The following is a 55,524-nucleotide window of genomic DNA, read 5'->3' on the forward strand; positions in this document are numbered from 1 at the left end:
ACCAGGGTATCTAATCCTGTTTGCTCCCCACGCTTTCGTGCATGAGCGTCAGTACAGGCCCAGGAGGCTGCCTTCGCCATCGGTGTTCCTCCGCATATCTACGCATTTCACTGCTACACGCGGAATTCCATCCCCCTCTGCCGCACTCCAGCTATGCAGTCACAAATGCAGTTCCCAGGTTGAGCCCGGGGATTTCACATCTGTCTTGCATAACCGCCTGCGCACGCTTTACGCCCAGTAATTCCGATTAACGCTTGCACCCTACGTATTACCGCGGCTGCTGGCACGTAGTTAGCCGGTGCTTATTCTTCAGGTACCGTCATGAGTCCCCTTTATTAGAAGGAACCTTTTCTTCCCTGACAAAAGCGGTTTACAACCCGAAGGCCTTCTTCCCGCACGCGGCATGGCTGGATCAGGCTTTCGCCCATTGTCCAAAATTCCCCACTGCTGCCTCCCGTAGGAGTCTGGGCCGTGTCTCAGTCCCAGTGTGGCTGGTCGTCCTCTCAGACCAGCTACAGATCGTCGGCTTGGTGAGCTTTTATCCCACCAACTACCTAATCTGCCATCGGCCGCTCCGTCCGCGCGAGGCCTTTGCGAGTCCCCCGCTTTCATCCGTAGATCGTATGCGGTATTAGCACAGCTTTCGCTGCGTTATCCCCCACGATCGGGCACGTTCCGATGTATTACTCACCCGTTCGCCACTCGTCAGCATCCGAAGACCTGTTACCGTTCGACTTGCATGTGTAAGGCATGCCGCCAGCGTTCAATCTGAGCCAGGATCAAACTCTTCAGTTCGATCTTGAATTTCGCTCAAAGAATTGAAGTGAACTTCACTTCCATGAGCATTTAAAGTCTTGCGACTCGCTTGATTACTCAAGCAAGCACTCGCCTTCAAACACCCACGCTTATCGGCTGTTAGTTTTTAAAGAACTTGTCGTCGGCCTTCGCTTTCGACTCGTTGCAGATCAGTGATCAGCAAAGAAGGAAGATTTTGACTTGTTTTTAAAACCTTGTCAAGCGCTCAACCTTTCGCGCTTTTCGCATCACCTTTCGGCTTTGCCGCTGATTTCGCTCTTGGCCGAGGCCTTTTGCTTGTCAGCGTCTGACCGCGTTTGCGATCAGCGAAGCCCACGACTATAGCAGCCTTTCAAACTGCAATGCAAGCGGGTTGGCGAAATTTGTTGAATCGCCGCCCGACAAGCGTCAGTTCGGGCGGGATTTCAGCAGCGCCACGCAAGCGTCTTGCGGGGCATCTGCCGCCAGCACGGCGCCAATCTGCGTGCGCAGGGCGCGCACGTCGGCCCTCAGCACGCGCTGCTTGATCGAGGCCACCTGCGCCGGGTGCATCGAGAAGCTGCGCAGGCCCATGGCCAACAGCAATTCGGTGAATGCCGGGTCGCCCGCCATTTCGCCGCACACGCTGACCCCCTTGCCCGCCTCGTTGGCACTGGCGATGGTGCGCTCGACGAGTTGCAGCACGGCCGGGTGCCACGGGTCATAGAGATGGGCCACCGCTTCGTCCGCGCGGTCGATCGCCAGCGTGTACTGGATCAGGTCGTTGGTGCCGATCGAGACGAAGTCGAAGTGGCGCATCAGTGCGGGCATCATCAACGCGGCCGCCGGCACTTCGATCATCGCGCCGAGTTCGACCTCGGTGTAGGCCACGCCATCGGCGCTCAGCTGGCGCTTGGCGCGTTCGACCGCCTGCAGAATCTGCAGCACTTCGCTCATGTGCGCGACCATCGGCACCAGGATGCGAACCTTGCCGAACGCGCTGGCACGCAGGATCGCCCGCAACTGCCGGCCGAACATCTCTGGCTCGGACAGGCTCCAGCGGATCGCCCGCAGGCCCAGCGCCGGGTTCAGCGAATGTTCGTGGCGCAACTCGTGTGCCGACATCCGGTCCAGCGGCTTGTCGGCGCCGACGTCGACCGTGCGGATCGTCACCGGCAAGCCGCCCATCGCCTGGACCACCGCACGGTAGGCCTCGAACTGCTCGTTCTCGTCGGGCAGTTGACCGCCCCGGTTCATGAAAAGGAATTCGCTGCGGAACAGCCCGACGCCGACCGCGCCGGCTTCGATCGCGGCGGCCGCATCCGACGGCAGCTCGATGTTCGCCAGCAATTCGATCACCTGACCGTCGAGCGTGACCGAGGGGGTGTGCCGCAGCCGGTTCAGCTTGGCCCGCTCCAGCTCGATCTGGCGCTGGCGGAAGCGGTATTCCTCCAGCACGATCGGCGACGGGTTGACGATCAGCACGCCGGTATCGCCGTCGATGATGACCCAATCGTCCTGCCGCACGATGCGGCTGGCCTCGCGCGCGCCCACCACGGCAGGGATGTCCATGCTGCGGGCCACGATGGCGGTGTGCGACGTGCGCCCGCCGACATCGGTGACGAAGCCGGTGAACACGCTGCGCTTGAACTGCAGCATGTCCGCCGGCGCGATGTCGCTGGCCACCAGGATCAACGGGTCTTCGCCGGCAAAGTCGCGCGCGGCGCCCGCGCCCGCATGCCCGTTCGGCGCGGTCTGCCGTGCCATGGCCTTCAGCAGGCGCTCGACGACCTGCTCGAGGTCCGCCTTGCGCTCACGGAGGTATTCGTCCTCCATCTCGTCGAACTGGCGCGCAATCACCTCGAGTTGCGCCGACATCGCCCACTCGGCGTTGTAGTGGCGCTCGACGATCCACTGCTTGGTCGCGTCGGACAACAACTCGTCGTGCAGCAACATCAGGTGCACGTCCAGCAGCGCCACCAGCTCGGCGTGCGCCTCCTCGGGCACTTCACTTTTCAGCGCCACCAACTCGGCCGCCACTTCGTTGCGCGCGTCGCGCAAGCGAGCCACCTCGGCCTCGACCTGGTCGGTGTCGATGAAGTAGTGCGCCACGTCGACCCGGCTGGACGCGACCAGCACCGCTCGGCCGATCGCGACGCCGCGCGATACCGGCTGACCGAAGACCTGGATGCTCATGGCTTCACTGTAGCAGCCGGTCCGAATGGCCGGGGGCCGCCTCGGCGCCCTGTCACGGCAGCGTCACCCGGCGGTCATGCACAGGTCATCACCGGGCCTGAGCATTTGCGGCAACCCGAAAGAGAAAGACGCTGTCATGAAAGAACTGCCGAACCCCACCTTGCCGCTGCTCAGCTTGATGGACTTCCGTTTCGGCCGCACGCCACGCACAGTGCCGCGCGAGATCCACCCCGGCGGATGGCGCGCCGGGACGGACACGCTGGCGCCGGCCAAGCCCGCCGCGGCGGCCCGGGAGCCGGAGTTCGAAGTGCGCTGGGCCCGCCATACCGACGAAGTGCGCGCTGCCCAGCGCCTGCGCCACGAGGTGTTCGTCGGCGAAATGGGCGCGCGTCTCACGCTGCCGGCCCATGCGCCAGCCGGGCACGACGTCGATCTGTTCGACGACTTCTGCGAGCACCTGCTGGTGCGCACGCTGGCCACCGACGATGCCCCGGCGCAGGTGATCGGCACCTACCGCGTGCTGACGCCGGCCGCCGCCCGCCGCGCCGGCGGCTATTACAGCGACACCGAGTTTGACCTCACCCGCCTGCGCCCGTTGCGCGACCGCATGGCCGAGCTGGGCCGCTCATGCGTGCACCCGCAGTACCGCTCGGGCGGCGCGATCCTGGCGTTGTGGGGCGCCCTGGCCGACTTCATGAGCCGCAATCAGCTCGACACGATGGTCGGCTGCGCCAGCATCGGCATGCGCGACGGCGGCCACACCGCCGCCAGCCTCTGGGCGCGGCTGCGGGCCAGCCACCTGGCCGGGCTGGAATACCAAGTGCGGCCCCGCCTGCCGCTGCCGGTGGACGAACTGGACCAATGCCTGGACGTGGAACCGCCGGCACTGATCAAAGGTTATCTGCGCTGCGGCGCCAAGGTGCTGGGGGCACCGGCCTGGGACCCGGACTTCAACACCGCCGACCTGCCCCTGCTGTTGCGCCTGTCGGATCTGCCGGCCCGCTATCGCCGGCACTTCCTGGGCGCCTAAGCGGCGCCGAAACGCGCCTGGCCCGGCTTGTGGCGGGCTACTGGCCCTCGCCGAACTTGTCGTCGATCAGCGCGACGATGGCGTCCATCGCCGGCTGCTCGTCGGCACCTTCGGTCTCGACCTCGACCTGGCTGCCCATGCCGGCCGCCAGCATCATCACGCCCATGATGCTCTTGGCGTTCACGCGCCGGCCGTTGCGGGTCATGAAGACCTCGCATTGGAAGCCGCCGGCCAGCTTGGTCAGCTTGGCCGATGCGCGGGCGTGCAGGCCCAGCTTATTGCTGATGGTGACGGTGCGACGGATCATTCGGCTGCGAGTGTAGTGGCTGGTCTTGCGGCTTCTGCGGCGATGCGGGCATCACCCCTTGCGTGCCGCCGACCAGCGCACGCTCGACCAACGCGTCGATCGGTTGCTGCGCGTAGGCCAGGGCGCGCCACAGCATCGGCACGTTCAGGCCCACCACCAGGCGCACGCCCACACCGTCGGCCACCCGCTGCGCCGCGTTGCACGGCGTGGCGCCAAACACGTCGGCCAGGATCAAGACTTCGGCGCCGGCCACACCGGCGCCGGCCCGCTGGACCGCGGCGCGGATTTCGTCTTCTGCCGTTTCCGCCGACCAGTCGGGCCAGACGTCCACGATCACCAGGGCTTCGCTGCGTTCGGCGAATACGTGCCGCGCCACGGCCTGCAAGGCCGTCGCCAACGGAGCGTGCGCAACGATCACCAATCCAGCCATGGCGCCATTATTGGCGAAGCGGCCCCGCTTACGGCGCGAACTGCAGGCCTTCGAAGAACGGTGAGTTCACCTTCGGGTCGGGCTGGCGGCCGATCACCGTGGCCTGCACGACCCAGGTGCCACGGGCGAAGACCGCCGTGTCCACACTCAGCGGCGCACCGTCGGGGCGCTGACTGCTCAGCCGCCAGCGCCCGGCGGCCGGCTGGGGCGTCGCGCCGGCCAGGCGCCAGTCGGCCACCGCCACGGGTTCAACGGGGCGGCCCAGCTTGGCCAGGCTTGCCTGTTTCAATGCCGACAACACCGGGCCGACGGCCGCGGGGTCCTTCACATCCGCCACGCTGACGGCAAAGGTGCCATCGGCCGCTTCGCAGGCGTGCATCGTCATCGTCACGGCCACGCCCGCCAGGTCGATCTGCCGGCTTTGCGCCACCGGGCGGCAGGGAAACATCGCCGCCAGACCGGCCCCGTCGATGCGGGCTTCGCGCCAGTCGAGCGCCGGCGCACAGCCGAGCACGAGGGCCACGCCAGCCAGCGCAGCCAACGTCGCCCAGCGGCGGGCAGGTGAAAAAGTGGTGAACGCTGCGTGCATTCGGCGCATTATCTCGGCCGGCCCCCGCCCGCCCGCTTGAGGCAGACGGGGTGCTGTCGACGGCAAAGGAGGCGGTTCGATGGCCGATGTGGTGCTCGTCCACGGCGCCTGGCATGGCGCCTGGTGCTGGCGCAAGCTGTTGCCGGGCTTGTGGGCGGCGGGGCACCGCGCCTTCGCGGTCGATTTGACCGGCCTGGGCGCCCGGCGCCATCTCTTTCGGCCCGACATCGGCCTGGCCCACCACATCGACGACGTGGTCGCCACGCTGGAAGCCGAGGAGTTGCAGCGCGCCGTGCTGGTCGGCCACAGCTACGCCGGCATGGTCATCACCGGGGTGGCCGACCGCTGCGCCGAACGGCTGGCCGCCCTGGTCTATCTGGACGCGGTGGTGCCCGACAGCGGCGAAAGCTGGTCCAGCACCCACACCCCCGCCACCCAGGCGCAGCGGCGCGCGCAGATCGCCGAATACGGTGGGCTGCTGCCACCCGACCCCTCGGTGTTCGGCATTGAGGGCGCCGATCGCGACTGGGTCCTGCGGCGCCAAAGCCTGCACCCGGGCGCCTGCTACGACGAGCCGCTGCATTTCGACGTCAAGCGCTGGTCCGGCCTGCGGCGGCACTTCGTCGATTGCCAGTCGCCCGCCCTGCCCACCATCGCCACCAGCCGGCAACGGGCGCGCGCGCAACCGGGCTGGCAGGTCAGCGCCCTGCCCACCGGCCACGACGCGATGATTTCGGCCCCGCAAGCCCTCGCCTTGTTGCTGGCGCCACTGTTGACGGCCGGCTGAAGCGCGAACAAATTCACGAATGGAATCGCGGCGGACGTTCTCCCCCCAACAACCGTGGGATGGACCCGCTTGTCACAAACGGACACCATTCGCGGCAACAAATCACGCCCCGGTTGATCCGATCGGACGCTCCACTGCCAAGTATTTCTCGACCGGCCAGCCGGTCCCCAGGGAGGGTCTGTGATCGGCGAACACATTGCCATGAACGCGCCAGACAGACTGCCTTCCACCATGCGTGCCGCGACTGCGACTTGGCCGCCCGAGGGCCAGGAAGAACACTACCGCGCGCTGATCGCGCAAATCGGCAGCGAAATCGGCGTCTCGCTGTCGAGTGCGCTCGAACGCGTGACGGCGCTGGCCACCACCGGCAAGATCGATCGCCCGGGCCTGAAAGCCCTGCGTGACGAGATCGAGCTGGCCCGGCGCATTGGCATGATGGGCCAGCAGTTGGCGCGCTTTGCGTCCGGCCGCATCCGCCAGTCGCCCGAAACCCTGAGCCTGACCCAGATGACGCGCGACGTGCTGATGCAGCGCGGTCGCGAGATCGGCGCCCGCGGCATCGACGTGCGCCAGGCCATGCGCCCGATCGACGTGATCGTCGACGCCACCTTGCTGCATTCACTGCTGCAGGCGCTGGTCGACTGGGCGATGGAGCACGCGCAGGCCAACCTCGAGTTCCGCATCGACCTGCGGCCCTGGCCGCCCCATGCCCGGCTGAGCTGCCACTTCAGCCACCGCCCACCGGCCGAGGTCGACAACGACGTGGTCGCGCGCCCCGACGGCGACACCCCGGTCGACCAGCTCGACACGATGAGCTGGCGCCTGGTGCAGCAGATCGCCTGGGCGCTGAAGCTCGGGCTGGAGCGGCAAGACGGCCCCGAAGGCATTGCCGCCGTGACGATCGAGTTCCCGCAGACGGTGACCGACCAGATGGAAGGCGTCACCGCGATCGAGATCGACCAGGGTTTCGGCGTTTCGGACAACTCCAAGCCGCTGGCCGGCGCGCAGGTGCTGGTGCTGGCGGGCCGGCGCGACCTGCGCACCGACATCCGCGAGGCCACGCGCCACATGGGCCTGGTGGTCGACTATGTCAGCTCGGTCGACGAAGCCGAAGAGTTCTGCCGCGACGCGCTGCCGCAGGCGGTGATCTACGAATCGGCGCTGGCCGGCCAGCGCTTCGACCGGCTGCGCGCCAGCATCGAGGCGGACGTGCCACATTTCGTGTTCATCGAGATCGCCCAGGAGGGCAACACCTTTGCGCTGTCCAACGAAGGTGATCGCCAGCACGCCACCCTGGGCCGCGACGCGGTGCTGGGCTCGCTGCCTTCGGCGCTGATCTTCGAACTCTCGCGCACGCTGTAGGCCGGGCCGGCTGCGGCCCGCCCGCCGGGGCTGGGCGCCGGCTCAGCCCTTGCCGAACACCTTGCTGAGGATCTCGCTGCCGGTGCCCACCGGATCCTTGCGGATCTTCTTTTCTTCTTCGCCGATCATCCAGTACAAACCGTCGAGCGCCTTGCGCGTGACGTAGGTCTGGATGTTGGCGTCTTCCTTCTTCACCAGGCCCATGCCGCTGGCCTTGCCGGCCACGGCGTTGTATTTGTCGGCCAGCGAGACCTTCTCGGTCGCCTCGGTCACGATGGGCAGGAATTTCTCGCCCAGCGGCACCCGCGTCTTGCCAGAGAAATACTGCGTGACGGACGTGTCGTTGCCACGCACGATCTTCACCGCGTCCGCCACGCTGAGCGTCTTCACTGCGTCCAGCAGCAGGGCTTCGGCTTCAGGCACGGCAGCTTCGGCGGCGCGGTTCATCGCCGTGATCAGTTCATCGACTTTTTTCTGCTGGCCGGTGAACTTCAGGATCTGCGACGCATCTTTCAAGAAGCCCGGCAGCGGGATCATCACCTTCGGGTTCTTCAAGAAACCGTCGGTGCGGCCCAGCAGGCTTACCGCCGACCTGGCCCCGCGTTCGAGTGCCGTCTTCACGCCCAACGAGGCATCGCCTTCGCTGAGCAGGCCCCCCAAGGCGGCGTGCGCAGCCGGGCTGAGCGCCCAACCGACCCACAGCAAGCTGCCGGACACCGTCGTAAACTGCCTGCGCTGCATCGCCGAACCTTTCATGAACATTGAACGCCGCCGTCATCTTGCGCTCTCGCTGGGCTGGGTGGCAACCGCACCGCTGGCCTCGCTGGCTTTGAGCGCCTGCTCGGCCCGCGAAAGCGCCCCCGATGTGGGCTACACGCTGCTCAATGGCGCGACCGCCCAACTGAAGGCGCAGCAAGGCAAGGTGATGCTGGTCAACTTCTGGGCCACCAGCTGCACGACCTGCGTTGCCGAGATGCCGCAGATCATCGCCACCCACGAGAAGTTCAAGGGCCGCGGCTTCGACACGCTGGCGGTGGCGATGAGCTACGACCCGCCCGCCTATGTGGCCAGCTTCGCCGAGCAACGCAAGCTGCCGTTCGGCGTGGCGATCGACAACACCGGCAGCGTGGCCAAGGCGTTTGGCGACGTGCGGCTGACGCCGACCACCTTCTTGCTCGACAAGAAGGGCGGCATCGTCAAGAAATTCGTCGGCGCGCCGGACTTCAACGCCCTGCACGGGCTGATCGAAGACCTGCTGAAAGAAGCCTGAGGGGCTGGCGCTCGCTCAGGCTGCGCCGGCCGTGCCGGCCACCCCGGCTTCAGCGGCCTGCTTGTCGGCGTGGTAGCTCGACCGCACCATCGCGCCGACCGCGGCGTGGCTGAAGCCCATCTTCTGGGCCTCGGCCTCGAACATCTTGAAGGTGTCCGGGTGCACATAGCGGCGCACGGGCAGGTGGTGGCCCGACGGCGCGAGGTACTGGCCGATCGTCAGCATGTCGACGCCGTGCGCGCGCATGTCGCGCATCACCTCGAGGATCTCTTCGTCGGTTTCGCCCAGGCCCACCATCAGGCCGCTCTTGGTCGGCACGTGGGGCACCGCGTCCTTGAAGCGCTTGAGCAGGTTCAGGCTGAACTGGTAGTCCGAGCCCGGGCGCGCTTCCTTGTACAGGCGCGGCGCGGTTTCGAGGTTGTGGTTCATCACATCCGGCGGCGCGGCCTTCAGGATGTCCAGCGCGCGGTCCATGCGGCCGCGGAAGTCGGGCGTGAGGATCTCGATGCGCGTGGCCGGCGACAGCTCGCGCACCTGGCGGATGCACTCGACGAAGTGGCCGGCGCCGCCGTCGCGCAGGTCGTCGCGGTCGACGCTGGTGATCACCACGTACTTCAGCTTCAGCGCGGCAATCGTCTTGGCCAGGTTGGCCGGCTCGTCGGCGTCCAGCGGATCGGGGCGGCCGTGGCCGACATCGCAGAACGGGCAGCGCCGCGTGCACTTGTCGCCCATGATCATGAAGGTGGCCGTGCCATGGCCGAAGCACTCGCCGATGTTCGGGCACGAGGCTTCTTCACAGACGGTGTGCAGCTTGTGTTCGCGCAGGATCTGCTTGATCTCGTAGAAGCGCGTCGTCGGCGAGCCGGCCCGCACGCGGATCCAGTCAGGCTTCTTCAGCACCTCGGCCGGCACGATCTTGATCGGGATGCGCGCCGTCTTGGCCTGGGCCTTCTGCTTGGCGGAGGCGTCGTAGTCGGCGCCGGTCTTGGCTTCGTGGGTGGTGTTCAGCGTGGCCATGGGGTCCAGTTCAGCGGCTCAGGTGCACGGACAGCCGCTCGGCCAACTGGCCCGCGACAACTTCAGGGTTTGCACGGATGCCCAGTGTAACGAGGTCGACGGTGCGCAGGCCTGCGTAGCCACACGGATTGATCCGCTCGAAGGGCTGCAGATCCATCGCGACATTCAACGCCACCCCGTGATAGGTGCAGTGGTTGCTCACTTTGACGCCCAGCGCCGCGATCTTGCCGAGTCCGTCGAACGGGTCTTGCCGGGGCCCGGCCGGCAGGCCGGCGTGCAGTGGGTCGGCCAGGTTCACGTAGATGCCCGGCGCGCCAGCCACGCGAAAGCCGATCACGCCCCAGGCGTCCAGCGTCTGGATCACCGCCGCTTCGAGGCGGAAGACGTATTCCTTGATGTAGATGCCCAGGCGCTTCAGGTCGATCAACGGGTAGGCCACCACCTGGCCCGGGCCGTGGAAGGTGACTTGGCCGCCGCGGTTGCTGGGCACGACCGGGATGTCACCCGTCGCCAGCAGATGCTCGGGCTTGCCGGCAATGCCCTGCGTGAACACCGGCGGGTGCTCGACGATCCACAGCTCGTCCGGCGTGTCTGGCTGCCGCTCGGCGGTGAAGCGGCGCATCGCGTCGTAAGTTTTCTCGTAGGGTTGCCGACCCAGGAACTGGAGATGCGGCGCGCTCGGCGTGTCGGGCATGGGCGAATTGTCGGCCAGGTCCATGCATCGCCCCGGCCCCAGCGTGGCCGGCCCTTCGGCGTATGGTGGCAACCGGGTCAGCCAGGAAGCAAAAGAGATGAGCAAGTTTTCGATCGGGCTGCTGTTGGCAGCGGCCGTGTTCGCCGGCCCGGCGGTGGCGGACGAGATGATCCCCGCCGAGCGGCACGCCGCCCTGGGCGAGGCAGTGGCAATGTACGAGCGTGGCGACCTCGGTGGCGCCGAATTACGCTTCACCGCGCTCGCGGCAGCGGGTGAAGCGGCAGCGGCGCACAACCTGGCCGTGATGCACCTGCGCGGCGAATTGCCCAACCCCAGCGTCGCCCGCGCGCGCGACTTGCTGATGCAGGCGGCCGGCCAGGGCTTCGTCACCGCGCAGCTGGCCCTCGGCGAGTTGTACGAAAGCGGCCGCCTCGGTGCGCCCGACCTGCCCGAGGCGCTGGCCTGGTACGAGCGCGCCGCGCTGTCGGGCAGCGTCGATGCCGAGGTTGCCACCGGCACCGCCTATTTCATGGGCCGAGGCACGCCGGTGGATTCGGCCCAGGCTGTTCACTGGTACCGCCAGGCCGCCAACCATGGCGACGTCGGCGCGCAGTACATCCTCGGCTCGATGTACGAAAAAGGCGACGGGGTCTCGGCCGACCTGCGGCTGGCGCGCTACTGGTACGCCGCCGCCGCGCGCCAAGGCGACGAAGCGGCGCCGGCCAAGCTGAAGGACATCGACGCTCGGCTCACCGCGCAGTGACCGGGCGCAACGCTCAGAGCACCACCTTGACCATCGGGTGCGTCGACAGCGTGCGGTAGAGCTCGTCCAGCTGGTCGCGGCTGGTCGCCGTGATGGTGATCGTCACCCCGAGGTAGTTGCCCGCCTTGCTGGGGCGGGTTTCGACGGTGGCGGCATCGAAGCCCGGGTCGAACTGCAACGCGACCGCGACCACGGCATCGACGAACCCCTCGACGTGCGCGCCCATCACCTTGATCGGGAAGGCGCTCGGGTATTCGATCAACGACTGGTCGGGTGGGATCTCGGGCATCACGGGTCAGACTCAAATAAAGGCTTAGGCCACAGGAACGTGGGGGCGTCTGGGCGTCGTTCAACCCAGCGGCGCCGTCACGCTCAGATCGACTGCTCGCGCTTGGCGCGCTGGTAGGCCTCGTACAGCCGGCCGTAGACCGGGCCTGGCTTGCCGCGCAGCGCACCGTGCCCGACCAGGTCGCCGTCGAGCTTGGTCACCGCCAGCACCTCGCGGCCCGACGAGCTGAGCAGCAACTCGTCGGCGGCGCGCACATCGGCCTCGCTGATCGGGCGCAGGTTGTAGGCGATGCCCTCTTCCTCGCACAGCTCGCGCAGCAGCGCGACGCGAATGCCCTCGAGCACGTGCTCGTTCATCGGCGGGCCCAGCAGCGCGCCCTCGTGCACGATCCACACATTGCTCGACGAGCCCTCGGTCAGCCATGGCCCGCCGTGCGGCCCGTCGCGGAACAGGATGGTCTCGGCCGCGCCCTGGTCGACCGCGATCTGGCGCGCCAGCACGTTGCCCAGCAGCGAGGTGGCCTTGATGTCGCCGCGCTCCCAGCGAAAGTCGCGCGCGCTCACGCACGCCACGCCCTGGTGCCGCGCCTCCGCCGGCACCGGCTTGTACGGGTTGCTCATGATGAACACCGTCGGCGCGATGTCGGTCGGCATCGCGTGGTCGCGCATCGCAACACCGCGGGTGACCTGGATGTAGAGCAGCTGGTCGTCTGCCGGCTGGGCGGCGATCACGCGGCGGGCCCGCTCCAGCCAGTCGGCCGGGCTGCGCAGGCCCGGCGGCGGTGCGATGCGCAGCTTGTCCAGGTTGCGCGCCAGGCGGGCCATGTGGTCGTCGAAGCGAAACAGGCGCCGCCCATAGACCGGGATAGCTTCGTAGATGCCATCGCCGAAGATGAAGCCCCGGTCGAGCACGCTGACCTTCGCCTGCGACAGCGGCAGCAATTCGCCATTCAGATCGCACAAGGTGTCAGGCAGGGCGCTCATCGGGACCTCCAGGGCGGGACCAGTGCGGAACCATCGGTGCGGGATTTCCCGCACGCTTGCGGAGATTACTTGATCCAGAGGCGAATGGCATCCCAGGCGCGGCCCCAAATGCCGGCCAGTGGCACTTCTTCGGCCACCACCAGCGGCAAGGCCGCCACCGGCGCGCCACCGGCCGTGGTCACCTTCAGCGTGCCCACGCGCTGGCCTTTGGTCAGCGGCGCCACCAGCGGGTCGGTGCGCTCGATCATGGTCTTCAGCTTGTCGCCCTCGCCGCGCGGCACGGCCACGAACAGCGAGCCTTCGCCGACCAGCTTGGCCTCGCTGGCCTGGCCTTTCCACACCGGCACGGTCGCCACCGGCTTGCTGTTGTCGAACAGGCGCACCGCGTCAAACGCGGTGTAGCCCCAGTTGAGCAGCTTCTGGCTTTCGTTGGCGCGGGCCTGCATCGAGTCGGTGCCCATCACCACCGACAGCAGGCGGCGCTTGCCGTTCGGGAAATCGCGCTGGGCCGACGACACCAGGCAGTAGCCGGCCGCCTCGGTGTAACCGGTCTTCATGCCGTCGACGCTCGGGTCGCGCCGCAGCAGCAGGTTGCGGTTGTCCTGCCGGATGTTGTTGAAGCTGTATTCCTTGACCGAGTAGTAGGGGTAACGGTCGGGAAAGTCCAAGATGATGTGCTGGGCGATCACCGCCAGGTCACGCGCGGTGCTCGAGTGGCCCGGCTCGGTCAGCCCGGTCACGTTCTTGAAACTGGTGTTCTTCAGGCCCCAGGCCTGGGCCTGGCGGTTCATCATCGCGACGAAGTTGTCGACCGAGCCGCCCACGCCTTCGGCCAGCGCGACCGACGAGTCGTTGCCCGAGACGATGATCGTGCCGCGCAGCAGTTCGTCGACGGTCGGCGTCATCTTCGGGTCGATGAACATCAGCGAGCCGCCGCCCTTGCGCTCGGCCCAGGCCCGCTCGGACACCGGCAGCCGCTGCTCCAGCGTCAGCTTCTTGTCGCGCAGCGCCACGAAGGTCAGGTAGGCCGTCATCAGCTTGGTCAGCGAGGCGGGCTCGGCCGGCGCGTCGGCATTGCGCTCGGCCAGCACCTGGTTGGCCGTCATGTCGATCAGCAAATAGCCGCGGGCGGCGATCTCGGGCGGCTGCGGCGCCTGCGCGGCGGCGTGCAGGCTGAAGGTGACGGCGGCAGCGGCCAGGCAAAGGGAACGGAGAAAACGGGTCATCGAGACGGTCACAGGGAGCCAGAGGTAGGAGAGAGAGTCGCCCGCGGCGCCCGGGTTCACCGGTGCCAGTTGCGAACGACGATGGATTTCAGCAGCGTCAGCTGGCCGTGGAAGAAGTGCCCCACGCCCGGCATCACGATCACCGGCAGGTGTTGCGGGCGGGCCCAGTCCAGCGTCGCGGTCAGCGGCACCACGTCGTCGACCTCGCCGTGCACAACGATGGTGTCGGCCGGCACCGGCGCGACCTCGAAGTTCTGCGTCGCCGGCCCCACCAGCACCAGCCGCTCGGCCGGGGCCCCCGTGTCGGCCAGGCGCTTGGCGGCCTGTGACGTGACGTAGGCGCCGAACGAAAAGCCGCCCAGTGCCAGCGGCAGCGCCGGGTCACGGTAGGCGGCGACGACTGCCAGCGCATCGTCGATCTCGCCGCGGCCTTCGTCCCACGCCCCTTCGGACGCGCCGGTGCCGCGGAAGTTGAAACGCACCGCGCGGTAACCGAGCTGCACGAAGGTGCGCGCCAGCATCTGGGCGACCTTGTTGTCCATCGTGCCGCCATGCTGCGGGTGCGGGTGGCAGATGACCGCCACGCCCCGCACCGGCGTGTCGGGCGGCGGCAGGTCGATCGCGGTCTCGATCGCGCCGGCCGGGCCGGCGATGCGCTGCCGCTGGGTGTTGCTGTTCATCACGTCAACGCGGCTCGGTTCAGCGGCCGACGTCTGGCGGCAGCATCAGGCGCTCGACCGGCTGGCCGTTCTTCAGGTGCGATTCGACGATCTCGTCGATGTCCTGCTCGTCGACGTAGGTGTACCAGACGCCTTCGGGGTAGACCACCGCCACCGGCCCGCCGGCGCAGCGGTCCAGGCAACCGGCCTTGTTGACGCGCACGCCACCCGGGCCGGCGAGCCCCGCCGCCTTGACCTGCGCCTTGCAGTGCGCGAAGCCCTCCTGCGCGGCGTGTTGCATACAGCTGGCTTCGCCGCTGTCACGCTGGTTCAGGCAGAAGAAGACGTGGTGCTTGTAGTAGCTCATTCCCGAATTGTAGAAGTCACCTTCGTGGCGGCCGCCGCATCACCCAGGGTCTTGCCCACGCGGCACAAGCGAGCCCAGGTGCGCCGCCAGCCACAGCAACGCCGCCACCGGCCACAGCCAGCCCAGCCACTGCGCCAGGCCATGGAAGTGGATGAAACGCCCCTGCTCCCAGCCCTGCAGGCTGAGCGCGAAATACGGGTCCGACGGGGCCTGCGCAACCAGCATCAGGCTCGCCGACAGCGTCGCAACACCCAGCACCGCCACCAGCGGCCCCGGCGCCCGCAGCATCAGCCCCGCCACCGACAGCGCCAGCACGCAGGCCGGCACCACCACCGGCGTCAGCCAGGCCAGCGCATGGGCCGGGCCGAAATTCAGCGCGGCCGACAGCGTGGTGGTGGCCAGGCCCAGCACCGCGGCGCCCAGCGCCATCGCCACCCGGCGCCAACCGGGCCGCGTGACCACGAAGGCCAGCAGGCAGGGGCCGAGCAGGCCCAGCGCGATGCCCATCGCCTCGGGCAGGGCCGACAGCTGGCCTTCGGGCGGCGGCGAGTCTTCGAGCCAGGCCAGCACCTCTTCGGCGCCGCGCACATCGACCAGCAGGTCCATCAGCCCATCCTGCAAGCGGGCCCAGCTGGGGCCCAGCCCCAGCGGCATCGGCGTGGGAAACAGCAGCCCCAGCGGCCAGGCCAGCAGCAGCGCCAGCGCGCCACCGCTGCGGTGGATGAACCAGCGGTCGCGCGCGTGCTGCCAGAGGTCGACCCAGCCCAGGCGCAGCGCCAGCGCCGAAAGCGTGGCGCCAGCCACCGCGCCGGCGGTGTTCATGGCCCAGTCGAGCCGCGACGGAAACCGCGGGGGCAGAAACTGCTGCGTCAGCTCCATGCCGAACGACAGCAACGACATGGCTACCACCGCGAACAGCCACCACGGGCCGGGCCGGCGCCCCCCGCGCACGCCGGCCGCGTGCACCAGCGCCGCCACCGGGATGTAGCCGAGGTAGTTGGCCCAGATGTCGAATTTGTAGCGCTGCCGGGGCAGCGGCAGCTGCATCAGCTCCCACAGCGACGCGCCGGCCGGCCAGCGCCAGCCGGTGAACGGGTACAGGCTGGCGTAGACCACCACGCCCACCGCCAGCCAGGCCAGCGGCAAGGCCGAGCTGTGGTGACGCCGTGCGCCGCTCGGGTCTGGCACCGACGCGCCCCGCGTCAGAACGGCTTGACCACCACGAGCACCACGATCAGCGCGAACATCAGCACCGACACCTCGTTGAACACCCGGAACCAGCGCTCGCTGCGGCGGTTCTTCAGCTGTTCGAACTTGCGCAGCATCGGCAGGCAGGCGTGGTGGTACCCGACGACCGCCAGCACCAGCACCAGCTTGGCATGCAGCCAGCCATTGCCCGGCCCGCGCCAGACCGAATAACCCAGCCACAACCACAGCCCGAGCAGCAGCGCCGGGATCATCAGGATCGTCGCGAAACGGTACAGGCGCCGGGCCATCAGCAGCAGGCGCTCGCGCTCGGCGTGGCTGTCGCTCGGCACACCGGCCAAATTGACGAAAAACCGCGGCAGATAGAACAGGCCCGCGAACCAGCTCGCCACGAAGACGATGTGCAGTGCCTTGACCCAGAGGTACAAACCAGTCATGCGACCGATTATGGCGGTGCACAAAAGAAAGAGCCCCGACCGTGGGCCGGGGCTGAAAAGCCTTGACGCTGTCATCACGTAAAGGCACCTGCTCAGGGAGGAAAAGCAGGGAGAAACACCCTCACGGGCATCGCTCAAGAACAACTTTAACACCGCAGGGTGGCTCTGTACCATAGGCGGCCGTCACAATTTTTGGCGTTTGGCGCCACTGGTTTCCCAGGCTGCGCCCCTCTCGGGCGGCGGAGTTTTCGACACCGCCGCAACACTTCTTTGCCTGTCCCCTATTCATGCTGCCTGCCTACCCTGCCAGCCGCCCACGCCGCCTGCGCCGTGATGCCTTCAGCCGCGCCTTGGTGCGCGAAAACGTGCTCACCTGCGCCGACCTGATCTACCCGGTGTTCGTGCTGGACGGCGAGAACCGCGTCGAAGACGTGGCCAGCATGCCCGGCGTGCAGCGCCTGAGCGTGGACCGCCTGTTCGCCCAGGCCGAAGCCTGCGTCGCGCTGGGCGTGCCGGTGATGGCGCTGTTCCCGAACATCGACCCGGCGCTGAAGACGCCCGACGGCCGCGAGGCCACCCGGCCCGACGGCCTGGTGCCGCGTGCGGTGCGGGCGCTCAAATCACGCTTTCCCGAGCTGGGCCTGCTGACCGATGTGGCGCTCGACCCCTTCACCAGCCACGGCCAGGACGGCCTGCTCGACGCGAACGGCTACATCATCAATGACGACACCGTGGCGGTGCTGCGCGAGCAGGCGCTGGTGCAGGCCGACGCCGGCGTCGACATCGTCGCGCCGAGCGACATGATGGACGGACGCATCGGCGCGATCCGCCATGCGCTGGAGGCCAAGGGCCACATCCACACCAAGATCATGGCCTACAGCGCCAAGTACGCGAGCGCCTTTTACGGCCCGTTCCGCGACGCCGTCGGCTCGGCCAAGAGCCTGGGCAAGAGCGACAAGAAGACCTACCAGATGGACCCGGCCAACAGCGACGAGGCGCTGCGCGAGGTGGCGCTGGACATCGCCGAGGGCGCCGACATGGTGATGGTCAAGCCCGGCATGCCGTACCTGGACATCGTGCGCCGCGTGAAGGACGAGTTCCACATGCCGACCTTCGCCTACCAGGTCAGCGGCGAGTACGCGATGGTCAAGGCCGCCGCCGCCAACGGCTGGCTCGACCACGACGCGGTGATGATGGAGTCGCTGCTCGCCTTCAAGCGCGCCGGCGCCGACGGCGTGCTGAGCTACTTCGCGCTCGACGCGGCGCGGCTGCTGAAATCGGCTTGACCGGCCGCATCGACGAAGGGGCCGCGGTGCGCATCTTCCACATCACGGCCGACCACTTCAGCGAGTTGGCCGAGCTGCCCGCGGCGCTGCCGCCGCAGGGCTTTGTCTGGGTCGGCAGCGGCCGGCGCGAATTCGAGGTGCAGCGGGCCGAGATCCAGGCCGCGCTGCAGCGCTGGGCCGGCGCCCCCCTGGTCGACCTGCACGTCAGCGACCTGCTGAACAACCAGCTGCCATCGCACTTCGAAGACACCTCGTGGTACGAGATGCTGGTCTTTCGCCGCCTGGCCACCACGCCGACGGGCAAGAACCTGTTTGTCGACGACACCCACGGCACGCTGGCCTCGGCCCAACAGGCGCTCGACGCGATCGACACCAGCCCGGTCGGCTTTGCGGTGTTCGACCGGGTGTTGCTGACGATCCACCCGACCGACTGCCTGGTGCGCGAGTTCTTCGCCCAGCGCCTGACCCAGCAGGCCGCCGAAAGTGACCTGCGCGGCACCGGCCGGCTGCCGTCGAGCCCCGCAGACCTGATGCTGCGCATGGTCAACCACATGGTCGACAGCTACCTCGACCTGCGGCGCCTGCTGACACGCCAGCTGACCACGCTGCAGACCGAGTTGCTCAACCCCAAGGGCCATTTCCACGACTGGCAGGTGCTGCTGGGCAGCCGCAACGCGCTGCACATGCTGGAAGACACCTGCGAAGACCAGCGTGCCGCGATGCAGGAGTGGATCGACGCGCTGGACGAATGGCCCGCCGAGGCCGATGCGGGCGCCAAGCGCGAGCGCGAACTGCTGCGTGTGCGCTCGCGCGACGTGCTCGAGCACATCGAGCGCGTGCTGACGCATGTGCGGCGGCTGGAGTCTTCGGCCGAGGCCGCGGTGCAGATGCACTTCTCGGCACTGAGCCACCGCACCAACGACATCATGCGCACGCTGACCGTGCTGACCGCGATCTTCCTGCCGCTGAACCTGATCACCGGCATCTTCGGCATGAACTTCGAGGTCATCCCGTTGACCCACGCCGTCACCGGCTTCTGGGTCGCGATCGCGATCATGGTCGCCGTGGCGATCGGGCTGGGCGGCTTCTTCTGGCGCAAACGCTACCTGGGCACGCACGTCAGGCCTTGAGCCCCACGGCGCCCGCCGGGCGCCGCGTTGGGACCTTCAGCGGCGCTGACGGTAGGGGTCTTTCAAGCCCAAGCCGAGCAGGATCTCGGTCTCGCGGGCTTCCATCGCCTCGGCGTCTTCGTCGCTGGTCTCGTGGTCCCAGCCCTGGGCGTGCAGGGTGCCGTGCACGAGCAGGTGGGCGTAGTGGTCGGCAATGGATACGCGCAGCTCGCGCGCCTCGCGCGCCACCACCGGCGCGCACAGGATCAGGTCGGCGTGGACCACCGGCTCTTGCGCGTAGTCGAAGGTCAGCACATTGGTCGCGTAGTCCTTGCCACGGAACTCATGGTTGAGTTGGCGGCCTTCGTCTTCGCCGACGATGCGCACGGTGATCTCGCCCGGCGCATCGAGCGCCGCGCGCACCCAGCGCGCCACGCGGTGGCGCGGCAGCTGCTCGCGGTGGCGCGAGTCGGCGAACTGCAGGCTCAGGCTGAGCGAGGGCTTGGCCACGCGGCTCATGTCCCTGCCCCATGCGCGCCGTCGCGGGGGCCCTGGTGCGCTTCGTAGGCCTCGACGATGCGCGCCACCAGCGGGTGTCGCACGACATCGGTCGAATTGAATCGGGTCATCGCGATGCCCTTCACGCGCTTGAGCACCTCGGCCGCATCGACCAGCCCGCTGGGCATGCCGCGCGGCAGGTCGATCTGGCTGATGTCGCCGTTGACCACCGCCTTCGAGCCGAAGCCGATGCGGGTCAGGAACATCTTCATCTGCTCGGGCGTGGTGTTCTGCGCCTCGTCGAGGATCACGAACGAATGGTTCAGCGTGCGCCCGCGCATGAAGGCCAGCGGCGCCACCTCGAGCAGCCCCTTCTCGAACGCCTTCGTCACGCGGTCGAAGCCCATCAGGTCGTACAGCGCGTCGTACAGCGGGCGCAGGTAGGGGTCGACCTTCTGCGCCAGGTCGCCGGGCAGGAAGCCGAGGCGCTCGCCGGCCTCCACCGCCGGGCGCGTGAGGATGATGCGCTGCACCTGGCTGCGCTCCAGCGCATCGACCGCGCAGGCCACCGCGAGAAAGGTCTTGCCGGTGCCGGCCGGGCCGATGCCGAAGGTGATGTCGTGCGACAGGATCTGGCGCAGGTATTGCACCTGGTTCGGCGTGCGGCCGACCAGGTCGGCGCGGCGCGTGTGCAGCACGATCTCGCCATCTTCGCCAGGCACCACCGGCGCCTTGGCCGGGTTGCGGCGTAGGTCGTCCAGCGCCAGTTGGAGCGTCTCGGCATGGATCGGTTTCTTGGCCCGCTCGTACAACGATTCGAGCAACGCCAGCGTACGCTCAGCATCGCGCTTCGAGCCATCGATCTTGAAAGCGCCTTGCCGCCGCGTGATCGCCACCGGCAGCACTGCCTCGATCGCACGCAGGTTCTCGTCCACCGCGCCGCACAGGTGTGACAGGCGGGTGTTGTCGAGCGGAGAGAAGGTGTGGCGGAGGATCACGCAGGGCCTCGGTGAATCGGCAGGCCACGATTGTCCGGCAAACGATAATCCCCGCCCATGATCGGCCGCCTCTCGGGTTTGCTCGCGGAAAAGTCCCCGCCGCTGGTGTTGGTGGATGTCAACGGTGTCGGCTACGAAGCCGATGTGCCGATGAGCACCTTCTACAACCTGCCGGGGCTGGGTGAGCGCGTCACGCTGCTGACCCACCTGGTGGTGCGCGAGGACGCGCACCTGCTGTACGGCTTTCTCACGGCGTCAGAGCGCAGCACGTTTCGCGAGTTGATCAAGATCTCGGGCGTCGGCCCGCGCACCGCGCTGGCGATCCTGTCGGGGCTGTCGGTGGCCGAGTTGTCGGCGGCGATCTCGCGGCAAGAGGGCGGCCGGCTGCAGAAGGTGCCGGGCATCGGCAAGAAGACCGCCGAGCGGCTGCTGCTCGAGCTCAAGGGCAAGCTCGGGCCCGAGCTCGGCGCCCCCTCGACCCAGGTGACCACCGACGCGCAGGCCGACATCGTGCAGGCGCTGATGGCGCTGGGCTACAACGAGAAAGACGCCGGCGCGGCGCTGAAGAAGCTGCCGCCGGACATCGGCGTCAGCGAGGGCATCAAGCTGGCGCTGAAGTCGCTGGGCTGACGAGCGGGTCAAGGGCGAAAGCCCCGCGGGGCGATGGCGTGGCGCATCCAGTCGCGCCCACGGGTCGTATAGGGCGGGCAGTTGCCTTTGATTGCCACCCGCCATGCCCACCGCTTGTCCGCTGCCCCTGCGCCCGTTCGCGCTCGCCCTGGCGCTGTGCGCCACCCCCTTGTGCGCCGATGCTCAGGCCGACACGGCGCCCGGCGCAGCCGATGACCAGGTGGCCATGCTCGGCGCCGCCCGCATCGAGATCACCAGTCGCCACTACGACAACGCCGTCGGCAGCTCGGATGCCGCCTCGCAAGGCACGATCCGCGCCGAGCTGCTGAAGAGCCGCCCGGCCCTGCGGCCCGGCGAAGTGCTGGAGTTCGTGCCTGGCGTGATCGTCACGCAGCATTCGGGCGACGGCAAGGCCAACCAGTACTTCCTGCGCGGCTTCAACCTCGACCACGGCACCGATTTCGCGACCACCGTCGACGGCATGCCGGTCAACATGCCCAGCCACGGCCATGGCCAGGGCTACTCGGACCTGAACTTCCTGATCCCCGAGCTGGTCGACCACATCGCCTACCGCAAGGGCCCCTATTTCGCGACGCACGGCGACTTCGCCTCGGCCGGCGCGGCCGACATCCACTATGTGCAGACGCTGGCCCATCCGTTCGCGCAGCTGACGCTCGGCGAGAACGGCTACCGGCGCGGCGTGGGTGGCGCGTCGCTCGACATCGGCCCGGGCCTGCGCGTGCTCGGCGCCGCCGAGCTGATGCACAACGACGGGCCGTGGACCGTGCCCGAAGGGCTGCGCCGCGCGAACGCGGTGCTCGGGCTGAGCCAGGGTGACAAGCGCCAAGGCTTCAGCGCCGGCCTGATGGCCTACGACGCGCGCTGGACCTCGACCGACCAGATTCCGCAGCGCCTGATCGATGCCGGCGAGTACAACGGTCGGCCCTTCGACCGCTTCGATTCGCTCGACCCGAGCGACGGCGGCCGCACCAGCCGCACCAGCCTGAACGCCGACTGGCACGGGCCACTGGCCGGTGGCGAGGCCCGCGTGGCCGGTTATGCGATGCACTACACGCTCGCGCTGTACTCAAACTTCACCTACGCGATGGAACGGCCCGACACCGGCGACCAGTTCGCGCAGCAGGACGAGCGCGATGTCTACGGCCTGTCGGCCAGCCAGGCCTGGAGCCACGCACTCGGGGGCCTCGACGCGCGCAGTGAGCTCGGGCTGCAGCTGCGCCACGACCGTGCCCGCGTTGGCCTGTACACGACGCAGGAGCGCCGCATCGTCGACACGACACGCCTGGACGATGTCGAAGAAACGATGACCGGCCTGTACGCCCAGACCTCGATCAACGTCAGCGACAAGCTGCGCGGCGTCTTCGGCCTGCGCTGGGACCAGGGCGACTTCACGGTCGCCGGCCTGTCGTCGGCCGCCAACTCGGGCCACGCACGTGCCAGTCAGCTCTCGCCCAAGCTCGCGTTGGTCGGTGGGCCGTGGGCCAAGACCGAGGTTTTCTTCAATGCCGGCCGAGGCTTCCACAGCAACGATGCGCGCGGCACCACCGACCCGCTCGCGCCGGTGCCCGGCCTCGTCAGCTCACGCGGCTGGGAGCTGGGCCTGCGCACCGAGGCGCTGCCGGGCCTGCAAAGTTCGCTCGCGCTGTGGACACTCAACTTCGATTCCGAGCTGGTCTATGTCGGCGACGCCGGGGCCACCGAAGCCAGCGCCGCCAGCCGCCGCCGCGGCATCGAATGGAACAACCGCTGGACGCCGAGCGAGCATTTCCTGCTCGATGCCGATCTGGCCTGGACGCACGCCCGCTTCAGCGACGGTGCCCGGATCCCGAACGCGGTCGATTCGGTGGCCTCGGTCGCCGCGACGCTGAAGGACTTCGGCCCCTGGTCGGCCAGCCTGCAGTGGCGCTACCTCGGCACCGGCGCGCTGGTCGAGGACAACGCGGTGCGCTCGCGTCCGTCGTCGACCTTCAACCTGCGCGTCACGAACAACCTGCGTGGCCTGACCGGCTGGCCGGCCGAGCTGACGCTGGATGTCTTCAACCTGTTCGACGCGAAGGTCAACGACATCCAGTACTACTACGAGTCGCAACTGCCGGGCGAAACGGCACCAGTGCTCGACCGCATCGTGCACCCGGCCGAGCCGCGCACGCTGCGGTTGACGCTGCGCGCGACCTTCTGATGCGCTACTGGCCCAGCGCCTTGATCGGCACCTTCAGCTCCAGCGTCTCCTTCTTGCCGTCGGCGCCTTCGATGGTCAGGGTCAGCGGCAGCGTCTCGCCACCCTTGAGCTGCTGCTTCAGGCCCATCAGCATCACGTGGTAGCCGCCCGGCTTCAACTCGACAGTCTTGCCTGCCGGCAGCTCGAGGAACGGCACGGCGTTCATCTTCATCACGCCGTTGTCCATCTTCATCTCGTGCACCTCGGCCATGCCGGCCGCGGGCGACGCCACGGCCACCAGGCGGCCCCCTTGCGACGAGGTGAGTTGCATGAACGCGCCAGAGCTCGCCTGGCCGGCCACGGTGCCGCGGGCCCAGGCATTGCTGACGGTGGTGGCGGCCAGCGCCGGGCCGGCCGCCAGGCAGGCTGACGACAAGATGACGAGCGCGGAAAACAGGGAGGGTTTCATCGGGATCTTCTTTCTCGAGGGGTTCATCAAGCGGCGATCAGAAGGCACGGGTCCAGCCCAGGGCGAGGCTGGTACGCGGCACCAACTGGATGCCGTTGACCTGCTGGCTCACGGGCACCTGCAGCAAAGCGTAGACCATGTCGTCGTGCCCGGGTGAGAGGCTGACCCCGGGCGACAGGTTCAACGTGTGGCCGCCGCTCAGCGCAGGCTCGGCCTCAACGCCATGGTCGCGGCCGCGCTGGCTCCAGTTGGCCTGCAGCAGCAGGCTCCACAGCGGCGACATCGCATGCGCCCAGCCGGCCGACAGATCGAGCCGCTGGCCCGGCTTGTAGCCGTCGCGCTCGGCCAGTGCGCCGGTCCAGGTGGCCTGCAGGTTCAGTGCATCTGCCAGCCCCAGCACAAAGCGCGCCGATGCGCCGACGATCAGGTCGGTGGTGCCGCTGCCGGGCTGCAGGCTGCGCTCGGCAACGCTGCCGTCGCCGTTGGCCACGCTGCGCGACCCGGTCGGCAGCTTCAGCCCGCCGGTCAGCGCCCAGGCGAGGTCGTCGCCCGACGCCGCCGGCGCCTGCCAGCGCACCAGCGCCTGCACATCACCAACGCGGTTGTAGCGCCAGCGCTCGTGCGCGCCAAGCTCGCCGGAGCCCTCGTCGATCAGGTCGTGCGCGTGGTCGCGCTGCAGCAGCGGCAGGCGCAGCGAGAACGCCCACTGCGGGCTGACTGCGTAGTCCAGCGTCGTCACCAGGTTCAGGTTGCGCGTGTGGCGCTCGACCGCCTCTTCGTCTTCAGGCAGGTCGTCGGGCGAAATGTTCTGGCTGCCCCGGCGCAGTTGGTCTTGCACGACGGATTCGAGCCGCAGGTCGACACTCCAGCCGGCGTGGTCCCAGGTGCCGAGCGCAAAGCGGTCGTTCAGCAGGTTGCAGGAGGCGGCGCCGCACGAGGCCTGGGCGGCCGATGCGCTCAGCGCCACGAGCGCAGCCATGGCCGCGGCACGGATCGGGAAGGGGGTCATCATCGTCAAAGCTCTTTCTGTCAGCGTGTTGCGGGGCGGGTCAGTGCGCATGGCCGGCATGGGGGTCGGGGGCGGTCAGGTCGAGCCGTGCCGCGGGCGCCTTCAGCTCGCGTGCCGCGCCATCGGCCGGCGGCAACTCGGCCCAGTCGATGCTGCCCTTCTCGCAGACCTGGCGCACGCGGAACCACGCGGGGCCCACGGCCTGCGGCGCCTGGCCACGCAGCACGAACTCGTCGTAGAACGCGTCGGGCAGCCCTGGCGCGCCCGCGTCGGCTTGCCAGGTGATCTCGGCGACGTCGTCGCTGACCTTCTGGCCGTGGCTGTCGTAGGGCTCGGCCAGCGCCTCGCGGCGGATCGTCACCGTCCAGCCCGGCTTGGGCATCGGCTTGGCGCCGCGAAAGCCGGCCGGCAGGCGCACGCTCAAGGCACGTGTCGGCGAGCCGTCGCAGCCATGGCCGACGCGCAGCACCGCCTTGTAGGCGCTGCCGGCCTCGGCGCGCGGCTGCTCCAGCGTCACGTGGGCCTGGGCACCGGCGGCCATGACCGCCAGGGCCGCAGCCCATGCCATCGGGGTGTGGATCGAAGAATGCTTCATCAAGGGCCTCACAGGTCGAAACGCAGCTCGGCGCTGTAGCTGCGCTGCGGGTAGGGGTGGAAGTTCCAGTAGGTCGCGTTGGTCAGGTTGTCGATGCCGAACGCGGCGCTCCATTGCCGGGTGATGCGCCAGTGCAGCCGCAGGTCGGCGCTGGCGTAACGCGAGAAGCCCTGGTACGCAGTGCCGTGGGTGTCGCTGTTGTTCAGCGTGCCGAACTGGGTGCCGCCATAGCGCGCGGCCAGCGTGGCGGCCAGTTGTTCGGTGGCATGCCAGGTCGCGGCCAGGCTGGCGCGCACACGCGGCACGCGCGGCTGGCGTTTGCCGATGGTGTCGCCCGGCGTCAGCACATAGCCGCTGTTGGCGACGATGACCGAGTCGGTCCAGGTCAGGCTGCCGGCCAGGTCGAGCGCCCGCGTCCACAAGCCCTGGCCGCGGTAGGCCAGCTCCAGCCCCTGCGTGCGCAGGCGGTCGATGTTCTGCACGCTGGCCACCGGCTTGCCGTCGACCAACGAGGTCTGGCTGTACAGCGCGTCGCGGGTGGTTTCGTGAAAGGCGGTCGCGCGCCATTGGTGCGGCCCCGTTTCCCACAAGGCGCTCAGCTCGGTCGTCCACGACTCTTCAGGCCTCAGGTCGGGGTTGGTGGCCGGGTCGCCATCCACATAGGCGCCGTTGGGGCCGACGCCGCCCTGGAACAGCTCGGCCACTGTCGGCATGCGCAGCGCGCGTCCGCTCGACAGGCGCAGCGCCCAGGCGTCGTCGATCTGCCAGCCCAGCGCCGCCTTGGGCGACAGTGCGTCCTCGCTGCGTGGCGCGAAGTCCACCAAGGTGCCGTCGGACGCGGTCTTGCGGCCGTCGCGCGCGGTCCAGTGTTCGGCGCGCAGGCCGAGCACCGCCGTCCAGTCCGGCGTGACGGCCCAGGTGTCTTGCCCGTAGACGCTGCGCAGCGCCGTCTCGCCGCTGAAGGCGGTGAACAAGGTGGTGGGCGCGCCATGCAACCAGTCGTCGGCGTTGCGCACGGTCTGGCGCCAGCGGTAGCGCTCTTGCTGCAGGCCGACGTCGACCGTGTGGGCGCCGTTCGGCCGCCAGACGGCCTTCGCGGCCAGCGTGTCCCAGCCGGTGCCGTCCAGATCGGTGATGCGGCCGGCACCACCGTCGTCTGCCCCCGGGCGGGCCACCGTCGGTGAGCGGCTGCGGTCTTGCGCATAGTCGTAGCGGCTCGCGGCCAGTTCCCAGTCGAACACCCCGCGGCTGCGCTGGCGCAGCGACAGCCCGTGCATCACGTGCGTCAGCGCATCGCGCGACTGCGGGAAGTCGTTGGCCCCCAGCGTGTAGCCCTGCCCGCCCAGGTCGACCGGCGAGCCGCTGGGGGTGCCGCTGTTCGCGGGCAACGCGTAGAAGGCGTTGCCGTCGCTGTCGCGCAGGTAGCTGGCCGAGCGTGATTCGGCGCGGTTGCGCCACCAGCCCAGCGTGTAGGCGGCGCGCAGGTCACCGCCGAAGACGTAGGCAAGCTTGGCCTTGGCGTGGTCTTGCACCGTGTGCACCTGGCCGCTGGTGCCGAGGATCAGCCAGTCGGCGTTGCTCTTGTCCTTGCCGGCCCACGCCCCGGTCAGCACCGGCGCGCCCGGCGCGGGCGCGGTGGTCGACGGCGGCTTGGTGACGAAGCCGAGCGGCTGGCCGTCGTTGTCCAGCCGCTGCACGCTGAACCACCAGGCCCAGTCGCCGGTGCGGTCACCGAGCGAGGCGCTGGCCGCGTGGCCGCCGTAGGTCGCGTCGCTGCGGTAGAGCTTGAACGGCTGGCTGTAGGCGGCCAGCTTGGCGTGGGCTTCGAAGCGCTGCGGCAGGCGGGTCACGAAATCGACCACCGCACCGACCGAGTTGCCCGGGTAGGCGGCCGAGAACGGGCCATACAGCACGTCGACCCGCTCGATCTCCTCCGGCGCCACCAGGCCCCAGCGCGGCGTGAAGCTGGCGCCGTTGCCAAGCAAGTTGGACAGCAGGATGCCGTCGGCATAGACCAGCGAGCGCGCGCTGTTGCCGGTGCCCGAGGCGCGGGTCGACAGCACCGCGTGGTTGTAGTCGCCGATGTAGCGCTTGCGCACCAGCAGGCTGGGCAGGTACTTCAGCGCGTCTTCGCTGTCGGCGGCGTTGATGCTGCGCTCGACCTCGGCGCCGGTGATGCCTTCGATGGTGGTCGGCAGCCGGGTCGGCAGGCTGCTGGCCTGCTGGGCCACGATGGTGACGACGCCGGCGTGGTGGGCCGGTGCGGTGTCGATGTCAGTCGACAGGGTCGACTCGATGGATGAGGCTTGGGCGCGGGCGGCTGCAGGCAGCGCCAGCGGGCAGGCGACGGCGAGCGCCGACGCCAGGCAATGGATGCGGGACATGACCAGGTTCGTTCAAAGCGGGCGGGCCGGTGCGCCGGACCGTGCCGCGCGCGGGGCGCAGCCGGCCGTGGTGGCGCAGCGGTGCGGGGCGCGCCCGGCCGCACTCAGTGCGGCAGGCGGCGCCGGCTCAGGCTCGAACGAACGGCGGGGCGCGGGCCTGCGCCGCGGCCCAGGCGAACAGCGGGCGCGGCGCCTGCAAGAACAGCGCGGGCCGATCGGCCAGTGGCTCGATCAGCGTGGGCGCGGCCACCGGCGGCGGTGGCGCCATCGCGTGGCCGGCCAGGCCGCACAGCGCGCAATGGTCCAGGTGCACCGCCGCGGCCTGGGTCGGCTGCGCGGGTTCGGTGTCACCCACGGCGAGCTGCTTCGGGCCTTGCGGCGTGCAGATCTCGGCCCAGGCCGAGCCGCCCTGGGCGGCGGCCAGCCAGCGCGACACCGTCGGCACCAGCGCGATCGCGAAGATCGCCACGAAGGCGATCCAGGCGAGGGCATGGCGGTGGTGTCGAAGGCTCTGCACGGTGGGCGGATTGTAGGGACCGACCCTGAGCGAAGCTTGTCCGGCGTCATGGCCGGCGTGCCAAACGCGATAATCCCTGTATGTCCATCCAGACCGACGATTTCGGCTTGCCCGAGCGCGCCGCCGCCCGCGTGGTCACCGCCAGCGCCGCCTCGCCGCAAGAAGAAGCGCTCGAACGCGCGCTGCGGCCCAAGGGCCTGACCGAGTACGTGGGCCAGGCCAAGGCCCGCGAGCAGCTCGAAATCTTCATCGGCGCGGCCAAGAAGCGCAGCGAGGCCCTCGACCACGTGCTGCTGTTCGGCCCGCCCGGCCTGGGCAAGACCACGCTGAGCCACATCATCGCCAACGAGCTGGGTGTCAGCCTGCGCCAGACCAGCGGCCCGGTGCTTGAAAAGCCGAAAGACCTGGCGGCGATCCTGACCAACCTCGAGCGCAACGATGTGCTCTTCATCGACGAGATCCACCGGCTCTCACCCGTCGTCGAGGAAATCCTCTACCCCGCGCTGGAGGACTACCAGATCGACATCATGATCGGCGAAGGCCCGGCGGCACGCTCGATCAAGCTCGACCTGCAACCCTTCACGCTCGTCGGCGCCACCACCCGCGCCGGCATGCTGACCAACCCGCTGCGCGACCGCTTCGGCATCGTCGCGCGGCTCGAGTTCTACACCCCCGAAGAGCTGACGCGCATCGTCACCCGCTCGGCCGGGTTGCTAAACGTGCCGGTGGACGCCGCCGGCGCGATGGAGATCGCGCGCCGCTCGCGCGGCACGCCGCGCATCGCCAACCGGCTGCTGCGCCGGGTGCGTGACTACGCCGACGTGAAAGGCCGCGGCCAGATCGACAAGACGATCGCCGACCTGGCGCTGAAGATGCTCGACGTCGACCCGGTCGGCTTCGACGTGATGGACCGCAAGCTGCTCGAAGCCGTGGTGCACCGTTTCGACGGTGGCCCGGTCGGCCTGGACAACGTGGCCGCCGCGATCGGCGAAGAGCCCGGCACGATCGAAGACGTGATCGAGCCCTACCTGATCCAGCAAGGCTATCTGCAGCGCACCCCGCGCGGCCGCGTGGCCACGCTGATGGCCTACCGCCACCTGGGGCTGACACCCCCGGCGCGCCAGCCCGGCCTGGGCGGCGGCGACCTGTTCGACGCCGGCTGACCCGGCCACCGCCGGGTCACGGTGCGGCCTTGAGATACATCAACCGGGCGGCCCCGCGCGCCACCGCGGCCGACCCACAATCGGGCGAACCGATGCAGGAGGCGGCTTGGGCGACACCGTGACCGACGAACCCGACAACGACGATGTGGCGCTGGTCCGGCGTTGCCGCGCCGGCGACGCCACCGCCTGGGGGCAACTGGTCGCGCGCTACCAGCGGCTGGTCTACGCCATCGTCACCCGCATGGGGCTGGACGAGCATGTCGCGGCCGACGTGTTCCAGACCGTGTTCGAGAAGCTGGTGCAACACCTGCCGACGCTGCGCGAGCCCGAGCACCTGCAGGCCTGGGTCGTCACCACCGCCAAGCGCGAAGGGCTGGCCGCGCGCCGGCGTGGGCAGCGCCAGGTCTCGATGACACGCGACGACGACGGCGACAGCCAGGGCCCGGCTGAATGGGATGTGGCCGACGACAGCCCCGGCGCCGAGCAGCGTCTCGACGAGCTGCAACAGCTGCACCGGCTGCGCCTGGGGCTGGACCGGCTCGACGAGCGCTGCCGCGAATTGCTGCAGCTGGTGTTTCGCGACGAAGACGAACACCTGGGCTACGACGAAATCGGCCGCCGCCTGAACCTGCCGGTGGGCAGCATCGGCCCGACCCGCTCGCGCTGCCTGGGCAAATTGCGCAAACTGCTGCCCTGAGGGCCTTCAGACCGTTGCCGCCCGTGTATCTGGCCGCCCCCACCGCGCTCTGTCTCGCATACCCGCCCGACCCACCAATGCCATGAACAAGCCGCCAAAGCCCCTGAGCCACCTGAGCGACGCCGAGTTGCTGGCCCGCGTGCCCGCTGCGGCGGCCCTGGCCGATGCGCCGGCCGAATGGCAACGCCGCGCGCTGGCCGCCTGGCGCGCGCCGGCCACCGTGTCGCTGGCCCAGGCCATCGACGCCGTGCGCCAGCGCGTGCTCGCGGTGCTGAGCTTCGACAGCTGGGCCCAGGCGCCGCTGGCGGCCGGCCTGCGCTCCACCGGCTCGGCCACGCGCCAGCTGGTGTTCAGCGCCGAGGGCCGCGACATCGACCTGCGCATCGTGCCCAGCGGCGACCGCTTCGCCGTCAGCGGCCAGGTGCTGGGGCCAGACGACAGCGGCGCGGTTGCACTGGCCCCCGAGCAGGCCGAGGCCACCGTCTACGAAACGCCGCTGGACGCGCTGGGCGAGTTCCGCCTGGCCGACGTGGCGCCGGGCCGCTACCAGCTGAGCCTGCTGCTGGCCGGGCACGAGATCGTGCTGCCGCCGTTCGATGTTGGCGCCAGCCCCCATGACGGCCGCGCCGGCTGACGACGCCACCCCCGCCGATCGGGCGCAGCGCCTGCTCGACACGGGCGCGACCACGCCGCCGGCGCTCGACCTGGCGCTGGCCTGGGCGCTCAAAGACGCCTGTTACGCCGCCTGGAGCACCGAGCCCCGCCGCGCTGCCCAGGCGGCCGAGCTGCTGAACCAGGGCCTGCCCCAGCTGCCCGCCGCCACGCCGGCCGCGGCCCGGACCGAAATCGAGGCCCTGGCCGCGTGGACCCGTGGCATCGCGGCGATCACACGCGGGCAGATGGCCGAGGCGGTGCCGGCCTTCGATGACGCGGCCGCGCGCTTCGGGCAGTTGGGCCAGCCCGCCCCCGCCGCGCAGACACAGGTGCCCAAGATCATGGCGCTGGCCATGCTGGGCCGGCGCGACGAGGCCGCCCGCTGCGCCGAGCAGACGCTGGCCGCCTTCATGGCGCAAGGTGATCTGCGGGCCGCCAGCAAGGTCAGCCTGAACCTGGGCAGCCTGCAGCTGCGCCACGATGCCTTCGCCGCGGCCGCGCACCACTACCGCGAGGCGGCCCGGTTGCTGGCGCGCATCGAAGACCACGAGCACTCTGTGATGGCCGACATCGGCCTCGGCGACGCCCTCACCGGCCTGGGCGACCTCGACGAGGCCACGCACATCTACACCCGGGCCCGCGCGCGGGCCGATGCCCACGGCCTGCCGGTGCTGCAGGCGATGGTCGATGAATCGGTGGCGCTGCTCGACCTGTCGCGGGGGCGTTATGGCCCCGCGCTGGCCGGCTTCGAGCGCGCCCGTGCCAGCTACGAGCGGCTCGAGATGCCGCAGCACCTGGCGATCGCCGAGAAGCAGCTGGCCGACGCCTACCTCGAGCTGCGCCTGCTGCCCGAGGCCGACGCGCTGTTCGACCAGGCGCTGCGCCAGTTCGACGCGCTGCAGATGCCCAACGACAAGGCCTGGACGCTGGCGCAGCAGGGCCGCGGCCGCGCACTGGCCGGCGACGCCCCCGCCGCCGCCGCGCGCTTCGACGCGGCGCTGGCCTTGTTCGACGCGCAAGACAACCAGGGCGGCCAGGCCGCCGTGGCACTGGCCCGCGCCGAGCTGGCGGTGGCGCAGCAAGACGCTGCCGCCGGCCTGCACTGGGCCGAGGTGGCCGTCGGCGCCTGCGCCTCGGCCGGCTCGGACGACGGCGCCGCGCGCGCGGCGCTGGTCCACGCGCAGGCGCTGGCCCTGGCCGGCCGGCCGGCCGACGCCCACGCCGCGTTCACCACGACGCTGGCGCAGGCCCGCGCCAGCCGCCGCCTGTCGGCCGAGGTGCGCAGCCTCGTCGGCCTGGCGCTGGCCGACCAGGCCCTGGGCGATGACGCGGCGGCGCGCACCGGCCTGGCCGATGCGGTGGCGCTGTTCGAAGAACTGCGCCAGGCGCTGCCCGGCGACGAGGTGCGCAGCGCCTTTCTCGCCGACCACCTGCGCCCCTACCGCGAGCTGCTGCGCTACGCGCTGCAAGACCAGGCCCACGACCCCACCCCCGCGACGGCCGCCGCGGTGCTGCAGGCGGCAGACCGGGTGCGGTCGCGCGCATTGAGCGAACGCCTGGCCGGTGGCCCCGCGACTGCAGCGTCGGCCGACGAAGCCACGCAAGCACTGCGGGCCCGCGTGAGCTGGCTGGCGCGGCGTGCCCAGGGCCTGGAAGACGACGAAGACACGCCGTCAGCGGCGTTGATCGACGAGCTGCGCACCAGCGAGCAGCGGCTGCTCGAGCAGGTGCGCCGCCAGCGCCTGCGCAGCGCCAGCCCGGGCGCGCCCGGCATGGCCAGCCAAAGGCTGGACACGGCGGCGCTGTGCGCCACGCTGGCCGACGACGAGGTGCTGGTCGAGTACGCGCGGCTCGACGACGAACTGCTGGCCTGTGTCGTGCGCCGCGGTGGCATCACGGTACAGCGCCAACTGACCACCTGGCCGGCCCTGCTGCAGGCGCTGCAGGCGGTGCAGTTCCAGCTCGACGCGCTGGGCCACGGCGCCAGCGCGATGGGCGCCCACCTGCCGGCGCTGACCGCCCGCTGCAACACCCGCCTGCAGCAACTGCATGCGCAGGTCTGGGCACCGTTGGCGGCGGCAGTGGGCGACGCGCGGCGCGTGCTGCTGGTCGCGCCGGCGCCACTGGGCAGCGCGCCGTTCGCAGCGCTGGGCGATGGCCGGCACGCGCTGGCCGATCGCCACGAGCTGGTCTGGCTGCCGAGCGCCGGTGGCGCCTTGCGCGGGGCCACCCGGCAGCGCGCGGCCACACCGGCCCGGGTGCTGGTGCTGGGCGAATCGACGCGGCTGCCACACGCCGGCGACGAGGCGCGCGCGGTGGCCGCGGCCTGGGCCGGCGCCGAATTGCGGCTCGATGGCGAGGCCACGGTGCAGGCTCTGCGCACCGACGCCGCCGACGCCGACCTGCTGCACCTGGCCTGCCATGCACAGTTCCGCGCCGACAGCCCGGGCTTCTCGGCGCTGCACCTGCATGACGGCGCGCTGACCGCCGAGCAGGTCGAGACGTTGCGGCTTCAGGCCCGGGTGGTGGTGCTCAGCGCCTGCGAGACCGCGGGCCGCGAGGTGGACCCGGCCGCCGCGCGCGGCGACGAGTGGGTCGGCCTGGTGCGGGCCTTTCTGCTGGCCGGTGCGGGGCGGGTCGTGGCCAGCCAATGGCCGGTCGACGACCGCATCACCGCCCACCTGATGGCCGGCTTCTACCGCGCGCTCGCCGCCGGCGACACCCCGGCCGCGGCGCTGCGCCAGGCCCAGCTCGCGCTGCGCGAACAGCACCCGCACCCGTTCCACTGGGCGGCGTTCGCGCTGTACGGCGGCGGCTGACAGCACCGCGACAGTCGGCTGCGCTACGCTTGTGATGTATCAGCCAGGCGGCGGCGCGCTCTGTTGCGCGTCGCCACCCTGCTGCGAAGGTGCTCCCATGAAGTTGTTCTCGCCCACCCCGCCCCTGACCCGCCTGGCCTGGCGCTTGTCGCTCGCCCTCGCGACCCTGGCCCCGGCCGCACAAGCTGCACTCGCCAAGGGGCCGAAAGACCCCTACCTCGACGCCGAGGTGCTGGTGCGCCTGCACAGCACCGCCGGGCTCGGCCCGCTGCTGGCCAAGCACCAGTTGACGCTGGTGCGGCAATCGGGCGCGCGGCCGATCTACCGGCTCGGCCTGGCGCCGGGCGACAGCGTCGGCGCGAAGGTCAAGGCGCTCGCGCTCGAACCCGAGGTCATCGCCGCCGAGGCCAATGTGCGGCCGCGCGCACCCGAGGCGCGCAAGAACGCGGTCTGGGCCATCGGCAGCGAGGTCGAGTACCGCGCGCAGTGGGCCCCGGCGGCGATGCGCCTGCCCGCGGCGCAGCGCATCACCCAGGGCGCCGGCATCCGCGTGGCGGTGCTGGACACCGGCGTCGACCTCACCCACCCGGCACTGGCCGGCAAGCTGCTGCCGGGCCGGGATTTCGTCGACGGCGACGACGACCCGCGCGAAGAAGGCGACCGCACGAACGCCGGCTTCGGCCACGGCACGCACGTGGCCGGGCTGGTGGCGCTGGCCGCGCCGGCCGCCCAGATCGTGCCGATCCGCGTGCTCGACGCCGAGGGTCGAGGTGATGTCTGGATGCTGGCCGACGCGCTCGCCTACGCGGTCGACCCCGACGGCGACCCGGCCACCGACGACGGCGCGCACGTCGTCAACATGAGCCTGGGCACGCTGGACCGCACCCGCATCCTCGATGCGGTGATGACGCTGTCGGCGTGCGCGATCCCGGCCCCCGGCCCGAGCCCGGACACCGACTACACCGACGCCGGCTACGACGGCGACAAGGCGCGCTGCGCCGCGGCCGGTGGCGCGGTGATCATCGCCTCGGCCGGCAACGAAGGTCGCAGCGACGTCAAGGAGTACCCCGCCGCCGAGGGCGTCTACGGGCTGCTGCCGGTCGGCGCCAGCGCCGCCGACCACCGCCTGGCCGACTTCAGCAACCGCGGTTCATGGGTCGACGTGGCCGCCCCCGGCGACCACATCACCAGCACCGTGCCCGGTGGCCAGTACGGCACCTGGAGCGGCACCTCGATGGCCTCGCCGCTGGCGGCCGGCGTGGCCGCACTGGTGCGGGCACGCTCGCCCAAGCTGCGGCCGGTCGACGTGACCAAGCGGCTCGAAAAGAGCGGTGCGGCGCTGTGCGGCGCCACCCAGATCGTGCAGGTCGATGCACTGGCCGCGGTGAAGAACCAGCAGGCGCCGGATCTGTCTTGCCTCTGATGTATTGATTGACGCTGCGACCCACCAAAACAAAGGCGGCCCGAGCGGGCCGCCTTTTTCGTGCTGCGCCGAGGCTCAGCGGTTGCGGCAGGTCACCGTCTTGGTGGCCACCACGTTGCCGTTCGCATCGAGCAGCGAGCCAGTGGCCGTGCCGCCGACGATGAAGTTCTTGGCGATCGGCGTGGCGCCCTTCTTGATGTCGCGCTTGTTGCTGTCGAAGTCGAATTCGACCTCGTCGCCCACCGTGTGCGCCAGCGGGCTTTGGGCACTGTTGGCGCCCGAGGCGAAGACCGCCGAGTAGTTGCCCGAGGCCAGGTTGAGCCCGTCGACCGAGCCGCGCGAGCGGTCGGCGCGGGTTTCGCACTTGACGCGGATCGTGGCGGCCGAGGCGTCGAACGCCACCATGCTCAGGGCGGAAAAGGCGGCCAGCATGGCCAGCGAACGGTTCAGGGTCTTGCTCATGATTTCTCCGGATCTGGTTGAAGAAGAAGACCGGGCTTTGACGCCTCGGTCTCCAACAGAGCCGGTACGAACCACCCTGATACATGCGCCGAACGAAAACCGGCCGGCGATGGCCCTCAGCCTTGCGTCGGCTCGCCGACCCAGGCGGCGCCGGATGCAGCGGCCCGCGTCGGCGTGCAGGCCCAGCCCGCGGCCCACAGCACGGCGACCACGGCCGAGGCGCCGCCCAGCAGCGGCCAGAAGCCCAGGGTGTGGGCAAACCACAGCAGCCCCAACGTGCCGACCATCGCGGTCACGAACAGCGCCAGCGCCGCCGCTTGGCGCGCCGGAGTCAGCGGCAGCTCGTAGGGCTGGCGCTTCAGGTCACAGGGTTCGCCGGGAAACATCGCCGCCACGTCGGCCGGCCGCCAGCCGGGCGGCGCGAACCAGCGCTTGACCTTGTCGGCCCACGACCGGGTGTGCCAGCTGTCGCGCGCCAGCTCGGCGTAGAAGCTGAGGTTGGCCCACAGCGGGTTCCAGCTGCGCAGCGGCTTGATCGTGCCGTAGACGCAGGGCTCGACGTCGTCTTCTTCGACGAAGCTGCCGAACATCCGGTCCCAGATGATCAGGATGCCGCCGTAGTTCTTGTCGAGGTATTTCTCGTTCACGGCGTGGTGCACGCGGTGGTTGCTGGGCGAGCAGAACCAGCGGTCGAACCAGCCCAGCTTGCCGATCTGCTGCGTGTGGACCCAGTACTGGTACAGCAGGTCGATCAGCGCGACGACGCCAAACACCAGCGGCGGAAAGCCCAGCAGCGCCATCGGCAGGTAGAACAGCCAGCCGGCGATCCAGCCGCTGCTGGTCTGGCGCAGCGCGGTCGACAGGTTGTAGTCCTCGCTCTGGTGGTGCACCGAATGGGCGGCCCAGAACAGCGCCATCGTGTGGCCGAAGCGGTGGAGCCAGTAGTAGCAGAAGTCGTAGGCCAGCAGCCCCAGCGCCCAGACCCACCAGGCGTCGGTCGGCATCTGCACCAGCGCGGCGCGCTGGTAGACCCAGGTGTAGAAGCCGATCGCGGCGAGCTTGGTGAACAAGCCCGTGACCTGGCTCATCATGCCCAGCCCGATGCTGTTGATCGCGTCGGCCAGGCGGTAGGTGTTGCGGCCGCGGCGCCAGCCGACGATGAATTCGATCGCGATCAGGCCAAGAAAGACCGGCGTCGCCAACACGATGACCTGGGCAGATTGCATGATCCGGCGATCATGCGGCAAAGCCGGCGCGCCAGCGGGGCCAACCTCGGGAAAGCCCGGTTCAGGATGTCACGTCAGCGGCCTGCCGCGGCACACCCTGGGCGGGCGGTCACAGCTCGTCGAGCGTGGCGTCGTCGTTCAAATGCTGGGTGTCGCCCCAGCCGACCAGCGTGAAGCCCTGCGGCGTGTAGAGCAGGCGGTTGACGCCGGTGTTGGCCAGCTCCCAGGTGCGCGGCGCATTCAGCTCGACGCGCGAGGCGGCGCGGTACAGGCAGTCGAGCACGCCGCCGTGGGTCACCAGCAGCAGCGTGCGGCCCGGGTGGGCGGCCGCCAGCCGGCTGGCGGTGGCCACGCAGCGGTCGAAAAAGCCTTGCAGCGTCTCGCCGCCCTCGGCGCCGAAATCGGGCTCGCGGCGGCGCCAGCGGGCGCTTTCTTCGGGCCACAGGCGCTCGACCTCGTCGTAGGTGTGGCCCTGGAAGATGCCGAAGTGGCGCTCGCGCAGCCCGGCGTCGGTGGTCAGCGGCAGGCCGGTGCGGTCGACCACGGCCTGCGCGGTGTCGCGCGCACGCACCAGGTCGCTGCAGACGATCGCATCGAGGTCTTCGTCGGCCAGCGCTTCGGCCAGGCGGCGGGCCTGCTCTTGCCCGATGGCGTTGAGCGAGATGTCGATCTGCCCTTGCAACCGGCGGTCAACGTTCCAGGCCGTCTCGCCGTGGCGCACGGCGAGTATTCGCGTCACGTCATCCACTACACGCCCCAGGTCACCGGCTCGTCGGCGGCGAGCGCGCGCTTCATCATCTCGACCAGCGGCCAGGCACGCTGGCGCAGCGAAATGGCATCGCGGCTGCCCGCGGCGGGCTCGTCGGCCTTGGCGTCGCCGGCCACGGCGCGGGCCGCATCGTCGGCGGCCACGGCGTCGGCCAGGGCCTGGATCGCGGCCGGCATTTGCGCCGGTTCGATGATGCCTTTGGGCGTGGTGTCCTTGCCGATCAGGCCGAGCACCTTGTCGCCGGTGGGGCCCATCATGATGACGTCGCCTGCGGCTTTGCTTTTGAACTTGTAGATCATGGCCCGGCGATCATCGCACGGGCCGTCGCCGCCGAGCACCTCGGCGGGTCACCGCCCGGTTCAGGGGCGGGCGCGCGCCAGCCCGCCGACCGCCTTCTTCTCGTGCGCCAGCCGGGCCAGCACGCTGGCCGCGTCGAGCGGGCGGCTGCACAGAAAGCCCTGCCAGCCGCTGACGCCCAGCGCCAGCAGCGCGTGGCGGTGGGTCTCGGTCTCGACGCCCTCGGCGTAGACCGTCAGGCCGCAGGCGCGCGCCGCGCCGGCCAGCGCCACCGCCAGGCCGGCCTCGGGCGTGGCACCGCGGGCCAGGCCATGCACCAGCTCGCGGTCGAGCTTGACCGCGTGCAGCGGAAAGCGGCGCAGCAGGTTCAGGCTCGCGTCGCCGCTGCCGAAGTCGTCGAGCACCAGGTGCACACCCAGCTCGCGCAAGGCCATCAATTGCGCCCGGGCCAGCTCGGGGTCGGCCTGCAGCGCCGCCTCGTGCACGTCCAGCTCGAGCAGCTCGGCCGGCCATTCGGCCACCTGAAGCGCCGCGGCGACGCGGCGCGCCAGCCCGGGCTGCAGGCATTGCCAGGAACTCAGGTTCAGCGCGATGCGCCAGACGAAACCGGCGGCGCGCCAGCGCGCGGCCTGGTGCAGCGCATGTTCGAGCGCCCAGTCGTCCAGCGGGCCGGCCAGGCCGGCACGGGCCGCCAGCGGCAGAAACTGCGCCGGCGGCAGCAGGCCGTGCTCGCCGTCGTGCCAGCGCAGCAGCGCCTCGACCGACTGGACGCGGCCGCTGGTCATGTCCACGCGCGGCAGGTAGCGCAGGCGCAGCGACTGGCCGGCCCCACCTTCGCGCAGCGCACGCTGCAGCCGCGCCAGGCGGGGGCCGTCGTCGGTGGCGTCGAACGCATGTACGCGCCAGGCCGAGCCACCGGCGCGGCGGGCGCGTTCGAGCGCGCTCTCGGCGTGTTCGAGCAGGTCTTCGGCGCTCAGGCCGGCCTGCGGGTAGGCGGCCACGCCGATCGACACCATCAGCCCGGCCGTGGCCAACAGCCCGCCACCGGCCGCGGCGCGGCCCTGGTCGACCAGCCGGCGCGCCAGCGCCTCGGCCGAGGCTTCGCCGCACTGGCGCAGCATCACGCCGAAGCGCGCGCCGCCCAGGCGGGCCATCTGGTGCTGCACCGGCACATGGGCCCGCAGGCCTTCGACGATGTCGCTCATCGCGCGGGCCTGGGCGTCGCCGTCGAGCGCGAACAGCCGGTCGCGGTCGAACTCGATGCACAGCAGCGCCATCGGCGTGCCGTCGCGCCGCGCGGCGCCGACCGCGTCGTCGATCTGGGCGACGAAGCCGCTGCGCTCGGGCCAGTGGCTCAACTCGTCGCGGGCCCCGCCGCGCAGCACGCGCGGCGCGCCGCGGCGCTGCGGGTTCAGTTCTCGAAACGAATAGACGCGGCCGATCGGCCGGCCCCGGCTCCATTGCGGCTGGATGTGGCGTTCGAGCTGCGCCCCGTCGAGCAGGTGCACCGTGTCGACGGCCGCCAGCAGCGCATGGGCCTCGATCTCGGCCAGGCGCGCCTGGTAGGCGGCCGGTGCCACCGTCTGGCTGCTCATCCAGCGGTGGATCGCCTCGTCGTCACGCTCGACCAGCGCCGACTCGGGCAGCGACCACTGCGTGGCGAAGCGGCGGTTGAAGGCCTGGATGCGGCCGTGCAGGTCGGTCACCAGAATCCCGTCGGCGGTGGCTTCGAGCGTGGCGCGCAGTTCGGCCAGCAGCGCGTCGTGCTCGCGCTCGGCCTGGTACTCGTCGCTGCGGTCGCGCAGCAGCACCAGGTAGCCGCTGACCCCCGCCGGCCCGGCGCTGAGCGCGCCGATCGGCACCACGCGGCGGTGCACGTGGGCGGTGCGGCCGTCGGGGCGGGTGATCTCGGTGTCGCTGTCGAGCGCGCCGGGCGCGCCGCCGCACACGTCAGACCAGAAGGCCACGTCTTCGAGCGTCGACATCAGGGTGTCGGCGCGCCGGCCGACGATGGCCTGCGGCTCGAGCCCGAGCCAGTCGGCCGCGGCCTGGTTGGCGTGCAGCACGCGGGCGTCGGCAGCATCGACCAGCCAGGCCGGGTCGTCCAGGCTGTCGATCAGCTGGGCCCTGGCGCTCGCCTGGCCGGTGAGCCAGGCGATGCCCGCATCGGCGCCGCTCATCACAGCTGCTCTTCGACCGTCGGCGTCGCCGACACATCGAAAAAGTAGGCCACGCGCAGGCGCGGCGCCAGCACCTCGGCGGCGCGCGCCGGCAGCTGGCTGGCCCGCAGGCTGCGGCGAATGCCGAGATCGGGGCAGTCTTCGAGGTTCAGGTGCACGCCGTGCGAGCGCGCCGGGTCGTGCACCCGCACCTGCGGCTTCAGCGGCCTGGCCGAGTTGACCGAGGTCACCATCGCATAGCGGTCGTCCGACAGCTGCACCAGCGAGCCGGGCGGGTAGATGCCCATCATGTGGATGAAGCCGCTCAGGATCGTCGCGTCGAACTTGTTGCGCGACTGCGCGAACATGCGCGAGAGGGCTTCGTGCGGCGTCAGCGATTTCGACGGCGTGGCCGCGTTGCACAGGTTGTCGTAGAAGTTGACCAGCGAGACGATGCGCGCGCCGACCGACATGCGCTCGGACGTGACGCCCTTCGGAAAGCCGGTGCCGTCGGCCAGCTCGTGGTGCTGCGCCACCACCAGCAGCGCCCCCGGCGACAGGCCCATGCGCCGGCCCTGGGTGATGCCGTGGCCGACGTGGTCGCGGTACAGCGAGGCCTCGGCGGAGGTGAAGTCGTCGTGCGGCAGGCGCACGCGGTCGGGCAGCGCGAGCTTGCCCATGTCGTGCAACAGGCAGCCGGTGCCGAGGTCGGCCATCTCGGGCGCGGCCATCTTCAGCGAGCGGGCCAGCAGCAGCGAGACCACGGTCACGTTGATCGCATGGGCCGAGTGGCGGTCGCCGGTGGGCTCGCCCAGCACGCGCACGCACAGCTCGGCATCGATCAGCATCTTGTCGAGCAGCGCGCGGGTCAGGGCCTGCGCACCGTCGCGCGCACGCTCGGGCTCGCCGACCAGCGCGTCATTCACCCGGCGCAGGTCGCGGCAGGCCTCTTGGTATTGGCGCTCGCACACCCGCAGCGCGGCGGCTTCGGCCTCGGCGCGCGCCTCGGCCTGGCGGCGTGCGCGCGTGGCCGGGTCTTCGGCCACCGGCGCGACCACGACGACCGGCTCGGTCGCCGCCGCACCGGCGTCGCCCTGCGGGCCGGCCTGGCCAGCGTCGCCGGCCACGGCTTCGGCGGGCAGGTCGCTGCGCTCGGGGCTCCAACGCACCCGCTTCAGCCCGAGCGAGCGGATGGTGTCGATCTGCTCGGCGTTGCTGATCTTGAAGCTCGACAGCGGAAACGGGTGCGACATCCACCCCCCATCGAGATGGATGAACATGCCGATGCGCAAGTCCTGCGGTTCAACGGTGCTGGTCATGTCGCAAAGTCCCTGAATTCCCGGCGTTTCTGCCCGTGCTTGTGTCTGGAGGAAAGACGCCGCGTGACTCAAGCGCCGAGGGCCGCGCGCCGGCCTGGCGCCGAGGCGGCAGGTCTGACGGGCCCTCTGCCTCAACATCGGCACCGCGCCCGGCCAACTTGAGCGTGATGGCCGGCGCCACACCGCATGCGCCGCCACGCGCTAGCATCGCGCGACGTTTTTCCACGCTTTTGTCCAACCTGTCACGCTGGCCGCACGCCGGCCCCCCACACCATGACCCACGCCTACATCTGCGACGCGATACGCACCCCCTTCGGCCGCTACGGCGGCGCCTTGTCGCCGGTGCGGGCCGACGACCTGGGCGCGGTGCCGATCCGTGCGCTGATGGCGCGCCACCCGAACCTGGACTGGGCCGCGGTCGACGACGTGCTCTACGGCTGCGCCAACCAGGCCGGTGAAGACAACCGCAACGTCGCCCGCATGGCGGCGCTGCTGGCCGGGCTGCCGGTGGCCGTGCCGGGCAGCACGATCAACCGCCTGTGCGGCTCGGGGCTGGACGCCGTCGGCTCGGCCGCCCGCGCCATCCGCGCCGGCGAGGCCGAGCTGATGATCGCCGGCGGCGTCGAGAGCATGAGCCGCGCGCCGTTCGTGATGCCCAAGGCGACCGCGGCGTTCGCGCGCGAGAACGCGGTCTACGACACGACCATCGGCTGGCGCTTCATCAACCCACTGATGAAGGCCCAGTTCGGCGTCGACTCGATGCCCGAGACAGCCGAGAACGTGGCCACCGACTTCGGCATCTCGCGCCAGGACCAGGACAAGATGGCGCTGGCCTCGCAGCGCAAGGCCGTGGCGGCGCAGCAGCGCGGCTTCTTCGCCGCCGAGATCACGCCGGTGACGATCACGCCGAAAAAGGGCGAGCCGATCGTCGTCGACAAGGACGAGCACCCGCGCGAGACCTCGCTCGAAGCGCTGGCCAAGCTCAAGGGCGTGGTGCGGCCCGACGGCACCGTGACCGCCGGCAACGCCTCGGGCGTGAACGACGGCGCCTGCGCGCTGCTGCTGGCCGGCGAGGCCGCTGCGGCGCGCCATGGGCTGACGCCGCGCGCCCGCGTGGTCGCCATGGCCACCGCCGGCGTGCCGCCGCGCATCATGGGCATCGGCCCGGCGCCGGCCACGCGCAAGGTGCTGGCGCTGGCCGGCCTGTCGCTGTCGCAGATCGACGTGATCGAGCTGAACGAGGCCTTTGCCGCGCAGGGCCTCGCGGTGCTGCGCCAGCTCGACATCGCCGACGACGACCCACGGGTCAACGCCAACGGCGGCGCGATTGCGCTGGGCCACCCGCTCGGCGCCTCGGGCGCACGGCTGGTGACGACCGCGATCAACCAGCTGCACGCCAGCGGCGGCAAGCGCGCGCTGTGCACGATGTGCATCGGCGTGGGCCAGGGCATCGCCCTGGTGCTCGAGCGGGTCTGACGCCGCTTCGGTCAGGTGTGGGCGGTGCTGGCCGGCGTGGCGTCGGCCGACTGATCAACCTGTTGATCGGCGGGTTGATCGCCCGCTGGTTCGCGCAGGTCGGCCAGCAGCTCCTCGACCGGCAGGGTCAGTGAGCTGGACGGCGGGTTCGCGGCATGGTTCAGCTGGTCCACCGGCTTCGGCCGGGCCAGCAGGAAACCCTGGAACTCGTCGCAGCCCTGGGCCCGCAGCGCGTCCAGCTGCGGCTGGGTCTCGACCCCCTCGGCGTTGACGCGGATCTCGAGCGAGTGCGCCAGCGAGATGATCGACTTGACGATCAGGTTGACCTTCTCGTCACTGCCCAGGTGCTGGGTGAAGGCGCGGTCGATCTTGACCTTGTCGAACGGGAAACGCCACAGGTAGGCCAGGCTCGAGTAGCCGGTGCCGAAGTCGTCCATCGCGATCGACACGCCCATCGCCGACAGCGCCCGCAGCGTGCCCAGCACCTGCTCGGTGTTGCTCATCAGCAGCGATTCGGTGATCTCGATCTCCAGCCGCGTTGCCGGCAGGCCGGTGTCGTCCAGCGTCTTGGCGATCAGGTGGACCAGGTCGTCGTGGCGGAACTGCGCGGCCGACAGGTTGACCGCCACCGCCAGGTGGTCGGGCCAGGTGGCCGCCTGGGCACAGGCGGTGCGCAGCACCCAGCGGCCGATCGGGCCGATCAGCCCGGTGTCTTCGGCCAGCGGGATGAATTCGGCCGGCGACACCGGGCCGCGCACGGGGTGGTTCCAGCGCAGCAGCGCTTCATAACCGGTCAGTGTGTGGCCATCGGAGCCCCACAGCGCCTGGTAGTTCAGGCTCAGCTGGGTGCCGCTGCCGATCGCCTCGCGCAGGTCACGTGTCAGCTGACGCCGGGTTTCGAGTTTTTCGTCGAGCGAGGCGTCGTAGAAGCTGAAGGTCGAGCGGCCCGAGGCCTTGGCGCGGTACAGCGCCAGGTCGGCCTTGTGCATCAGGTCTTCGTCGTTCTCGGCATCGGTGCCGAAGATCGCCGCGCCGACGCTGCAGCCGCAGATCACCGTCTGCCCGCCCAGCTCGTAGGGCCGGCCGAGCGACTCGACCACCCGCTCGGCCAGGCGCGTCACCGCGTCGGGGCCGTCGACGCCGGTCTGCAGCAGCGCGAATTCGTCACCGCCCAGGCGCGCCACCACGTCGCCATGGCGAACCAGGTCGCGCAGGCGCGCCGCCACCTGGCGCAGCACCTCGTCGCCGGCCGAATGGCCCAGGCTGTCGTTGATGTCCTTGAAGCGGTCCAGGTCGATGCACAGCACCGCGAAGTCGGGCCCGCCGCAGGTGTGGCGCCAGGCGGCCTGGCGCAGGCTTTCGCCGAAGCTGGCGCGGTTGAGCGAGCCCGACAGCGGGTCGTGCCGCGCCAGGTAGCGCAGCCGCTCGTCGGCCAGCCGGTCGCGCCGCCATTGGCGCCAGACCACCGCACCGACGACGCCGCCGGCCAGCGCCAGCAGCGCGAACACCATCGCGGCCACACGCATGAAGGCCTGGTTGATGCGCTGCTCGCGCTCGACCTGGTCGACATAGACCTCGACCGCGCCCATCATCTTGCCGGCGCGCAGCACCGGCACATAGGCCTCGCTGTAGACGGCCGGCCGGTCGGCGTGGGTGCCGCGCTGCAGCTCGACCACCGGCGCGCCGCCGAGCACCAGCCGGCGCACGTCCTCGTGGCCTTCGCCGGCGTCTTCTTCGGCTTCCTCGGGGATCGGCGTGCCGGGGCGGGCCAGCAGCTCGTCGGACGCCAGCACCGCGTGGCCGGCGCGGTTGTAGAGCTTGAAGCGGAACACCTCCTGCACCTGCAGCAAGGTGCGCAGCTGCTGGCGCGCGCTGTCGCTGGTGCCACGGCCCTCGAACGTCGCATCGAGGTCGGGCACCGACGCCTCGACCAGCCGGGCCCAGGCGACCGCCGACTGCTCGGCATCACGCTCGAGCAGGAAGCCGGCGCTGCCGCGCAGCAGCATGGCCAGCAGCGCGCCGGCCAGGCCCAGGCCCACCAGGCAAGGCAGCAGCATTCGCCACGGGTTGGACAGGAGTTTCATCGTTGGCTCTTTCAACGCCTGGCCGGGGGGCGACGCCCGGCGCATGGAACAACGACGCGCGCAGACAGGTGTTGCACGCTCATCGACCCGTTTTCGGCGCCGGCGGCCAAGGGTTGAGGGCTGCACCGGCGCGGCAAACGTGGCGTTCGCCGCGGATTCGGCCGCGGCGCGGCGGCCGCTCAGCCCTGGTGCGCGCGGCGGCGCCAGGCCGTGGGCGACAGGCCGCACAGGCGCTGGAAGAAGCGCGTGAAGTAGCCCGGGTCGGCGAACCCGAGGTCGATGCCGATGCGCTTGACGCTCAGGTTCGTGTAGGCCAGCTGGCGCTGGGCCTCGAGTGCGAGGCGGGCGTGCAGCAGGTCCAGCGCGCCCTTGCCGAGCTGGGCCCGGCAGATGCGGTTGAGCTGGGTGGCGCTGATGCCCAGCTCGGCCGCCAGCGACGCGACGCTGGGCTGCAGCCTGAACCGCGCATCGACCAGCGCGCGGTACCGCGCCAGGTGGGCCGGCACGCCGGCGCTGCCGCTGTCGGCCGGCCCGGGCCAGGCGCGTGCCAATGCCAGCAGCAGCCGGGTCAGCTCGGCGTCGATCGCGGCATGGCGCCAGCGCTGGTGGGCGGCGAATTCGGCCGCCAGCGCGGCCACCGCGCCGGCCACGGCCGCCGGCTCACCGAGCGCACGCTGGGCCGCGTCGGCGCCCCAGTCGAGCACGCCCGGTTGCTCGAACAGCGGCCACAGCCCCGGCTCGGGCGCCAGCAGTTGCCGCACATGCAGCTCCTGCACCGTGACGACCCAGCCGTCGATGCCGGGCTCGAACGCAAAGCCGTGGGCCGTGGAGGCCGGCACGGTCACCGCGGCCGGGCCGCTCAGGCGCTGGCTGCGGCCGTCGACCTGGGCCTCGGCACGGCCTTGGCGGATGTACAGAATTTGAAACAGCAGCTCGTGCCGATGGGGGCGAATCTCCCAATCGTGCAGCCGGCTGCGCGACGAGATCGTCTCGATGTGCAGCTTCTCTCCCACGGAGTGCAGGCCGGGTTCGCCGTAGAGCTGGTAGGCCGGCAGCGCGGCCGCGGCGCGGCGGCGAGGGGAGGACGACGCCATGTTCGAATTGTGCAAGTTTTGGCCGCAATCCTCCATTGAAGCGCTGGCCCGCCGGTCCTACGCTGGCGCTGTTGTGGATGTGGTGGAGGGCAAAACCATGCGAACCCAGGTGGCCATCATCGGGGCCGGCCCGGCCGGGCTGTTGTTGGGCGCCTTGCTGCACCGGCAAGGCATCGACCATGTGATCGTCGAGCGCCAGACGCCCGACTATGTGCTGGGCCGCATCCGCGCCGGGGTGCTGGAGCAGGTGGCGGTCGACCTGCTGGACGAAGCCGGCGTGGGCGAGCGCATGCACCGCGAAGGCCTGCCCCACGACGGCTTCTCGCTGTGCTTCGACGACCGCCACCACCGCATCGACCTGCATGCGCTGACCGGCCAGCGGGTGATGGTCTATGGCCAGACCGAGGTCACGCGCGACCTGATGGACGCGCGCCGCGCGGCCGGGCTGACGACCGTCTACGCAGCCGAAAACGTGCACCCCGAAGGCTTCGGCGGCCACACGCCGGCGCTGCGTTACGCGCTGAACGGCACGCCGCATCGGATCGAGGCCGACTTCATCGTCGGCTGTGACGGCTTCCACGGCGTGGCCCGCGCCAGCGTGCCGGCCCAGGCGATCCAGACCAACGAGAAGGTCTACCCCTTCGGCTGGCTCGGCGTGCTGGCCGACGTGCCGCCGGTGCACGACGAGCTGATCTACGCCAACCACCCGCGCGGCTTCGCGCTGTGCAGCATGCGCAGCAAGACCCGCGTGCGCTACTACGTGCAGTGCTCGCTCGACGACCATGTCGAAGACTGGAGCGACGACCGCTTCTTCGCCGAGCTGAAGCGCCGCCTGCCCGAGGCCGACGCGACCCGCATGGTCGAGGGCCCGTCGATCGAGAAGAGCATCGCGCCGCTGCGCAGTTTCGTGGCCGAGCCGATGCGCTTCGGCCGCCTGTTCCTGGCCGGCGACGCGGCCCACATCGTGCCGCCCACCGGCGCCAAGGGGTTGAACCTGGCGGCGTCCGATGTCGGCATGCTCAGCCGCGCACTGGCCGAGCACTACCGCGGCAGCGATGCCGGCATCGACAGCTACTCGCAGCGCGCGCTGGCCCGCATCTGGAAGGCCGAGCGCTTCTCGTGGTGGTTCACCTCGCTGATGCACCGCTTTCCCGAAGCGGGCGAGTTCGGCCGCAAGATGCAGCACGCCGAGCTCGACTACCTGGTGCAGTCGGAGGCGGCGATGAAGGCGATGGCCGAGAACTACGTGGGGCTGCGGCTGGACGCATGAACGCGGGCCGGTGGGTGCGCGGGGTGGCGCGACGCCGGCCAAGGCAAGGTGAACCTCAGGGCTTTCCCGGGCAGTTCCTACAATTGCGCCCATGAAGCCCACCCCCGCCTACACCCGCGGCGCCGCGCTGCCCGCGATCCTTGCGCAACGCATTGCCATCATCGACGGGGCCATGGGCACCATGATCCAGCGCTACAAGCTGGGCGAGGCCGACTTCCGCAACGAGGCGCTGAAGGACCACCCGAAAGACCTGAAGGGCAACAACGACCTGCTGGTGCTGACGCGGCCCGACGTGATCCGGGAGATCCACGAGCAGTACCTGGCCGCCGGCGCCGACCTGATCGAGACCAACACCTTCGGCGCGACCTCGATCGCGCAGGAAGACTACGCCTTGGGCCACCTGGCGCGCGAGATGAACGTGGCCGCTGCCCGGATCGCCCGCGCCGCGGCCGACAAGTACAGCACGCCCGACCAGCCGCGCTTCGTCGCCGGCGCGTTGGGCCCGACGCCGCGCACCGCCAGCATCAGCCCCGATGTCAACGACCCCGGCGCCCGCAACGTCACCTTCGACCAGCTGCGCGCGAGCTACCGTGAACAGGCCGAGGGGCTGCTCGAAGGCGGGGTCGACCTGTTCCTGGTCGAGACGATCTTCGACACGCTCAACGCCAAGGCCGCGATCTTCGCGCTCGACGAGCTGATGGAAGAAACCGGCCAGCGGCTGCCGGTGATCATCTCCGGCACCGTCACCGATGCGTCGGGCCGCATCCTGTCGGGCCAGACGGTGGGCGCCTTCTGGCACTCGGTGCGGCACGCGCGGCCGCTGGCGATCGGCCTGAACTGCGCGCTCGGCGCCGCACTGATGCGCCCGTACATCGAAGAGCTGTCCCGCCTGGCCGACGACACCTTCATCAGCTGCTACCCGAACGCCGGCCTGCCCAACCCGATGAGCGACACCGGCTTCGACGAGACGCCCGAGGTCACGGGCGGGCTGATGGAAGAGTTCGCCAAGAGCGGCTTCCTGAACATCGTCGGCGGCTGCTGCGGCACCACGCCCGACCACATCGCGGCGATCGCGCGGCGCGTCAAGCCCTACCGGCCGCGGCACCGCCACGATCCCTTGTTGACCTCGCTCGTGAAAGCCGCCGCATGACGAAACAAGCGCTGCTGGTCATCGACGTGCAACGCGGGCTGTTCGAGCCGGCGCCGCACGAAGGCTACGCCGTGATGGAGCGCATCAACAGCCTGGCCGAACGGGCGCGCGCGGCCGGCGTGCCGGTCGTCTACGTGCAGCACGAGACGCGCGCCGGCGCGCTGGCCCACGGTACCGACGGCTGGCGGCTGGCCCACGGGCTGCAACCGCGTGACGGCGACCACTTCGTCCGCAAGACGACGCCCGATTCGTTCCTGCGCACCGACCTGCAAGACAAGCTGACGAGCTGGGGCACCGAGCAGGTGGTGATCTGCGGCTATGCGAGCGAGTTCTGCGTCGACACCACCACCCGCCGCGCCGCGGCCCTGGGCTACCCGGTGGTGCTGGTCGCCGATGCACACACCACGCACGACAAGCCGCACATGAGCGCCGCGCAGATCCGCGCGCACCACAACGCGACCCTGCCCGACATCGGCAGCTTCGGCGTGAAGATCGAGGCGCTGCCGGCCGCCGAGGTGGTCTTCTAGACCATCTTCTGCAGCTGTTCCAGGTTCGGCTGCACGCGCACATCGCCTGAGGGCACGCCGCCCTCGACCTTGTACTTCGGCAGCGCGGTGTGGCGCACCGCCGGCACCGCCAGCGGCATGCCTTCGCGGTTGACCAGGCTCACCACCGTCAGCGGCGCTTTCGGGTTGGGCTGGCGTTTCATCACCAGCGCAATCTCGCCGCAGGCCAGCTTGACCCAGGCCCCCGGCGGGTGCAGGCCGGTTTCGGCCAGCAGCGCCTGGCCGGCCTCGTCGGGGTGGCCGCCTTCGTCGAAGAAGGCCGCTTGCGCCGCGGCCTTGGCCGACAACGCGACACGGTTGCGGCGCGCACTCAGGCGCGCGGCGTAGCGGTCGGCGCGCTGGATCAGGCGCGCCAGGCGGATCGCCGGTTCGAGCTTGTCCAGCGGGCCGCTGGGTGCATCGTGGTGGTGGCGCATCGCGCCCAGCCACAGCGGGTCGTCGACGCCCGCGGCCTGCAGCAGCTCCACACCGCGCTGCGCATGCTGGTCGACCTGGTTGCGCTGGAGCGGGTTCAACGGCTCGGCCTGGCGCACCAGCGCCTGCTGCAACACGGTCATGCCCACGTTCATCGTCAGCGCCGCGCGGGTCAAGGGCCGGCGCCACTCGGGCTGCCAGCCGGGCAGGCGCGGGCCGGCCAGCGCGCACAGCAGCATCACCAGGATCGCGTGGTGGGTGCTGTAGTCCTCGGGCCGGGTGCCGGCGATGTGGATGAAGCGCAGCAGCGTCGCGTCGACCTGGCGGTCGAGGCGGTTCAGCATCTCTTGCGCCAGCTCGTCGGTGCGTGGCAGCCAGCGCGCCGCGCGGGTGTCGCCCAGCAGCACCCGGGCGCGGCTTTCGAGGTCTGGCCATTCGAGCGGGCGCTCGATCAGCGGCATCGGCTCGGTGGCACGCTGATCGAATTCGGGCCGCAGCGCCGCGATGTCGCCCAGGGTGCCGCCGCCGGTGCGGAACATCTGGTCGACCTGCGCGTTCAGCATGCGCTGCGCCACCCCCCGCTCGCCCTCGTCGATGAACAGGGCGCGGGCGAGCAGATAGCCCAGTTGCTGCTCGTCGGCGATCGGCGAGCCACGCTGCACCAGCACCTGGCCGTTGATGTCTCGCAACGAGAACGGCAGCGGGTAACCGGGTTCGAGCCCGTCGGGGGTGATCGGAACAAGTTTCATGGTGGCAGGCAGGCCCGCACCACCACAGGCGGTGGGGCTCCCGAGAGTCATCGGCCGAGCCCCGCCATTCTTGAGCCGAAAAGGTGACGTTAGCGCCTACTCAGCAGTTTTTTCGCGCGGCGTCGGCGGCGGCAGCACGCGGCCGGCTGCGGCTGGCGCCAGTGTCGTGTCGTCCAGCTTGCGCAGCCCCGCCGGCGGCGCCACCAGCCGGAACAGCATCTGGTCGTCGGCCGGGGGGCTGGCCGAGGCGACCCGCCAGTTCGGCACGCCCTTGGTCGCCAGGTGGCTGCGGACCGCGGCCAGGCGCTCGGCCGAGCGCGGGCCGGCCGGGGCAGCGGCCTGCAGCTTGGCGGCCGGCTGGCGCTTCAGGCTTTGCGACAGCTTGTCCAGCACCGCCTGCAGCGGCGGCTTGGGCGCCACGCCGGCGGCCGTGCCCGCGGGTGCGGTCGCCGGCACCGGGTCGAACGCGTATTTCATCGGCACGCTGAGCCGGACACTGCCGTCGCGCTCACCGACCACCTGCACCGGCGTGCCGGCGAACAGCTCGGTCAGCCAGCGGGCTTCGCCGGCCAGCGGCGCATCGGGCGGCAGCACCGGCTTGGCCGCGGCCGGGGTCTCGGTGGTGGTGGCCGAGCCGGGGTCGCCGGGCGCGGCGGGAGAAGGGGTCTGGCAGGCCTGCAAGGCGGCCAGCAACACGACGGCGGCACTCAGCGAGAGCGGGCGCATCGACAACGCGCAGGGTCTGCGCAGCCCGAAGGTATCCATGCCGCCATTGAAGCAAACGAGGCGCCTGACAAAGTGCACGGGTTGTAACAGCGGTCAAGCGTGGTAAGCCCTTGCTTGCGTAGAATTCGCGCACCGTCCGAGGAGCGTTGCGACGGCGTGGCCTTTCTTGCCGAAAGCCATGCCGCCAGGCTCGGCACGGGCACGCGGGCGCGTTCGAGCGTCGCGTGCGGCAACGGCGCTCACCCGGGTCGCGACGCGACCACTGCGGGTGAGCCGTGGTGGTCGCGCTGCGACCTGCAGCTCTTGAGTCCGCTGATTGCCGCCATGACCGACCGCTCCGCGCCCCTGCCTTCTGAACCCACCGCCGTCGCGCCGCCGCCGATGCGCCTGTCCGGCCTGGAGCCGGTGGCGATCGGTGCCGGCTCGCTGTTCGTCAACGTCGGCGAACGCACCAACGTGACCGGCTCCAAAGCCTTCGCCCGCATGATCCTGGCCGGCGAATACGAGCAGGCGCTGGCGGTCGCGCGCCAGCAGGTCGAGAACGGCGCGCAGGTCATCGACATCAACATGGACGAGGCCATGTTGGACAGCCAGGCGGCGATGGTGCGCTTCCTGAACCTCGTGGCCGGCGAGCCCGAGATCGCGCGCGTGCCGATCATGGTCGACTCGTCGAAGTGGAGCGTGATCGAGGCGGGCCTGAAGTGCCTGCAGGGCAAGGGCATCGTCAACTCGATCTCGCTGAAGGAAGGCGAGGCCGAGTTCAAGCGCCAGGCCACGCTGGTGCGCCGCTACGGCGCCGCCGCCGTGGTGATGGCCTTCGACGAAAAAGGCCAGGCCGACACCTTCGCGCGCAAGACCGAGATCTGCGCGCGGGCCTATCGCATCCTGGTCGACGAGGTCGGCTTCCCGCCCGAAGACATCATCTTCGACCCGAACATCTTCGCGATCGCCACCGGCATCGAAGAGCACGACAACTACGCGGTCGACTTCATCAACGCCACGCGCTGGATCAAGCAGAACCTGCCGGGCGCCAAAGTCTCGGGCGGCGTCTCGAACGTGAGCTTCAGCTTCCGCGGCAACGAGCCGGTGCGCGAGGCGATCCACACCGTGTTCCTGTACCACGCGATTCAGGCGGGCATGGACATGGGCATCGTCAACGCCGGCATGGTCGGCGTCTACGACGACCTCGAGCCGACCTTGCGCGAGCGCGTCGAAGACGTGGTGCTGAACCGCCGGCCCGATGCCGGCGAACGGCTGATCGAGATCGCCGAGAGCGCCAAGGGCGCGGCCAAGGACGACTCGCAGCGCCTGGCGTGGCGCAACGTGGGCGTCAACGAGCGACTGAGCCATGCGCTGGTGCACGGCATCACCGACTTCATCACCGAAGACACCGAGGAGGCCTGGCAAGCCATCAAGGCCGGCGGCGGTCGGCCGCTGCACGTGATCGAAGGCCCGCTGATGAGCGGCATGAACATCGTCGGCGACCTGTTCGGCGCCGGCAAGATGTTCCTGCCGCAGGTCGTGAAGAGCGCGCGGGTGATGAAGCAGGCCGTGGCCCACCTGCTGCCCTACATCGAGGCCGAGAAGGCCGCGATGATCGACGCCGGCGGCGAGGCCAAGCCGAAGGGCAAGATCGTCATGGCCACGGTCAAGGGCGACGTGCACGACATCGGCAAGAACATCGTCACCGTCGTGCTCCAGTGCAACAACTTCGAGGTCGTCAACATGGGCGTGATGGTCCCGTGCCAGGACATCCTCGAAAAGGCCCGCACCGAGGGCGCCGACCTGATCGGGCTGTCCGGCCTGATCACGCCCAGCCTCGAAGAGATGCAGCACGTGGCGGCCGAGATGCAGCGCGACGGGTGGTTCCGCGACAAGCAGATGCCGCTGCTGATCGGCGGCGCCACCACCAGCCGTGTGCACACCGCCGTGAAGATCTCGCCGCACTACGAGGGCCCGGTGGTCTACGTGCCGGACGCCTCGCGCGCGGTGGGCGTGTGCTCGGAGCTGTTGTCGGAAGAGCGCTCGCAGGCCTATCTGGCCGAGCTGCGCGCCGACTACGACCGCGTGCGCACCTTGCACGCCGGCAAGAAGGCGACGCCGCTGGTCACGCTGGCGCAGGCCCGCGCCAACAAGACGCCGATCGACTGGAGCCAGGCGCCGGCCGCGCCGCGCTTCATCGGCCGGCGGCTGTTTCGCCAGTACGACCTGGCCGAGCTGGCCGCCTGCATCGATTGGGCGCCGTTCTTCCAGACCTGGGACCTGGCCGGCCCCTACCCCGCGATCCTGCAGGACGCGGTGGTCGGCGACGCTGCGCGCCGCGTGCTGGCCGACGGCCAGGCGATGCTGAAGAAGATCATCGACGGCCGCTGGCTGCAGGCCCACGGCGTGATGGGCCTGTACCCGGCCAACACGGTCGACGACGACGTGATCGAGGTCTACACCGACGAGTCGCGCGAGCAGGTGCTGCTGCGCTGGGCGCCGCTGCGCATGCAGAGCCAGCGCCCGGTCATCGACGGCGCGAACGGAGAAAAAATTCAGCGGCCGAATCGCTCACTGGCCGACTTCATCGCGCCCACGGGCACGCAGCCCGACTACATCGGCCTGTTCGCGGTCACCGCCGGCATCGGCGCCGACAAGAAGGCCGCCCAGTTCGAGGCCGCGCACGACGACTACAGCGCGATCATGCTGAAGTCGCTGGCCGACCGCCTGGCCGAGGCTTTTGCCGAGCGCCTGCACCAGCGTGTGCGCACCGAGCTGTGGGGCTACGCCGCCGACGAGCAGCTGTCGAACCAGGAATTGATCGCCGAGAAATACCGCGGCATCCGCCCCGCGCCGGGTTACCCGGCCTGCCCGGACCACGGCGTGAAGCGCGAGATGTTCCGCGCGCTGGGCTGCGACGAGATCGGCATGGGCCTGACCGAGAGCCTGGCGATGACCCCGGCGGCGAGCGTGAGCGGGTTCTACCTCGCCCACCCGCAATCGACCTACTTCAATGTCGGGCCGGTGGGTGCCGACCAGCTGGCCGCCTGGGGCGCCGCGCTGGGCATTTCGAGCGACGAAGCGCGGCGGCGGTTGCTGTCGGTGATCGACGGCAGCCCGGGCGCCTCGGCGTAGAAGCTGGCGTTGAGCTGGGTTTCGCGCACGAGGTAGGTGCGGAACTGCTGGAACAGCTCGACATCGACCGGGCCCGGGTTGGCCCAGAAGCTGTCGAGCGGGCCCGGGTGCACCAGGCCCTCGATGGCGTACATGCACTCGCCCAGCGCGATCACCGGTGTGCCGTGGTACAGCGCCTGCAGGCCGGTGGTGCTGTTGACCGTGACCACGCCGGTGGCGTGCTTGAGCAGCGTCGGCAGGTGCTGGTCGTGGATGTAGTGCACCCGGTCGGCGATGCCCAGGCGCTCGGCCTCGACCGCGATCAGGCGGGTGTAGTCGTTGTAAGGCCGGTCCAGCGGGTGGTGCTTGAGCACCAGCAGTTGCTCGGCCGGCGCGTGCTGCGCAAACGACGCCATCACCTCGTGGATGAAGGTGCCGACGTCTTTGTAGTGCGAGTGGCGCCGGATCTGGCTGTCGTTGTAGACCTGCAGCGGCACCAGGTAGAAGCGCTTGTGCTGCTCGGGCGCAGCGAGGAAGCCCTGCATCTCGCGCTCGGTGAAGCGATACCACCACTTGCGCCAGGCGCCATGGGCCCACTTGAGACCTTGCCGGATCGGCGCGATCGAGCGGTGGTGGCGGTAGTGCGGGTAGCGCGGGTGGCCGATCGAGCGGGCCAGCGAGTAGGTGATCGCCGCGGCGGCCACGGCGCCGAAGCTCTGCCCGGTGGGCTGCGGCGTCGGCAGCGGCTCGATGTTCAGGTCGCGGTAGAAGGCCGGGTCGCGCGGCAGCGGCGACGCAGCGTTGACGCCACCGACTTCAAGCGTGACGTAGTCGGGCCGCACGTAACCTTCTTCGAACACGAAGACGGTGACGCCCAGCGCGCGGGCCTCTTCGATCGCCAGGTGGTGCATGCGGCGCGACTGGCCGAACAGCACGATCGCATCGAGCCGCAATTCGGTGATCAGCCGCCGCAGCCGGGCCGGCCATTGGTCGAGCGGGTCGCGAAAGCGGATGACCTGCTCGCCGCGGAAGAACCAGTCGTCACCGGCATTGAAATTGACTTTCCAGACCTGCTGGCCGTGCGCACGCAGCGTGCCGGCCAGTCGCTCGAAGAACGACCCCATCGGGCCCTGCAGCATCAAGGTGCGACGCTGGCAAAGCAAACGATCGAGCGAGGTGGGAATCATCAGAGGGTCAACGGATTCAACAACACCGCCGCACCAAGGGTGGACATACCCAGAGGCAACGGCAGCTCCAAACATTCAAGGCAAGCAACCCGCGTTCCCGCGGAGTCACGTGTACACGCCGCCACTGTGACGATCCACTGTGACACTCTAGGGAAAGGCCTGGAATGTGACGATCCCACGAATGGGTGGCACTTGTGGCGAATTTGATCTTTCTTGACGAAGTCGCCAGACGCCCCCAAGCCGGTCGCTGCGGGTGAGCCGCGGATTCTGCCGCGGCCAAAAATGCCAACGCTCGCGAACGTTTCCACAGCCGCTTGCTGCAACAAATGCTTTCTTTTTTCCGAATCTCCGGCGATTCGGGGGCGCACCCCGGTCAGGCGCGCCGCGCGCAGCAGGGTCAGGCGGCTTCGCCGCTCCACCACCGCCGCAGCGCCACGACATGGCGCAGCGTCCAGCGCCACGCGCGGCGGCCTGCCGATACCGGCCGGCGCCCGGCCGCGCCCTCGTCGCGCCAGCTCTGCAGCTCGGACAACGCCCGCTCGGCGGTCGTGAAGTGCCCGGTCACCCGGCTGACGTAGCTCGGGTACAGCAGCAGCGCGCCGGCGACCAAGGCGTCCAGGCTCAGCCGCCGCGTGCGGCGCGCGATCGGCTCGCGGTCTTGCGT

Annotated in this window: 51 protein-coding genes, 1 rRNA gene, 1 pseudogene and 1 riboswitch (1 of these 54 only partly in view); of the genes and pseudogenes, 19 read left to right on the plus strand and 34 right to left on the minus strand. The window is 70.0% G+C overall.

Features of this window, described 5'->3' with window-relative positions; all coding sequences use genetic code 11:
* Nucleotides 1-795 (minus strand): 16S ribosomal RNA (locus ACE3SG_RS22250); the annotation flags it as partial.
* Nucleotides 796-1,203: 408 nt separating this feature from the next.
* Nucleotides 1,204-2,970, minus strand: a complete 1,767-nt coding sequence (gene ptsP, locus ACE3SG_RS22255; RefSeq protein ID WP_374568414.1) for a phosphoenolpyruvate--protein phosphotransferase — start codon at nt 2,968-2,970, stop codon at nt 1,204-1,206.
* A gap of 136 nt (nt 2,971-3,106) precedes the next feature.
* Here ptsP and ACE3SG_RS22260 point away from each other — a divergent pair, with 136 nt between their 5' ends.
* A complete protein-coding gene (locus ACE3SG_RS22260) occupies nt 3,107-4,000 on the plus strand; it encodes a GNAT family N-acetyltransferase (protein WP_374568415.1) in 894 nt (297 codons plus the stop codon).
* Between the two features lie 37 nt (nt 4,001-4,037).
* On the opposite strand, the gene ACE3SG_RS22265 is transcribed toward ACE3SG_RS22260, so the two are convergent.
* From ACE3SG_RS22265 to ACE3SG_RS22275, 3 genes are read right to left on the minus strand one after another with little or no spacing between them, the layout of a single operon-like run.
* Complete coding sequence (locus tag ACE3SG_RS22265; protein WP_374568416.1) at nt 4,038-4,307, minus strand: HPr family phosphocarrier protein; 270 nt, start codon at nt 4,305-4,307, stop codon at nt 4,038-4,040.
* A complete protein-coding gene (locus ACE3SG_RS22270) occupies nt 4,276-4,737 on the minus strand; it encodes a PTS sugar transporter subunit IIA (RefSeq protein WP_374568417.1) in 462 nt (153 codons plus the stop codon). The genes ACE3SG_RS22265 and ACE3SG_RS22270 overlap by 32 nt, the downstream gene beginning before the upstream one ends.
* Before the next feature lie 28 nt (nt 4,738-4,765).
* The gene (locus ACE3SG_RS22275; RefSeq protein WP_374568418.1) at nt 4,766-5,326 is read right to left on the minus strand and encodes a hypothetical protein; all 561 of its coding nucleotides are present in this window, start codon (nt 5,324-5,326) and stop codon (nt 4,766-4,768) included.
* A gap of 79 nt (nt 5,327-5,405) precedes the next feature.
* Here ACE3SG_RS22275 and ACE3SG_RS22280 point away from each other — a divergent pair, with 79 nt between their 5' ends.
* Nucleotides 5,406-6,113 (plus strand): alpha/beta fold hydrolase, encoded by a 708-nt coding sequence (locus tag ACE3SG_RS22280; protein ID WP_374568419.1) that lies wholly within the window; start codon nt 5,406-5,408, stop codon nt 6,111-6,113.
* Nucleotides 6,114-6,344: 231 nt separating this feature from the next.
* The gene (locus ACE3SG_RS22285) at nt 6,345-7,475 is read left to right on the plus strand and encodes a hypothetical protein (RefSeq protein ID WP_374568420.1); all 1,131 of its coding nucleotides are present in this window, start codon (nt 6,345-6,347) and stop codon (nt 7,473-7,475) included.
* A gap of 42 nt (nt 7,476-7,517) precedes the next feature.
* On the opposite strand, the gene ACE3SG_RS22290 is transcribed toward ACE3SG_RS22285, so the two are convergent.
* Entirely contained in the window at nt 7,518-8,216 is a 699-nt protein-coding gene (locus ACE3SG_RS22290) for a DUF4197 domain-containing protein (RefSeq protein WP_374568541.1), read from the minus strand.
* A 13-nt stretch (nt 8,217-8,229) separates the two neighbouring features.
* Here ACE3SG_RS22290 and ACE3SG_RS22295 point away from each other — a divergent pair, with 13 nt between their 5' ends.
* A complete protein-coding gene (locus ACE3SG_RS22295) occupies nt 8,230-8,745 on the plus strand; it encodes a TlpA disulfide reductase family protein (RefSeq protein ID WP_374568421.1) in 516 nt (171 codons plus the stop codon).
* A gap of 15 nt (nt 8,746-8,760) precedes the next feature.
* Here the strand turns inward: ACE3SG_RS22295 and lipA are convergent, their stop codons facing one another.
* Nucleotides 8,761-9,762 carry a lipoyl synthase gene (gene lipA / locus ACE3SG_RS22300; protein ID WP_374568422.1) on the minus strand — a complete coding sequence of 334 codons (1,002 nt, stop codon included), beginning with the start codon at nt 9,760-9,762 and terminating at the stop codon, nt 8,761-8,763.
* A 10-nt stretch (nt 9,763-9,772) separates the two neighbouring features.
* Nucleotides 9,773-10,456 (minus strand): lipoyl(octanoyl) transferase LipB, encoded by a 684-nt coding sequence (gene lipB, locus ACE3SG_RS22305; RefSeq protein ID WP_374568423.1) that lies wholly within the window; start codon nt 10,454-10,456, stop codon nt 9,773-9,775.
* A gap of 97 nt (nt 10,457-10,553) precedes the next feature.
* On the opposite strand from lipB, the gene ACE3SG_RS22310 reads away from it, so the two are divergent.
* Complete coding sequence (locus ACE3SG_RS22310) at nt 10,554-11,219, plus strand: tetratricopeptide repeat protein (RefSeq protein WP_374568424.1); 666 nt, start codon at nt 10,554-10,556, stop codon at nt 11,217-11,219.
* Nucleotides 11,220-11,232: 13 nt separating this feature from the next.
* Here the strand turns inward: ACE3SG_RS22310 and ACE3SG_RS22315 are convergent, their stop codons facing one another.
* From ACE3SG_RS22315 to ACE3SG_RS22345, 7 genes are all read right to left on the minus strand, one after another.
* Nucleotides 11,233-11,508, minus strand: coding sequence for a YbeD family protein (locus ACE3SG_RS22315; protein ID WP_374568425.1), 276 nt, complete (start codon nt 11,506-11,508; stop codon nt 11,233-11,235).
* An 83-nt stretch (nt 11,509-11,591) separates the two neighbouring features.
* Nucleotides 11,592-12,491: an aminotransferase class IV gene (locus ACE3SG_RS22320; protein WP_374568426.1), complete on the minus strand. Its 900-nt coding sequence runs from the start codon at nt 12,489-12,491 to the stop codon at nt 11,592-11,594.
* 65 nt (nt 12,492-12,556) lie between these two features.
* Nucleotides 12,557-13,717, minus strand: coding sequence for a D-alanyl-D-alanine carboxypeptidase family protein (locus tag ACE3SG_RS22325; RefSeq protein ID WP_374568427.1), 1,161 nt, complete (start codon nt 13,715-13,717; stop codon nt 12,557-12,559).
* A 56-nt stretch (nt 13,718-13,773) separates the two neighbouring features.
* Nucleotides 13,774-14,397 carry an alpha/beta hydrolase gene (locus ACE3SG_RS22330; RefSeq protein WP_374568428.1) on the minus strand — a complete coding sequence of 208 codons (624 nt, stop codon included), beginning with the start codon at nt 14,395-14,397 and terminating at the stop codon, nt 13,774-13,776.
* A 19-nt stretch (nt 14,398-14,416) separates the two neighbouring features.
* Nucleotides 14,417-14,743, minus strand: coding sequence for a ferredoxin (locus ACE3SG_RS22335; RefSeq protein WP_374568429.1), 327 nt, complete (start codon nt 14,741-14,743; stop codon nt 14,417-14,419).
* A gap of 39 nt (nt 14,744-14,782) precedes the next feature.
* Nucleotides 14,783-15,931: a teicoplanin resistance protein VanZ gene (locus tag ACE3SG_RS22340; protein WP_374568430.1), complete on the minus strand. Its 1,149-nt coding sequence runs from the start codon at nt 15,929-15,931 to the stop codon at nt 14,783-14,785.
* Nucleotides 15,932-15,945: 14 nt separating this feature from the next.
* Entirely contained in the window at nt 15,946-16,386 is a 441-nt protein-coding gene (locus tag ACE3SG_RS22345) for a CopD family protein (protein WP_374568431.1), read from the minus strand.
* 287 nt (nt 16,387-16,673) lie between these two features.
* On the opposite strand from ACE3SG_RS22345, the gene hemB reads away from it, so the two are divergent.
* Together hemB and ACE3SG_RS22355 are read left to right on the plus strand one after the other, a co-directional pair.
* Nucleotides 16,674-17,672, plus strand: coding sequence for a porphobilinogen synthase (hemB, locus tag ACE3SG_RS22350; protein WP_374568432.1), 999 nt, complete (start codon nt 16,674-16,676; stop codon nt 17,670-17,672).
* A 26-nt stretch (nt 17,673-17,698) separates the two neighbouring features.
* Nucleotides 17,699-18,802 (plus strand): magnesium transporter CorA family protein, encoded by a 1,104-nt coding sequence (locus ACE3SG_RS22355; RefSeq protein WP_374568542.1) that lies wholly within the window; start codon nt 17,699-17,701, stop codon nt 18,800-18,802.
* 36 nt (nt 18,803-18,838) lie between these two features.
* Here the strand turns inward: ACE3SG_RS22355 and ybeY are convergent, their stop codons facing one another.
* Nucleotides 18,839-19,300, minus strand: coding sequence for an rRNA maturation RNase YbeY (gene ybeY, locus ACE3SG_RS22360; protein WP_374568433.1), 462 nt, complete (start codon nt 19,298-19,300; stop codon nt 18,839-18,841).
* Nucleotides 19,297-20,277, minus strand: a complete 981-nt coding sequence (locus tag ACE3SG_RS22365) for a PhoH family protein (RefSeq protein ID WP_374568434.1) — start codon at nt 20,275-20,277, stop codon at nt 19,297-19,299. Before ACE3SG_RS22365 ends, ybeY begins: the two co-directional genes overlap by 4 nt.
* 57 nt (nt 20,278-20,334) lie before the next feature.
* Here ACE3SG_RS22365 and ruvA point away from each other — a divergent pair, with 57 nt between their 5' ends.
* Complete coding sequence (gene ruvA, locus ACE3SG_RS22370) at nt 20,335-20,907, plus strand: Holliday junction branch migration protein RuvA (protein WP_374568435.1); 573 nt, start codon at nt 20,335-20,337, stop codon at nt 20,905-20,907.
* A 103-nt stretch (nt 20,908-21,010) separates the two neighbouring features.
* Nucleotides 21,011-23,107 (plus strand): TonB-dependent receptor, encoded by a 2,097-nt coding sequence (locus tag ACE3SG_RS22375; protein WP_374568436.1) that lies wholly within the window; start codon nt 21,011-21,013, stop codon nt 23,105-23,107.
* 4 nt (nt 23,108-23,111) lie between these two features.
* On the opposite strand, the gene ACE3SG_RS22380 is transcribed toward ACE3SG_RS22375, so the two are convergent.
* From ACE3SG_RS22380 to ACE3SG_RS22400, 5 genes are all read right to left on the minus strand, one after another.
* Nucleotides 23,112-23,555, minus strand: a complete 444-nt coding sequence (locus ACE3SG_RS22380; protein ID WP_374568437.1) for a copper chaperone PCu(A)C — start codon at nt 23,553-23,555, stop codon at nt 23,112-23,114.
* 37 nt (nt 23,556-23,592) lie between these two features.
* A complete protein-coding gene (locus ACE3SG_RS22385; protein ID WP_374568438.1) occupies nt 23,593-24,567 on the minus strand; it encodes a transporter in 975 nt (324 codons plus the stop codon).
* A gap of 37 nt (nt 24,568-24,604) precedes the next feature.
* Nucleotides 24,605-25,159: a YcnI family protein gene (locus ACE3SG_RS22390; protein WP_374568439.1), complete on the minus strand. Its 555-nt coding sequence runs from the start codon at nt 25,157-25,159 to the stop codon at nt 24,605-24,607.
* Between the two features lie 8 nt (nt 25,160-25,167).
* Nucleotides 25,168-27,543: a TonB-dependent receptor gene (locus tag ACE3SG_RS22395; protein ID WP_374568440.1), complete on the minus strand. Its 2,376-nt coding sequence runs from the start codon at nt 27,541-27,543 to the stop codon at nt 25,168-25,170.
* A gap of 127 nt (nt 27,544-27,670) precedes the next feature.
* Complete coding sequence (locus tag ACE3SG_RS22400) at nt 27,671-28,060, minus strand: DUF2946 family protein (RefSeq protein WP_374568441.1); 390 nt, start codon at nt 28,058-28,060, stop codon at nt 27,671-27,673.
* Between the two features lie 80 nt (nt 28,061-28,140).
* Between ACE3SG_RS22400 and ruvB the strand changes: the two genes are divergently transcribed.
* From ruvB to ACE3SG_RS22425, 5 genes are all read left to right on the plus strand, one after another.
* Nucleotides 28,141-29,223 carry a Holliday junction branch migration DNA helicase RuvB gene (gene ruvB / locus ACE3SG_RS22405; RefSeq protein ID WP_374568442.1) on the plus strand — a complete coding sequence of 361 codons (1,083 nt, stop codon included), beginning with the start codon at nt 28,141-28,143 and terminating at the stop codon, nt 29,221-29,223.
* A 106-nt stretch (nt 29,224-29,329) separates the two neighbouring features.
* Nucleotides 29,330-29,920 (plus strand): RNA polymerase sigma factor, encoded by a 591-nt coding sequence (locus tag ACE3SG_RS22410; protein ID WP_374568443.1) that lies wholly within the window; start codon nt 29,330-29,332, stop codon nt 29,918-29,920.
* Between the two features lie 82 nt (nt 29,921-30,002).
* Nucleotides 30,003-30,554, plus strand: a complete 552-nt coding sequence (locus ACE3SG_RS22415) for a carboxypeptidase-like regulatory domain-containing protein (RefSeq protein ID WP_374568444.1) — start codon at nt 30,003-30,005, stop codon at nt 30,552-30,554.
* Entirely contained in the window at nt 30,535-33,393 is a 2,859-nt protein-coding gene (locus ACE3SG_RS22420; RefSeq protein ID WP_374568445.1) for a CHAT domain-containing protein, read from the plus strand. The genes ACE3SG_RS22415 and ACE3SG_RS22420 overlap by 20 nt, the downstream gene beginning before the upstream one ends.
* Before the next feature lie 97 nt (nt 33,394-33,490).
* Complete coding sequence (locus tag ACE3SG_RS22425) at nt 33,491-34,816, plus strand: S8 family serine peptidase (protein ID WP_374568446.1); 1,326 nt, start codon at nt 33,491-33,493, stop codon at nt 34,814-34,816.
* Between the two features lie 75 nt (nt 34,817-34,891).
* Here ACE3SG_RS22425 and ACE3SG_RS22430 read toward each other — a convergent pair whose 3' ends face one another.
* From ACE3SG_RS22430 to ACE3SG_RS22455, 6 genes are all read right to left on the minus strand, one after another.
* Nucleotides 34,892-35,278 carry a hypothetical protein gene (locus ACE3SG_RS22430; protein WP_374568447.1) on the minus strand — a complete coding sequence of 129 codons (387 nt, stop codon included), beginning with the start codon at nt 35,276-35,278 and terminating at the stop codon, nt 34,892-34,894.
* A gap of 116 nt (nt 35,279-35,394) precedes the next feature.
* Nucleotides 35,395-36,504, minus strand: a complete 1,110-nt coding sequence (locus tag ACE3SG_RS22435) for a sterol desaturase family protein (RefSeq protein WP_374568448.1) — start codon at nt 36,502-36,504, stop codon at nt 35,395-35,397.
* Between the two features lie 109 nt (nt 36,505-36,613).
* Nucleotides 36,614-37,252 carry a histidine phosphatase family protein gene (locus tag ACE3SG_RS22440; RefSeq protein WP_374568449.1) on the minus strand — a complete coding sequence of 213 codons (639 nt, stop codon included), beginning with the start codon at nt 37,250-37,252 and terminating at the stop codon, nt 36,614-36,616.
* Nucleotides 37,252-37,611, minus strand: a complete 360-nt coding sequence (locus tag ACE3SG_RS22445) for a DUF1840 domain-containing protein (protein WP_374568450.1) — start codon at nt 37,609-37,611, stop codon at nt 37,252-37,254. The genes ACE3SG_RS22440 and ACE3SG_RS22445 overlap by 1 nt, the downstream gene beginning before the upstream one ends.
* Before the next feature lie 21 nt (nt 37,612-37,632).
* Nucleotides 37,633-39,750, minus strand: a complete 2,118-nt coding sequence (locus ACE3SG_RS22450; protein ID WP_374568451.1) for an EAL domain-containing protein — start codon at nt 39,748-39,750, stop codon at nt 37,633-37,635.
* A complete protein-coding gene (locus ACE3SG_RS22455) occupies nt 39,750-41,048 on the minus strand; it encodes an HD-GYP domain-containing protein (RefSeq protein WP_374568452.1) in 1,299 nt (432 codons plus the stop codon). The genes ACE3SG_RS22450 and ACE3SG_RS22455 overlap by 1 nt, the downstream gene beginning before the upstream one ends.
* A 273-nt stretch (nt 41,049-41,321) precedes the next feature.
* On the opposite strand from ACE3SG_RS22455, the gene pcaF reads away from it, so the two are divergent.
* Nucleotides 41,322-42,524 carry a 3-oxoadipyl-CoA thiolase gene (pcaF, locus tag ACE3SG_RS22460; RefSeq protein ID WP_374568453.1) on the plus strand — a complete coding sequence of 401 codons (1,203 nt, stop codon included), beginning with the start codon at nt 41,322-41,324 and terminating at the stop codon, nt 42,522-42,524.
* A gap of 11 nt (nt 42,525-42,535) precedes the next feature.
* Here the strand turns inward: pcaF and ACE3SG_RS22465 are convergent, their stop codons facing one another.
* Together ACE3SG_RS22465 and ACE3SG_RS22470 are read right to left on the minus strand one after the other, a co-directional pair.
* Nucleotides 42,536-44,608, minus strand: coding sequence for a putative bifunctional diguanylate cyclase/phosphodiesterase (locus ACE3SG_RS22465; RefSeq protein WP_374568454.1), 2,073 nt, complete (start codon nt 44,606-44,608; stop codon nt 42,536-42,538).
* A 179-nt stretch (nt 44,609-44,787) separates the two neighbouring features.
* The gene (locus ACE3SG_RS22470) at nt 44,788-45,702 is read right to left on the minus strand and encodes a helix-turn-helix domain-containing protein (protein ID WP_374568455.1); all 915 of its coding nucleotides are present in this window, start codon (nt 45,700-45,702) and stop codon (nt 44,788-44,790) included.
* Between the two features lie 97 nt (nt 45,703-45,799).
* On the opposite strand from ACE3SG_RS22470, the gene pobA reads away from it, so the two are divergent.
* From pobA to ACE3SG_RS22485, 3 genes are all read left to right on the plus strand, one after another.
* Nucleotides 45,800-46,972: a 4-hydroxybenzoate 3-monooxygenase gene (pobA, locus tag ACE3SG_RS22475; RefSeq protein ID WP_374568456.1), complete on the plus strand. Its 1,173-nt coding sequence runs from the start codon at nt 45,800-45,802 to the stop codon at nt 46,970-46,972.
* A gap of 91 nt (nt 46,973-47,063) precedes the next feature.
* A complete protein-coding gene (locus ACE3SG_RS22480; RefSeq protein WP_374568457.1) occupies nt 47,064-48,122 on the plus strand; it encodes a homocysteine S-methyltransferase family protein in 1,059 nt (352 codons plus the stop codon).
* Nucleotides 48,119-48,649, plus strand: a complete 531-nt coding sequence (locus tag ACE3SG_RS22485) for a cysteine hydrolase family protein (RefSeq protein ID WP_374568458.1) — start codon at nt 48,119-48,121, stop codon at nt 48,647-48,649. The genes ACE3SG_RS22480 and ACE3SG_RS22485 overlap by 4 nt, the downstream gene beginning before the upstream one ends.
* Here the strand turns inward: ACE3SG_RS22485 and ACE3SG_RS22490 are convergent.
* Both ACE3SG_RS22490 and ACE3SG_RS22495 read right to left on the minus strand, forming a co-directional pair.
* Nucleotides 48,646-49,851 carry an HD-GYP domain-containing protein gene (locus ACE3SG_RS22490; protein WP_374568459.1) on the minus strand — a complete coding sequence of 402 codons (1,206 nt, stop codon included), beginning with the start codon at nt 49,849-49,851 and terminating at the stop codon, nt 48,646-48,648. The genes ACE3SG_RS22485 and ACE3SG_RS22490 overlap by 4 nt on opposite strands.
* Nucleotides 49,852-49,947: 96 nt before the next feature.
* Nucleotides 49,948-50,577, minus strand: a complete 630-nt coding sequence (locus tag ACE3SG_RS22495) for a hypothetical protein (RefSeq protein WP_374568460.1) — start codon at nt 50,575-50,577, stop codon at nt 49,948-49,950.
* A gap of 132 nt (nt 50,578-50,709) precedes the next feature.
* Nucleotides 50,710-50,825, plus strand: a riboswitch (S-adenosyl-L-homocysteine riboswitch).
* A 76-nt stretch (nt 50,826-50,901) separates the two neighbouring features.
* Here ACE3SG_RS22495 and metH point away from each other — a divergent pair.
* Nucleotides 50,902-53,694, plus strand: a complete 2,793-nt coding sequence (gene metH, locus ACE3SG_RS22500) for a methionine synthase (RefSeq protein ID WP_374568461.1) — start codon at nt 50,902-50,904, stop codon at nt 53,692-53,694.
* Nucleotides 53,695-53,750: 56 nt separating this feature from the next.
* Here metH and ACE3SG_RS22505 read toward each other — a convergent pair.
* Both ACE3SG_RS22505 and ACE3SG_RS22510 read right to left on the minus strand, forming a co-directional pair.
* Nucleotides 53,751-54,935: pseudogene (locus ACE3SG_RS22505) on the minus strand (capsule biosynthesis protein); the annotation flags it as partial.
* A 322-nt stretch (nt 54,936-55,257) separates the two neighbouring features.
* Nucleotides 55,258-55,524 carry the end of a capsular polysaccharide biosynthesis protein gene (locus ACE3SG_RS22510; protein WP_374568462.1) on the minus strand. Its footprint extends 1,758 nt past the window's final position, so only the last 267 of its 2,025 coding nucleotides appear in the window; its start codon lies beyond the right edge, outside the window; it ends in the stop codon at nt 55,258-55,260.

Origin of the sequence: Ideonella sp. (assembly GCF_041914305.1) — a bacterium.
In the GTDB taxonomy this organism is placed as follows: domain Bacteria; phylum Pseudomonadota; class Gammaproteobacteria; order Burkholderiales; family Burkholderiaceae_C; genus Ideonella.

Excerpts from the sequence above, each read along its gene's own strand:
- ptsP (WP_374568414.1), bottom strand. The coding sequence starts at position 2,970 with ATGAGCATCCAGGTCTTCGGTCAGCCGGTATCGCGCGGCGTCGCGATC.
- ACE3SG_RS22260 (WP_374568415.1), top strand. The coding sequence starts at position 3,107 with ATGAAAGAACTGCCGAACCCCACCTTGCCGCTGCTCAGCTTGATGGAC.
- ACE3SG_RS22265 (WP_374568416.1), bottom strand. The coding sequence starts at position 4,307 with ATGATCCGTCGCACCGTCACCATCAGCAATAAGCTGGGCCTGCACGCC.
- ACE3SG_RS22270 (WP_374568417.1), bottom strand. The coding sequence starts at position 4,737 with ATGGCTGGATTGGTGATCGTTGCGCACGCTCCGTTGGCGACGGCCTTG.
- ACE3SG_RS22275 (WP_374568418.1), bottom strand. The coding sequence starts at position 5,326 with ATGCACGCAGCGTTCACCACTTTTTCACCTGCCCGCCGCTGGGCGACG.
- ACE3SG_RS22280 (WP_374568419.1), top strand. The coding sequence starts at position 5,406 with ATGGCCGATGTGGTGCTCGTCCACGGCGCCTGGCATGGCGCCTGGTGC.
- ACE3SG_RS22285 (WP_374568420.1), top strand. The coding sequence starts at position 6,345 with ATGCGTGCCGCGACTGCGACTTGGCCGCCCGAGGGCCAGGAAGAACAC.
- ACE3SG_RS22290 (WP_374568541.1), bottom strand. The coding sequence starts at position 8,216 with ATGCAGCGCAGGCAGTTTACGACGGTGTCCGGCAGCTTGCTGTGGGTC.
- ACE3SG_RS22295 (WP_374568421.1), top strand. The coding sequence starts at position 8,230 with ATGAACATTGAACGCCGCCGTCATCTTGCGCTCTCGCTGGGCTGGGTG.
- lipA (WP_374568422.1), bottom strand. The coding sequence starts at position 9,762 with ATGGCCACGCTGAACACCACCCACGAAGCCAAGACCGGCGCCGACTAC.
- lipB (WP_374568423.1), bottom strand. The coding sequence starts at position 10,456 with ATGCCCGACACGCCGAGCGCGCCGCATCTCCAGTTCCTGGGTCGGCAA.
- ACE3SG_RS22310 (WP_374568424.1), top strand. The coding sequence starts at position 10,554 with ATGAGCAAGTTTTCGATCGGGCTGCTGTTGGCAGCGGCCGTGTTCGCC.
- ACE3SG_RS22315 (WP_374568425.1), bottom strand. The coding sequence starts at position 11,508 with ATGCCCGAGATCCCACCCGACCAGTCGTTGATCGAATACCCGAGCGCC.
- ACE3SG_RS22320 (WP_374568426.1), bottom strand. The coding sequence starts at position 12,491 with ATGAGCGCCCTGCCTGACACCTTGTGCGATCTGAATGGCGAATTGCTG.
- ACE3SG_RS22325 (WP_374568427.1), bottom strand. The coding sequence starts at position 13,717 with ATGACCCGTTTTCTCCGTTCCCTTTGCCTGGCCGCTGCCGCCGTCACC.
- ACE3SG_RS22330 (WP_374568428.1), bottom strand. The coding sequence starts at position 14,397 with ATGAACAGCAACACCCAGCGGCAGCGCATCGCCGGCCCGGCCGGCGCG.
- ACE3SG_RS22335 (WP_374568429.1), bottom strand. The coding sequence starts at position 14,743 with ATGAGCTACTACAAGCACCACGTCTTCTTCTGCCTGAACCAGCGTGAC.
- ACE3SG_RS22345 (WP_374568431.1), bottom strand. The coding sequence starts at position 16,386 with ATGACTGGTTTGTACCTCTGGGTCAAGGCACTGCACATCGTCTTCGTG.
- hemB (WP_374568432.1), top strand. The coding sequence starts at position 16,674 with ATGCTGCCTGCCTACCCTGCCAGCCGCCCACGCCGCCTGCGCCGTGAT.
- ybeY (WP_374568433.1), bottom strand. The coding sequence starts at position 19,300 with ATGAGCCGCGTGGCCAAGCCCTCGCTCAGCCTGAGCCTGCAGTTCGCC.
- ruvA (WP_374568435.1), top strand. The coding sequence starts at position 20,335 with ATGATCGGCCGCCTCTCGGGTTTGCTCGCGGAAAAGTCCCCGCCGCTG.
- ACE3SG_RS22375 (WP_374568436.1), top strand. The coding sequence starts at position 21,011 with ATGCCCACCGCTTGTCCGCTGCCCCTGCGCCCGTTCGCGCTCGCCCTG.
- ACE3SG_RS22380 (WP_374568437.1), bottom strand. The coding sequence starts at position 23,555 with ATGAAACCCTCCCTGTTTTCCGCGCTCGTCATCTTGTCGTCAGCCTGC.
- ACE3SG_RS22385 (WP_374568438.1), bottom strand. The coding sequence starts at position 24,567 with ATGATGACCCCCTTCCCGATCCGTGCCGCGGCCATGGCTGCGCTCGTG.
- ACE3SG_RS22390 (WP_374568439.1), bottom strand. The coding sequence starts at position 25,159 with ATGAAGCATTCTTCGATCCACACCCCGATGGCATGGGCTGCGGCCCTG.
- ACE3SG_RS22395 (WP_374568440.1), bottom strand. The coding sequence starts at position 27,543 with ATGTCCCGCATCCATTGCCTGGCGTCGGCGCTCGCCGTCGCCTGCCCG.
- ruvB (WP_374568442.1), top strand. The coding sequence starts at position 28,141 with ATGTCCATCCAGACCGACGATTTCGGCTTGCCCGAGCGCGCCGCCGCC.
- ACE3SG_RS22415 (WP_374568444.1), top strand. The coding sequence starts at position 30,003 with ATGAACAAGCCGCCAAAGCCCCTGAGCCACCTGAGCGACGCCGAGTTG.
- ACE3SG_RS22420 (WP_374568445.1), top strand. The coding sequence starts at position 30,535 with ATGACGGCCGCGCCGGCTGACGACGCCACCCCCGCCGATCGGGCGCAG.
- ACE3SG_RS22425 (WP_374568446.1), top strand. The coding sequence starts at position 33,491 with ATGAAGTTGTTCTCGCCCACCCCGCCCCTGACCCGCCTGGCCTGGCGC.
- ACE3SG_RS22430 (WP_374568447.1), bottom strand. The coding sequence starts at position 35,278 with ATGAGCAAGACCCTGAACCGTTCGCTGGCCATGCTGGCCGCCTTTTCC.
- ACE3SG_RS22435 (WP_374568448.1), bottom strand. The coding sequence starts at position 36,504 with ATGCAATCTGCCCAGGTCATCGTGTTGGCGACGCCGGTCTTTCTTGGC.
- ACE3SG_RS22450 (WP_374568451.1), bottom strand. The coding sequence starts at position 39,750 with ATGAGCGGCGCCGATGCGGGCATCGCCTGGCTCACCGGCCAGGCGAGC.
- ACE3SG_RS22455 (WP_374568452.1), bottom strand. The coding sequence starts at position 41,048 with ATGACCAGCACCGTTGAACCGCAGGACTTGCGCATCGGCATGTTCATC.
- pcaF (WP_374568453.1), top strand. The coding sequence starts at position 41,322 with ATGACCCACGCCTACATCTGCGACGCGATACGCACCCCCTTCGGCCGC.
- ACE3SG_RS22465 (WP_374568454.1), bottom strand. The coding sequence starts at position 44,608 with ATGAAACTCCTGTCCAACCCGTGGCGAATGCTGCTGCCTTGCCTGGTG.
- ACE3SG_RS22470 (WP_374568455.1), bottom strand. The coding sequence starts at position 45,702 with ATGGCGTCGTCCTCCCCTCGCCGCCGCGCCGCGGCCGCGCTGCCGGCC.
- pobA (WP_374568456.1), top strand. The coding sequence starts at position 45,800 with ATGCGAACCCAGGTGGCCATCATCGGGGCCGGCCCGGCCGGGCTGTTG.
- ACE3SG_RS22480 (WP_374568457.1), top strand. The coding sequence starts at position 47,064 with ATGAAGCCCACCCCCGCCTACACCCGCGGCGCCGCGCTGCCCGCGATC.
- ACE3SG_RS22485 (WP_374568458.1), top strand. The coding sequence starts at position 48,119 with ATGACGAAACAAGCGCTGCTGGTCATCGACGTGCAACGCGGGCTGTTC.
- ACE3SG_RS22490 (WP_374568459.1), bottom strand. The coding sequence starts at position 49,851 with ATGAAACTTGTTCCGATCACCCCCGACGGGCTCGAACCCGGTTACCCG.
- ACE3SG_RS22495 (WP_374568460.1), bottom strand. The coding sequence starts at position 50,577 with ATGCGCCCGCTCTCGCTGAGTGCCGCCGTCGTGTTGCTGGCCGCCTTG.
- metH (WP_374568461.1), top strand. The coding sequence starts at position 50,902 with ATGACCGACCGCTCCGCGCCCCTGCCTTCTGAACCCACCGCCGTCGCG.